General features: G+C 50.2%; 50 protein-coding genes, 1 tRNA gene and 1 riboswitch (1 of these 52 only partly in view). Of the genes, 28 read left to right on the top strand and 23 right to left on the bottom strand.

Annotation, left to right across the window (positions count from 1 at the left end; translation table 11 throughout):
- From AC4BAN_RS11455 to fabD, 3 genes are all read left to right on the top strand, one after another.
- Nucleotides 1–2,752, top strand: partial view of a T9SS type B sorting domain-containing protein gene (locus tag AC4BAN_RS11455; RefSeq protein WP_490564539.1) — the 3' portion only. It extends 35 nt beyond the left edge of the window; the window shows 2,752 of its 2,787 coding nt (coding positions 36–2,787); the start codon falls outside the window, past its left edge; its stop codon occupies nt 2,750–2,752.
- 15 nt (nt 2,753–2,767) lie between these two features.
- Nucleotides 2,768–3,196, top strand: a complete 429-nt coding sequence (locus AC4BAN_RS11450; RefSeq protein WP_490564538.1) for a thiol-disulfide oxidoreductase DCC family protein — start codon at nt 2,768–2,770, stop codon at nt 3,194–3,196.
- A gap of 117 nt (nt 3,197–3,313) precedes the next feature.
- On the top strand, nt 3,314–4,192 hold the full coding sequence (gene fabD / locus AC4BAN_RS11445) for an ACP S-malonyltransferase (RefSeq protein ID WP_490564537.1): 879 nt from the start codon (nt 3,314–3,316) through the stop codon (nt 4,190–4,192).
- 95 nt (nt 4,193–4,287) lie between these two features.
- Here the strand turns inward: fabD and AC4BAN_RS11440 are convergent, their stop codons facing one another.
- The 3 genes from AC4BAN_RS11440 to AC4BAN_RS11430 are packed head-to-tail and all read right to left on the bottom strand — an operon-like array spanning nt 4,288 to nt 6,174.
- A complete protein-coding gene (locus tag AC4BAN_RS11440) occupies nt 4,288–4,806 on the bottom strand; it encodes a GNAT family N-acetyltransferase (protein WP_490564536.1) in 519 nt (172 codons plus the stop codon).
- 44 nt (nt 4,807–4,850) lie between these two features.
- Nucleotides 4,851–5,336 (bottom strand): 2-amino-4-hydroxy-6-hydroxymethyldihydropteridine diphosphokinase, encoded by a 486-nt coding sequence (gene folK, locus AC4BAN_RS11435; RefSeq protein ID WP_490564535.1) that lies wholly within the window; start codon nt 5,334–5,336, stop codon nt 4,851–4,853.
- A complete protein-coding gene (locus AC4BAN_RS11430; RefSeq protein WP_490564534.1) occupies nt 5,329–6,174 on the bottom strand; it encodes an alpha/beta hydrolase family protein in 846 nt (281 codons plus the stop codon). The genes folK and AC4BAN_RS11430 overlap by 8 nt, the downstream gene beginning before the upstream one ends.
- 224 nt (nt 6,175–6,398) lie before the next feature.
- Between AC4BAN_RS11430 and AC4BAN_RS11425 the strand changes: the two genes are divergently transcribed.
- The 5 genes from AC4BAN_RS11425 (at nt 6,399) to AC4BAN_RS11405 (ending at nt 10,240) form a co-directional block, all read left to right on the top strand.
- Nucleotides 6,399–7,376 (top strand): polyprenyl synthetase family protein, encoded by a 978-nt coding sequence (locus AC4BAN_RS11425; protein ID WP_490564533.1) that lies wholly within the window; start codon nt 6,399–6,401, stop codon nt 7,374–7,376.
- A 326-nt stretch (nt 7,377–7,702) separates the two neighbouring features.
- Nucleotides 7,703–8,182: a hypothetical protein gene (locus tag AC4BAN_RS11420; RefSeq protein WP_490564532.1), complete on the top strand. Its 480-nt coding sequence runs from the start codon at nt 7,703–7,705 to the stop codon at nt 8,180–8,182.
- A gap of 545 nt (nt 8,183–8,727) precedes the next feature.
- Nucleotides 8,728–9,168 (top strand): hypothetical protein, encoded by a 441-nt coding sequence (locus AC4BAN_RS11415; protein ID WP_490564531.1) that lies wholly within the window; start codon nt 8,728–8,730, stop codon nt 9,166–9,168.
- Between the two features lie 92 nt (nt 9,169–9,260).
- The gene (locus AC4BAN_RS11410; RefSeq protein ID WP_490564530.1) at nt 9,261–9,782 is read left to right on the top strand and encodes a hypothetical protein; all 522 of its coding nucleotides are present in this window, start codon (nt 9,261–9,263) and stop codon (nt 9,780–9,782) included.
- Between the two features lie 251 nt (nt 9,783–10,033).
- The gene (locus tag AC4BAN_RS11405) at nt 10,034–10,240 is read left to right on the top strand and encodes a hypothetical protein (RefSeq protein WP_490564529.1); all 207 of its coding nucleotides are present in this window, start codon (nt 10,034–10,036) and stop codon (nt 10,238–10,240) included.
- Nucleotides 10,241–11,066: 826 nt separating this feature from the next.
- Here AC4BAN_RS11405 and AC4BAN_RS11400 read toward each other — a convergent pair.
- Entirely contained in the window at nt 11,067–12,296 is a 1,230-nt protein-coding gene (locus AC4BAN_RS11400; RefSeq protein ID WP_490564528.1) for a peroxiredoxin family protein, read from the bottom strand.
- A gap of 221 nt (nt 12,297–12,517) precedes the next feature.
- Between AC4BAN_RS11400 and AC4BAN_RS11395 the strand changes: the two genes are divergently transcribed.
- Nucleotides 12,518–14,797, top strand: a complete 2,280-nt coding sequence (locus AC4BAN_RS11395; RefSeq protein WP_490564527.1) for an aconitate hydratase — start codon at nt 12,518–12,520, stop codon at nt 14,795–14,797.
- A gap of 316 nt (nt 14,798–15,113) precedes the next feature.
- On the opposite strand, the gene AC4BAN_RS11390 is transcribed toward AC4BAN_RS11395, so the two are convergent.
- Complete coding sequence (locus tag AC4BAN_RS11390; RefSeq protein WP_490564526.1) at nt 15,114–18,437, bottom strand: S8 family serine peptidase; 3,324 nt, start codon at nt 18,435–18,437, stop codon at nt 15,114–15,116.
- A gap of 175 nt (nt 18,438–18,612) precedes the next feature.
- Between AC4BAN_RS11390 and paaN the strand changes: the two genes are divergently transcribed.
- A complete protein-coding gene (gene paaN / locus AC4BAN_RS11385; protein ID WP_490564525.1) occupies nt 18,613–20,286 on the top strand; it encodes a phenylacetic acid degradation protein PaaN in 1,674 nt (557 codons plus the stop codon).
- A 95-nt stretch (nt 20,287–20,381) separates the two neighbouring features.
- Here the strand turns inward: paaN and AC4BAN_RS11380 are convergent, their stop codons facing one another.
- Nucleotides 20,382–20,678: a sll1863 family stress response protein gene (locus AC4BAN_RS11380; RefSeq protein ID WP_490564524.1), complete on the bottom strand. Its 297-nt coding sequence runs from the start codon at nt 20,676–20,678 to the stop codon at nt 20,382–20,384.
- 350 nt (nt 20,679–21,028) lie between these two features.
- Here AC4BAN_RS11380 and AC4BAN_RS11375 point away from each other — a divergent pair, with 350 nt between their 5' ends.
- On the top strand, nt 21,029–21,454 hold the full coding sequence (locus AC4BAN_RS11375; protein ID WP_490564523.1) for a response regulator: 426 nt from the start codon (nt 21,029–21,031) through the stop codon (nt 21,452–21,454).
- Nucleotides 21,455–21,491: 37 nt separating this feature from the next.
- Here the strand turns inward: AC4BAN_RS11375 and AC4BAN_RS11370 are convergent, their stop codons facing one another.
- From AC4BAN_RS11370 to AC4BAN_RS11350, 5 genes are read right to left on the bottom strand one after another with little or no spacing between them, the layout of a single operon-like run.
- Nucleotides 21,492–22,850 (bottom strand): ATP-binding protein, encoded by a 1,359-nt coding sequence (locus AC4BAN_RS11370; RefSeq protein ID WP_490564522.1) that lies wholly within the window; start codon nt 22,848–22,850, stop codon nt 21,492–21,494.
- A gap of 2 nt (nt 22,851–22,852) precedes the next feature.
- Nucleotides 22,853–23,902 carry an ATP-binding protein gene (locus AC4BAN_RS11365; RefSeq protein WP_490564521.1) on the bottom strand — a complete coding sequence of 350 codons (1,050 nt, stop codon included), beginning with the start codon at nt 23,900–23,902 and terminating at the stop codon, nt 22,853–22,855.
- Nucleotides 23,892–24,296: an anti-sigma regulatory factor gene (locus tag AC4BAN_RS11360; protein ID WP_490564618.1), complete on the bottom strand. Its 405-nt coding sequence runs from the start codon at nt 24,294–24,296 to the stop codon at nt 23,892–23,894. The genes AC4BAN_RS11365 and AC4BAN_RS11360 overlap by 11 nt, the downstream gene beginning before the upstream one ends.
- The gene (locus AC4BAN_RS11355) at nt 24,289–24,705 is read right to left on the bottom strand and encodes an STAS domain-containing protein (protein WP_490564520.1); all 417 of its coding nucleotides are present in this window, start codon (nt 24,703–24,705) and stop codon (nt 24,289–24,291) included. The genes AC4BAN_RS11360 and AC4BAN_RS11355 overlap by 8 nt, the downstream gene beginning before the upstream one ends.
- A 6-nt stretch (nt 24,706–24,711) precedes the next feature.
- Nucleotides 24,712–25,584, bottom strand: coding sequence for an STAS domain-containing protein (locus AC4BAN_RS11350; protein ID WP_490564519.1), 873 nt, complete (start codon nt 25,582–25,584; stop codon nt 24,712–24,714).
- 206 nt (nt 25,585–25,790) lie between these two features.
- Here AC4BAN_RS11350 and AC4BAN_RS11345 point away from each other — a divergent pair, with 206 nt between their 5' ends.
- On the top strand, nt 25,791–26,420 hold the full coding sequence (locus AC4BAN_RS11345; RefSeq protein ID WP_490564518.1) for a PAS domain-containing protein: 630 nt from the start codon (nt 25,791–25,793) through the stop codon (nt 26,418–26,420).
- Between the two features lie 14 nt (nt 26,421–26,434).
- Nucleotides 26,435–26,878, top strand: a complete 444-nt coding sequence (locus AC4BAN_RS11340) for a sensor histidine kinase (protein ID WP_490564517.1) — start codon at nt 26,435–26,437, stop codon at nt 26,876–26,878.
- Between the two features lie 60 nt (nt 26,879–26,938).
- On the opposite strand, the gene AC4BAN_RS11335 is transcribed toward AC4BAN_RS11340, so the two are convergent.
- Entirely contained in the window at nt 26,939–27,349 is a 411-nt protein-coding gene (locus AC4BAN_RS11335) for a hypothetical protein (protein ID WP_490564516.1), read from the bottom strand.
- A gap of 374 nt (nt 27,350–27,723) precedes the next feature.
- On the opposite strand from AC4BAN_RS11335, the gene AC4BAN_RS11330 reads away from it, so the two are divergent.
- On the top strand, nt 27,724–28,125 hold the full coding sequence (locus tag AC4BAN_RS11330) for a hypothetical protein (protein ID WP_490564515.1): 402 nt from the start codon (nt 27,724–27,726) through the stop codon (nt 28,123–28,125).
- A 191-nt stretch (nt 28,126–28,316) separates the two neighbouring features.
- Here AC4BAN_RS11330 and AC4BAN_RS11325 read toward each other — a convergent pair whose 3' ends face one another.
- The 3 genes from AC4BAN_RS11325 to AC4BAN_RS11315 all read right to left on the bottom strand — a co-directional run bounded on the left by AC4BAN_RS11325 (nt 28,317) and on the right by AC4BAN_RS11315 (nt 29,572).
- Nucleotides 28,317–28,622, bottom strand: coding sequence for a hypothetical protein (locus tag AC4BAN_RS11325; RefSeq protein WP_490564514.1), 306 nt, complete (start codon nt 28,620–28,622; stop codon nt 28,317–28,319).
- A 144-nt stretch (nt 28,623–28,766) separates the two neighbouring features.
- Nucleotides 28,767–28,840 (bottom strand) — tRNA-Arg (locus AC4BAN_RS11320).
- Nucleotides 28,841–29,032: 192 nt separating this feature from the next.
- Entirely contained in the window at nt 29,033–29,572 is a 540-nt protein-coding gene (locus tag AC4BAN_RS11315; RefSeq protein WP_490564513.1) for a hypothetical protein, read from the bottom strand.
- Nucleotides 29,573–29,650: 78 nt separating this feature from the next.
- On the opposite strand from AC4BAN_RS11315, the gene AC4BAN_RS11310 reads away from it, so the two are divergent.
- Entirely contained in the window at nt 29,651–30,067 is a 417-nt protein-coding gene (locus AC4BAN_RS11310) for an organic hydroperoxide resistance protein (protein ID WP_490564512.1), read from the top strand.
- A gap of 135 nt (nt 30,068–30,202) precedes the next feature.
- Here AC4BAN_RS11310 and sucC read toward each other — a convergent pair whose 3' ends face one another.
- Nucleotides 30,203–31,399: an ADP-forming succinate--CoA ligase subunit beta gene (sucC, locus tag AC4BAN_RS11305; RefSeq protein ID WP_490564511.1), complete on the bottom strand. Its 1,197-nt coding sequence runs from the start codon at nt 31,397–31,399 to the stop codon at nt 30,203–30,205.
- Nucleotides 31,400–31,590: 191 nt separating this feature from the next.
- Between sucC and AC4BAN_RS11300 the strand changes: the two genes are divergently transcribed.
- The 5 genes from AC4BAN_RS11300 (at nt 31,591) to AC4BAN_RS11280 (ending at nt 37,857) form a co-directional block, all read left to right on the top strand.
- A complete protein-coding gene (locus AC4BAN_RS11300) occupies nt 31,591–32,673 on the top strand; it encodes an AI-2E family transporter (protein WP_490564510.1) in 1,083 nt (360 codons plus the stop codon).
- A 73-nt stretch (nt 32,674–32,746) separates the two neighbouring features.
- Nucleotides 32,747–33,895 (top strand): AI-2E family transporter, encoded by a 1,149-nt coding sequence (locus AC4BAN_RS11295; protein ID WP_490564509.1) that lies wholly within the window; start codon nt 32,747–32,749, stop codon nt 33,893–33,895.
- 99 nt (nt 33,896–33,994) lie between these two features.
- Complete coding sequence (locus tag AC4BAN_RS11290) at nt 33,995–34,654, top strand: ABC transporter ATP-binding protein (RefSeq protein ID WP_490564508.1); 660 nt, start codon at nt 33,995–33,997, stop codon at nt 34,652–34,654.
- A 414-nt stretch (nt 34,655–35,068) separates the two neighbouring features.
- Nucleotides 35,069–35,839, top strand: a complete 771-nt coding sequence (locus AC4BAN_RS11285) for a hypothetical protein (RefSeq protein ID WP_490564507.1) — start codon at nt 35,069–35,071, stop codon at nt 35,837–35,839.
- Between the two features lie 107 nt (nt 35,840–35,946).
- Nucleotides 35,947–37,857, top strand: coding sequence for a RecQ family ATP-dependent DNA helicase (locus AC4BAN_RS11280; protein WP_490564506.1), 1,911 nt, complete (start codon nt 35,947–35,949; stop codon nt 37,855–37,857).
- A gap of 214 nt (nt 37,858–38,071) precedes the next feature.
- On the opposite strand, the gene AC4BAN_RS11275 is transcribed toward AC4BAN_RS11280, so the two are convergent.
- The 4 genes from AC4BAN_RS11275 to AC4BAN_RS11260 form a co-directional block, all read right to left on the bottom strand.
- Nucleotides 38,072–39,106, bottom strand: a complete 1,035-nt coding sequence (locus tag AC4BAN_RS11275; protein ID WP_490564505.1) for an LLM class flavin-dependent oxidoreductase — start codon at nt 39,104–39,106, stop codon at nt 38,072–38,074.
- A gap of 2 nt (nt 39,107–39,108) precedes the next feature.
- Nucleotides 39,109–40,092: an ATP-grasp domain-containing protein gene (locus AC4BAN_RS11270; RefSeq protein WP_490564504.1), complete on the bottom strand. Its 984-nt coding sequence runs from the start codon at nt 40,090–40,092 to the stop codon at nt 39,109–39,111.
- A gap of 366 nt (nt 40,093–40,458) precedes the next feature.
- Nucleotides 40,459–40,560: riboswitch (SAM riboswitch) on the bottom strand.
- Between the two features lie 111 nt (nt 40,561–40,671).
- Complete coding sequence (locus AC4BAN_RS11265) at nt 40,672–42,099, bottom strand: amidohydrolase family protein (protein ID WP_490564503.1); 1,428 nt, start codon at nt 42,097–42,099, stop codon at nt 40,672–40,674.
- A 78-nt stretch (nt 42,100–42,177) separates the two neighbouring features.
- A complete protein-coding gene (locus tag AC4BAN_RS11260) occupies nt 42,178–42,414 on the bottom strand; it encodes a VF530 family protein (RefSeq protein WP_490564502.1) in 237 nt (78 codons plus the stop codon).
- A 640-nt stretch (nt 42,415–43,054) separates the two neighbouring features.
- On the opposite strand from AC4BAN_RS11260, the gene AC4BAN_RS11255 reads away from it, so the two are divergent.
- From AC4BAN_RS11255 to AC4BAN_RS11245, 3 genes are all read left to right on the top strand, one after another.
- A complete protein-coding gene (locus tag AC4BAN_RS11255) occupies nt 43,055–45,544 on the top strand; it encodes a zinc-dependent metalloprotease (protein WP_490564501.1) in 2,490 nt (829 codons plus the stop codon).
- Nucleotides 45,545–45,940: 396 nt separating this feature from the next.
- The gene (locus AC4BAN_RS11250; RefSeq protein ID WP_490564500.1) at nt 45,941–46,690 is read left to right on the top strand and encodes an outer membrane protein; all 750 of its coding nucleotides are present in this window, start codon (nt 45,941–45,943) and stop codon (nt 46,688–46,690) included.
- A 43-nt stretch (nt 46,691–46,733) separates the two neighbouring features.
- Complete coding sequence (locus tag AC4BAN_RS11245; RefSeq protein WP_490564499.1) at nt 46,734–47,360, top strand: YdcF family protein; 627 nt, start codon at nt 46,734–46,736, stop codon at nt 47,358–47,360.
- Between the two features lie 27 nt (nt 47,361–47,387).
- Here AC4BAN_RS11245 and AC4BAN_RS11240 read toward each other — a convergent pair whose 3' ends face one another.
- On the bottom strand, nt 47,388–47,768 hold the full coding sequence (locus AC4BAN_RS11240) for an SRPBCC domain-containing protein (protein ID WP_490564498.1): 381 nt from the start codon (nt 47,766–47,768) through the stop codon (nt 47,388–47,390).
- A gap of 43 nt (nt 47,769–47,811) precedes the next feature.
- Nucleotides 47,812–48,957, bottom strand: coding sequence for a helix-turn-helix domain-containing protein (locus tag AC4BAN_RS11235; RefSeq protein WP_490564497.1), 1,146 nt, complete (start codon nt 48,955–48,957; stop codon nt 47,812–47,814).
- A 270-nt stretch (nt 48,958–49,227) separates the two neighbouring features.
- Between AC4BAN_RS11235 and AC4BAN_RS11230 the strand changes: the two genes are divergently transcribed.
- Nucleotides 49,228–50,172 (top strand): NADP-dependent oxidoreductase, encoded by a 945-nt coding sequence (locus AC4BAN_RS11230; protein WP_490564496.1) that lies wholly within the window; start codon nt 49,228–49,230, stop codon nt 50,170–50,172.
- Nucleotides 50,173–50,248: 76 nt separating this feature from the next.
- On the opposite strand, the gene AC4BAN_RS11225 is transcribed toward AC4BAN_RS11230, so the two are convergent.
- Nucleotides 50,249–51,448 carry a phosphoglycerate kinase gene (locus tag AC4BAN_RS11225; RefSeq protein ID WP_490564495.1) on the bottom strand — a complete coding sequence of 400 codons (1,200 nt, stop codon included), beginning with the start codon at nt 51,446–51,448 and terminating at the stop codon, nt 50,249–50,251.
- Between the two features lie 407 nt (nt 51,449–51,855).
- Here AC4BAN_RS11225 and AC4BAN_RS11220 point away from each other — a divergent pair, with 407 nt between their 5' ends.
- The 4 genes from AC4BAN_RS11220 to AC4BAN_RS11205 all read left to right on the top strand — a co-directional run bounded on the left by AC4BAN_RS11220 (nt 51,856) and on the right by AC4BAN_RS11205 (nt 57,552).
- Nucleotides 51,856–54,558 (top strand): D-alanine--D-alanine ligase family protein, encoded by a 2,703-nt coding sequence (locus tag AC4BAN_RS11220; protein ID WP_490564494.1) that lies wholly within the window; start codon nt 51,856–51,858, stop codon nt 54,556–54,558.
- A gap of 89 nt (nt 54,559–54,647) precedes the next feature.
- On the top strand, nt 54,648–55,424 hold the full coding sequence (locus AC4BAN_RS11215; RefSeq protein WP_490564493.1) for a PASTA domain-containing protein: 777 nt from the start codon (nt 54,648–54,650) through the stop codon (nt 55,422–55,424).
- A gap of 14 nt (nt 55,425–55,438) precedes the next feature.
- Complete coding sequence (locus AC4BAN_RS11210) at nt 55,439–57,250, top strand: T9SS type A sorting domain-containing protein (protein ID WP_490564492.1); 1,812 nt, start codon at nt 55,439–55,441, stop codon at nt 57,248–57,250.
- Nucleotides 57,247–57,552 (top strand): rhodanese-like domain-containing protein, encoded by a 306-nt coding sequence (locus tag AC4BAN_RS11205; protein ID WP_490564491.1) that lies wholly within the window; start codon nt 57,247–57,249, stop codon nt 57,550–57,552. Before AC4BAN_RS11210 ends, AC4BAN_RS11205 begins: the two co-directional genes overlap by 4 nt.
- Nucleotides 57,553–57,671: the final 119 nt, after the last annotated feature.

Below are 57,671 nucleotides of genomic sequence, written 5' to 3'. Positions count from 1 at the left end.
TGGGGGTCTGCTCTGGGTGTTGATATTGTTGTTGGGAGTTTTCACAGAGGCACAGGCCACGCACATTAGAGCAGGAGATATTACGGCCAAACGGGACACCACCGCAAACCCTAACCCGTTTCGCTTCTTCTTTACCATGAAAATCTACACGGATCGCGCCTCGCAGGCCGACGATCCCACGGTGCAGATATCCACCGGTGATGGCAATACCCTGACAGTACCCAAGTTCTCGCATTCCGAAATAGGCGACCCCGCAGACCTGGTTGACCTGGAGGTTTACAAGTGGGAATACACCTATCCGGCAGCCGGCAGCTACACCACCTCCTGGACCGGCATTAACCGAAACCCGAATATCCTGAACGTTACCCCCCCCTCAGACCAGCTCACGTTCTACATTGCCACCACCATCAACATAAATCCGCTGCGAGGCTTTAACAGCACGCCGGTGCTGACTGTGGCTCCTGTGGATCTGGCAGCCGTGGGGCGCGTGTTTGTGCATAACCCCGGTGCCTACGATGCTGACGGCGACAGCCTTGCCTTTAAGCTGCGGGTGCCTTTGCAAAGAAGCGGTGCATCCGGCACAGTGGGCCCCGTGCCCGGGTATGTGTTGCCGAGCCTACGTTTTGCCGGTGCCAACTGCACCACAGCCTCCGGTACCGGGAGCGCCTTCCTGACGCTTGACATCACAAATGGGCAATTGGTTTGGGATGCGCCCTGTATGAAAGGGGAGTATAACATCGCCTTTGTGGTAGAAGAGTGGCGTGTGTCCCCCGCCGGGGCGGTAAAATTAGGAGAGGTGATCCGGGATATGCAGATCATTGTGAAGGAAACGCCTAACCGCCCACCAAAGCTCTCGCCGAAGGACACGTGTGTGGTGGCAGGCACAGTGCTGAACGGTGTGGTGCGCGCCACTGACCCCGATAATGACTTTATCAACCTTTCCGCTATTGGCGGCATACTGCCTCCTGCTACGTTTACCCAAACATCCCGAAACCCGGGCGTGTCCACAGGCCGCTTCAGCTGGTCTACCGCGTGCAGTGATGTACGGGAAAGGCCCTATCAGGTAATCTTTAAGGCAGAGGACGTGCGGCCACCGAACGAGACAGACCTGGCCGACCTGCAGCCCTGGAACATCACCGTGGTAGGTCCAGCTCCTACCAACCTGGCCGCTGCCGGCGCCGATCGGAACGTAACCCTGACCTGGGACAAGTACATTTGTCAGAACGCATCCACCATCCGGATATACCGCCGGGAGGGACCTTCCGGCTTTAAACCCGATAAGTGTGAGACAGGAGTGCCCGCCAGTACAGGCTATGTGTTGATAGGAGAGGTGAAGGCAAGCGAGGTTACGTTCTTTGACAACAACAGGGGCGCCGGACTGAAAGCGGGGGTAGAATACTGCTATATCATCTATGCCGAGTTTCCTTCCCCGGCCCGAGGCAAAAGCCTGGCCTCGAACGAAGCCTGTATCTCCATCGACCAGGACATTCCCTACTTAACCAATGTGACCGTTGACCGCACGGATGTAACCAACGGGCAAATCACCGTGAAATGGACGAAGCCCCGTAATGTGGCCAACCTAACCCCCCCCCTGGAATACAGGCTTTACCGCAAGGAAGGCTTACAGCCAGGCGCAGGATTTACAGAGGTCAAAAGAACCAGGGTAATGAATGACACCACGTTCACGGACACTGGGCTGAACACGCTGGAAAAAGCCTACCGGTACCGGCTGGAGTTTTACCAAACCCCTGTGCCCGGAGGGCAGCCCACTTCGCTTCGCGACAGCACCGAGGCATCAAGCGTGTTCCTGACAGTTGCTCCTATAGGAAATGGCGACAAAGCGATACAGCTAAACTGGACCTACAATGTGCCGTGGAACAATGCTTTCGGCAAGCACCGCATTTACCGCGCTGCGAACGGATCCAATACATTCACACTAATCGACAGTGTTTCAGCCACAGCCACCGGTGGAACCTACACCGACAGGGGGACGTTTGGCGGCACAGCACTTGTGCGGGGGCAGGAATACTGCTACTATGTGCAGACGACAGGCTCTTACCAGATAAAGGGACTGCCGGAACCTTTGCTAAATAACAGCCAGCGCTTGTGCATAACACTGCCTAAGGAAATATGCGCCCCTATTCTGAGCATAGAGCAACTGGACTGCAGCGTGTTCAACCAGAACCCAACGCAGCCACCCTATCAGAACGTGCTGTCCTGGGAGCCACAGGTAACAGGCGACTGTACCGCTGACATTGATTTTTACACAGTTTACTTTAAACCTACGGATGACGCGGAGTACACAGAAATAGGCAAGACCAAGGAGACCAGCTTTACCCATGCAGGTCTACAGTCGTTTGCCGGATGCTACCAGGTAACAGCCACCGATGTGAACGGCAGGCAAAGCCCAAGAAGCAACGAAGTGTGCAACGACAACTGCATCAACTTCTCGCTGCCAAACATCATTACCCCGAACGGCGACGGCAAGAACGACGTATTTAAGCCGGATAAGAAGACTGCCTTCCTGAAAAGCACTAATTTTAAAGTGTTTAACCGCTGGGGAGTGCTGGTGTATGATAAAAAGGCAGACGGCGGAGGCGATGATGTGTACATCAACTGGCCAGGCGTAGATAACGACGGCAACCGCTTAACCGATGGCACTTATTATTACGAGGTTACGGTAGAGTTCTTTACCAGAGACCCTGCCAAAGCCAGGGCAAAGTATAAAGGCTGGGTGGAGATTGTAAGGTAATGCTGGCGTAAAAAAATGACATTGACCACATCAGAAAAAGAAAAGATTGCACAGAGAGCCATCGTTTTTTACGATGGCTCTTGTGGCTTTTGCCAGGCCAGCATACAGGTGGTGCTAAAGTATAACGCCAGACAGGATTTATACTTTGCGCCCCTGCAATCGGGGCTGCTACAGGCCCTGGTGCCCCCCGAAGACTTGCCTGATCCCTTGCCCGACGCTGTTGTGTTTTATGAGCGCGGCAACGTGTACACCGAGTCGGAGGCAGGTCTGCGCATAGCCCGTTACCTTAAATTTCCTTTCTCCCTGTTTGCTCATTTCCGCTTTATTCCTTTATCTTTCCGCAATTTTGTGTACCGCTTCATTGCCAGAAACCGCTACCGGATTGCTGGGCGCACAGATGCCTGCCTTTTGCCAAGCCCGGCGCAAAGAAGCCGCTTTATTTAAGCTGGCCTAAGCTTTCCAGGCTTGTGGCAAATTAGGAAAGCTGTTTTTTGGCGACTCAAAAAGGCGGGACAAGAAATGAACAAGCATTAAGCAAATAAATCACTTCAACTTTAGAAAATGAAAAAGGCATACATTTTCCCCGGGCAGGGTTCGCAGTTTGTGGGGATGGGCAAAGACCTGTACGAGCAGCACGCAGAAGCAAAGCAGCTGTTCGACAGGGCAAACGAGATTCTGGGTTTCAACATCACAGAGATCATGTTTAACGGAACTGAGGAGGAACTGAAGCAGACCAAGGTAACGCAACCTGCTATTTTCCTGCACTCAGTGGCACAGGCAGCCGTGGCGGCAGATTTTAAGCCGGATATGGTGGCGGGCCACTCCCTGGGGGAGTTCTCGGCGCTGGTTGCCAGCAAAGTGCTGAGCTTTGAAGATGGCCTGCGCCTGGTATCGAAGCGTGCGCTGGCCATGCAGGCCGCCTGCGAGGCCAACCCATCCACGATGGCGGCCATACTTGGCCTGGAAGATGAGAAGGTAGAGCAGGTGTGCGCTTCTATTGATGAAGTGGTGGTAGCGGCCAACTATAACTGTCCTGGCCAGCTGGTGATCTCGGGTTCTAACAAAGGCATTGAAATAGCCTGCGAGAAAATGAAGGAGGCAGGAGCCAAGCGCGCATTACCGCTTCCGGTTGGGGGGGCTTTCCACTCGCCGCTCATGAAGCCCGCCGAGGAAGAACTGGCCAGGGCCATCAACGAAACCACATTTTCGCAAGGCATCTGCCCGATCTACCAAAACGTGGACGCCATGCCCCACACCGATCCGGCAGCAATAAAGCAGAACCTGATCCAGCAGCTCACCGCGCCGGTTCGCTGGACGCAGTCGGTGCAGCAGATGATTGCAGATGGCGCAACGCATTTTGTGGAGTGCGGCCCTGGAAAGGTATTGCAGGGGCTGGTGAAGAAGATTGACCGTACGGCAGAGGCCAGCTCCATTGCGTAAGCTTTTACAGTGAAAGTATGAACAAGACGTCATTGCCAGTCTAAACCGGAGCGGACGTCTTGTTTTTATACTGCTTAACCTGCCACCTCACTTGCCTAAAGACTCAGCTGGTAAAGTAAAAGTTCTTCCGGACCATCCGGAAGCTGGACGCGCTTGCTGTAACGGAGGCCTAACTTTTCCAGCAGCTTTTGGGAGGCGATGTTCTCCTGTGTCGTGATGGCGTTTAGCTGCGCGATACCGAAATGCCCGAAGGCGGCTTCTTTCACTTTGCTGGCCGCCTCAAAAGCGAATCCCTGTTTGGCGAACTGGGGCAGAAAAGCGAAACCGATATCAATGCCCTCAAGACCTGCTCTGTCATAAAGCCCGCAGGTGCCCACTTTTACCCCATCGGCTTTTCGGATAACGGTATAATTGGCATACCCCAGCCTTTCCAGTTGTGGCATCATTCTGTTTTGGATATACCTGGCTGCATCCTCCATCGATCTTACATTTCTGTCGCCAATATACTTAATCCATTGAGGGGTATTAAGCAGTTCAAGTACGAACGCGGCATCCTCGTACGTCGTTGGCCGGATCAGCAGCCTTTCTGTCTCAAAAGATTTGTGTGGGGCCATGGCTAGGGGTTGATTGGTAACTTTTGACCTTTGTATGCGAGGTGTCAGGCCGTATACTCCCGTACTTCCAGCTGATCGGGGCAGTGGTGCAACAGCTCAGCGATGCTTTGGTTTAACACCGGGTGCAGCAGGTCGGGGGCCAGCTCGGCCAGTGGTCGCAATGTGAACCTGCGCAGGTGCAGTTGCGGGTGCGGAATGGTGAGGCGCTGTGTCTGAAGCAGCAGTGTGTCGTAAAAAAGGATGTCGATATCGATCACACGTGCTCCCCAGTGCGCCTGGCGCACGCGGCCCAGCGCCTGTTCAATTGCATTTATACGTTGCAGCACCTGCTCCGGCGCCAACTGGGTTTGCACTTCCAATACCTGGTTTAAAAAGCTGGGCTGTTCTGTGTTGCCCCAGGCTGCGGTTTCGTAAAGTTTGGAGCTTTGCACAACACGGCCTACCTGGGCAGCTATGTGTTGCCTGGCCTGTTGCAGGTATTCGGTGCGGTTGCCCAGGTTACCGCCTAGCAGCAGGTATACCCTAGGCATGGCGCCGAAAGAAATCTATACTTAAGTCGGCTGCGGCACGGGCTGCTTCCGGAAGCTCTTCGCTGTCGTAAGGGTGCTTTCCGCCGAAGGAGTGGTCAGCGTGCGGCAGTAGGTGCAGTTCCGCGTCAGGCTTCCAGCTTTGCAGGTCGTAAGCCATCTGCGTAGGCAAGGTCTCGTCCTGTTCGCCGTGCAGCACGAGCAGGGGCTGTTTCATGCGCTGCACCACGGTTGGGATGTCGAGGCGGTATTTGTTTTTGAGGTAGTCTTCCACGATCTGGTAATACAGGGGCATTTGCTTACCCGTTCGCCCGTTCAACACATACTGCACCCCTTTCTCCTGCCAAAGCTCCATGTGCAGCTCATCCCAGTGGTTGTCGTACCTGTTCACCGCCGCCCAGGTGGCCACGGCCTTCACGCGGGGCTCCTCGGCTGCTTTTAGAATCACAGCGCCGCCGCCCCGGCTATGCCCGATCAGGTAAATGCGGCTCAGGTCTAGCTCCTGGGTTTGGATGGGAGGGTTGCCTGAGTGCATCAGTTCGACCAGGGCCTGGAGGTCATCCAGCTCCAGGCTGAAGTTGTTGTGCCCGAAGGCCTCCATGTCGTGCATGTCGGAGTAGTCATCGATGGTGGTGCCATTGTAGGCAAAGTTAAACTTGACGAACACGAAGCCCTGTTTTGCAAAGTAGGAGGCCAGCACGTTAAAGTGCCCCCAATCCTTGAAGCCTTTAAAACCATGGGCAAAGAGTACGATCGGCTTTGGTTTGCTGTCAGGCCAGTAGGTGGCATCGGCAGTAAAAGGGCGGCCATGCTCCGGGTATACTACAAAATCTACTTTCATGGGATGATGGATTTAGGGTTTTAACGGTTGCCTGAGCTTACGTTTGCCTGTGCCGTCTACGTTTACAGCCCGAGGTCATGTTGCCAGGCCGGGGCGAGAAAAAAACATTTTGCCCCTCCCGCAATTTATGAATTGTGCCCTCAGCAATTTAACAATAATACTCCGTTTTGCTAATATACGTTTGGAAACCACTTTTGCAGGCTGTAATATTGTAAACCTAACACATGAGCATCAGCCTAAAGGATATACAAGCCCCCATTGCGCCCGAAATGGAGCTGTTCGAAAAGAAGTTCAGGGCATCGATGAAGACGCGAGTTCTGCTTCTGGACCGAATCATGAGCTATATCGTGAAACGCAAGGGCAAGCAGATGCGCCCGATGTTCGTGTTTTTTACTGCTAAGCTCTTCCGCCAAAGTATAGATGAGCCCACATACCGCGGGGCGGCCCTGATCGAACTGCTGCACACGGCCACGCTGGTGCACGACGATGTGGTAGACGACGCCAATTACCGCCGTGGCTTTTTCTCGGTAAACGCCCTCTGGAAAAACAAGATTGCCGTATTGGTAGGCGACTACCTGCTGTCAAAAGGCCTGCTGCTTTCGCTGCAGAACGATGATTACGAGCTGCTAAAGATCGTGTCGAATGCTGTGAAGGAGATGAGCGAGGGGGAGCTGCTGCAGATCGAGAAGGCACGAAAGCTGGATATTACCGAGGATGTTTATTTTGATATCATCCGCCAGAAAACAGCCTCGTTAATTGCCTCCTGCTGTGCGGTGGGTGCCGCCTCTGCCGGGGCCTGTAAAGATGACATAGAGAAAGCGCGCTTATTCGGCGAAAAAGTAGGGATTGCCTTCCAGATAAAAGACGACCTGTTTGATTACGGCACCGCCGAGATTGGCAAGCCCGTGGGCATTGATATCAAGGAGAAGAAGATGACCCTGCCGCTGATCCATGCCCTGCGCGAGGCCGAGTGGCTGACAAAGCGACGCGTGATCTACAACGTGAAAAACAACAACGGCGACAGCAAGCGTGTGCAGCAGGTGATTGAGTTTGTGAAGCAATCCGGCGGCATTGAGTATACTGTGCAGCTGATGAACCATTACCACGCGGAGGCGCTTGCCATACTCCATACTTTCCCTGAATCCCCGTCACGCACTTCCCTGGAGCAGCTGATCGCCTACACTATCGAAAGGGAAAAATAATCCTCTTGATCCGAGAATTTAAATTTGATAAACTGCAATTAAAAAAAGTGGCCCTATATCAGGGGAGTATTATACTTTTTTAAATAAAGTTAAATGAGCCAGCAGCTTTGGAAGGTACGTTTGGATTAGTCAGACTGAGTAAAAGTTACTTTTAAGTCTAATCATTAGATAAATATTTCTGTCTAAACTTGTTTTATTTAGTTGTTTGTGAGTTTTGAAGATTATTATCTACCAATAGGAGGTGTTATGTTAATGTTGCTTTTTATAAAAGTATTCCTTTTTTTACTTTAGATTTTTCCCGAGAATTGAGGAAAATAACTAAAATAATGAAAAGAAATCTACTTACTCTGATCTACTTAGCTTTTATAGCTATTAGTATCACAGCTTGTGAAAAGGAGCCGGATGCTTTACCCTTAACAACACAAGTTGAAATTGAGGGAATCTCAGAATTAAAACAACAAGTTACAACTGTTGGGAATAGCTTAAAAGGAGAACGGTACAAAAGATTTTGCTTGTTGCTAAGCTCACTTGATTGGCTAAAGGCTAAAGAGGAGAGTAGTGAAGCTAGTGGCAGGGTGATATTTGTTCCATCAAAGATGGATGCCTCGTATCAACGAAAGGGACAAAAAAGCAGTAGGTTCTTAGTGTTGCATGTTGCTGGTAAATATATTAAAGAATCGTATATTCTTGATGTAATTTCTAAGCCGGAGTATTTTGATGAAAGTCAGAGAGAAGCAAAACCGATCATAGGCGAACAAGATCAAAGGAGTTTAAAATTTCAGGAGAGAAACTATATTATGATTTAGGACTATCCTTTAAAGTGCAGTTTTACTATCAGGATGGTGTCTTAATTCAAAAAGGGCAAGTTCTTTCTAGTAAAAATAACAAATCAGGGGGAACAGCCATTGAGGGTACTGCTAACAATGACACACAAGTAAGTGTATGTATAGATTGGTATTTAGAAACTACTTACTACTATAGTGACGGGAGTATAAGAACAACAAGCGAGTATCTATATACATCCTGTGGCCCTGATTTTGAAAGTTGCATGGCGGTGCCTAATCCTGGAAAGGGAGTAAAGCAATGCCTGGAGATTAGTGTTCAGTGAGGAGGAGGTGGAGGGGATACACCAGTAGTTAAGGTTTTAGTAGATGAATCCATCCGTAAAGATCCTAAAGCAAACTGTATTTATGAGAAACTTGAGAAAAATCTATATTTCAAAGGTTTAATAGATAAGTTTCAGAATAGCTCACTGTATCATGTAAATATTATACTTGGAGATGCTAAAGGACCTACTGGTACAACAACTTGGAGCGGTAATACTACAACGATAATAATTGATAAAGGCCATTTGGATTGGCAGCACGCAATATGGGGAGCCACTACCTTTTTTCATGAAGCTTTTCATGCCAATCTGCAGCAACATGCAATTGCTACTTTCGAAATTTCAAAATGGCCTAAATCAATTAATAATATGACTCTTAATGAGTTGGCAAGTTATGTGGATGCGACAGCTGCATCAGATCTACAGTGGCAAATGGCTAATCATGAATTAATGGCCAGAAATACCGAAGAAATGGCACAGGTGCTCCATCTGTTTGTGAAAGACAATTACCCTCAGACATACGCGCAAGTTGGGAGTGGCTTGGATGGTTATAGGGCACTAGCCTTAATGGGACTTAAAGACACCCAGTATTGGCAAACTGAAGTTGCGGCAAAGAATAAGGCGGCTGACTTTGAGGCAGCATGGCAGAAATTTATAACATCTGAGTTGCATGATTGCTTACAATAGTTTCATCTAACTTTATGAGATGTATAATGTTAATTGTAGCGTTATTTCTTTCTTTATTCTCTTGTTCTCCTTTGAGATCAAACATAAGTGAAATGGCGAAAAGAAATGCAGATGAGGTAGTATATCACAGAAATAGCTTTTATGATTATATCTGGAAAGTGTATGATGACACAGTAAAAGTAAAGAAACCCCGCATTATTGGCTTAAATGGTGTTTATTCCCTGGAGTACAAGTTAAACGCTAAAGAATTGCAAATAATAAAGCACAAACGTGGCTCTGAGTTTAGAGAGCCAGTTGAGCAGGGAGAATTACTTTTTCAGCAAGCACTTACCACAGAGCAACGGAAGAAGTTTGAGCGCGTGATGAGGCAGGTAAATATGGAGAAGATCAGAGATGCTTCATCTTTTACTCCAACCAGCGTTGTAGATGATGGGTTCAGGCTTCAGGTAGAACTAACGAAGGACGGGCGGCAGGAGAAGTTTGGATGGGATAATAGATATGTGGAGGATTTAGTAAAGCTGCTTAGCATTGTAAATACGCTTTCGCCAGATAAGTATAAATTCTATAGCGACGAAGAAAGTTTTATACAGTCTCTAAAGGATTCTGCAAATTGAATTTTCTGCAAAAGATAAATATACTATTACTGTGTTTAAGTATTCTCCTCTGCTATCACAATATGGCAGCAACCGGAGTCATCCAAACAGTTCCACAACCCTATATGCCAAATGGCGGATTGACTAAAAATACATTTATTAACTTTGCAAATAACTTCATGAGTAGCTTGATCCCTGTTTCATCCGTAAGAAGTGAATTTAGAAGTAATGCACCATATTCTTCGGCGACTTATTCAGAAAACTGTCAGTAAATGAAATTTGGTTTAAATACAATTGACAACTATTGCATCTTCTTTGAAGATGTGACGATAAACAAGCTCGAAGAGACTAAAACAGAGGCTTTTTATAAGCTTGTCAGCGAGAAGGAAAAGTACAGAGAAAACTGGAATCAGCTGGTGCTTGAGTTGAAGTCTTGTGGGAGCTTTGGAAAAGTTAGAGATGTAGAATTTGCAACATAGCCTCAATCATTTAGAGCAGTATTACCCTTTTATGAAGCGAATAACGAGGGTATAATGCTTTGTGTAAGTATGATGGAAAGGTTAATTGGGGTATATTTCTCTGATCTTTGGAAGGAATCAATAGTTCCTATAAACCGCTGCAATTCTCCCTATAGTGTTAGCTATTACCCTTTTTCAAAACAACAAGAAGATGCATCTTGGTTATTATTGGAAATAACGCAGAAGTCTTTTCCTAATTTTCAAAAGTTTGATAATACTTTTGCAAGTATACCAGTTAGAAATGTGAAGATAGGTGCAGATTCTTACGAAGAGATTGATCTGTTTCAGGCAATATTCTCTACGAATGTACATAATATGATTTGAAATACAGAAACTCAAAAGATGTGGAAATATGCAAAACTGTAATCTTAAGTAAGTATATCTACTATAGTGGGCATAATTATATTTTCTCAAGCTCTGCTATTCGCAATGCATATTATAAACTTTGTAAAAAGGGAGGCTAAGTATGATTTAGAAAATATTATAGAAACTATTCTAATGTATTACCCCAGCACCGAGGAATATACATTTGAAAAGTATCCATATAATTCTTTTTTACAAGAACTCTCAACTATATGCAACAAAGCTGAAACAGAGAACACTAGATGGCTTGATTCTTTAGGGGGCTATAAAGGAAAATTATGGCTCAAATGCAGTTATAGACAATACTTTTTTATACATAAAGGACCATCTTATCGGTGAACATGGGTTAAAGAGTATAAAAACAGAAGGCCGCTACTTCTACAGTAGCGACCTTTTTGCTAAAGTATAAATAGCAGCAATTAACTTACTTCTCGGCCAGCAGCTGCTCCATCGTTTTGTTAAAATCAGCAACCCAGTCTTCGTAATACTTGCCAGTACCGGGGCCTGAGAAGCCGGTGTGGATCTTGCGTACTTTGCCATCGCGGCCAATAAAAATAGTAGTCGGGAAGGAGAGTACATGGTTCAGAGCCGGAAGGGCTTTAGCGGCCGCGTCTTTATCGGATACGCCAGCCACCAGCAGATCATAATCAATGCCGAAGCGCTCCTGCATTTTCCTGATCCGGGGGGCGGCTTTGTTAAACTCCGGGCTACGCTCAAAACCAAGGCCGATAATTTCCAGGCCACGGTCTTTGTTCTTGTCGTAGTAGGGCGCCAGGAATTTCGTTTCGTCCATGCAGTTGGGGCACCAGGAACCCATGAGCTGCACAATAACCACTTTGTTCTTATACTTGGGGTCAGCTAAAGAAACTTGCTTGCCCGCCAGGTTGGGGAAGGTGAAGGAGAGCGTTTCGTAGCCGGGTTTTAGAAAGGTGAGCGAATCCGCGTTGGCCAGTTGGGCCTTTTCGTTGCGATGGGCCACCCAGCTTTCGTATCCGTCCATGCCGGAGTAAAAGTCGCCGGCCAGGGTGCTGTCGCCGTTCGGCTTGGCCGTGAAGAGGTAAGCATGATTGCCATCGAAGGCAGACAGCTTCAGGGTTTCGTTTTCCACCTGGCCCTCCAGGTATCGGTAGTCGCCGGTTTCGGTCAGAAAAGTGCCGGTTAAATAGCTGCCTTGTTGTTTAAATACGCCAACTGCCGGGTAGCTCCCGCCCTCCTGATCTGTGAAAATCACCTCCCATTTACCATCGAAGTTAAAAGCTGCCTGCTCTTTTTTAGCTGCCTCCGGTAATTTAGTGAACCGGCTTACATTTCCGCGTTCTGCCGTAAAGGGTACTTGGTACAGCGTCTGCTTGTCGTTTTTTACAAAGCGTCCGGCCATCCTGTCGCCTTCAACTTTGGCAATCAGGTCAGCGTCAAAAACATGAAGCCTTATCTTTAAGGAGTCACCTTCCTGCTTTATGTCATCTACCAGAATGCGCTCCTCGCCGTTTACCAGGTACAGCACGGTTTTCCCGTTCTTCTCCTCCGCCTCCATAACAAAAGGAATCTCTTTGCCCTGTGCATGCTGCAGCGCAACGCGCCAGGTGCCCGGCGCTAAGGTGCTGTTAGTGGCTGTTTTAGAGGTGCAGGCCGAAACCAGGAGGGTTAAAACCATAGCCAAAAACAAAATAGGTCTGGCAGGGGTATTAAATAGATAGCTGTTCATAAGGCAAATTTAACACATTGCACAGGCAAAAGCTACTTCTGGCGGCAGGATGTTGTCTGTATGCGGCCTGCTGTATATTCATGCGAATGAATGTTGCTCTAAACACCTTATATTTTGTACCTTTGTGAACTTTAAAAAGAAGAGTTTAAAACACTAACAATAGCAAAACTATGGCATTTGATTTAGAAATGATCAAGGCGGTTTATGCCGGCATGGAAGAGCGCGTTACTGCTGCCCGCAATAAAGTCGGCAGACCGCTTACTCTGACAGAAAAGATCCTGTATGCACACCTTTACGAGGGAGCAGCCACAGGAGCACACGAGCGCGGACAATCTTATGTTGATTTCGCGCCGGACAGAGTAGCCATGCAGGACGCGACAGCGCAAATGGCCTTGCTTCAGTTCATGCAGGCAGGCAAGCCACAAGCTGCTGTGCCATCTACTGTGCATTGCGATCACCTGATTCAGGCACGCGTTGGTGCTGACCAGGATTTGCAGGACGCTTACGATGAAAACAAGGAAGTATACGATTTCCTGGCTTCGGTATCGAACAAATATGGCATCGGTTTCTGGAAGCCGGGTGCAGGTATCATTCACCAGGTAGTGCTTGAGAACTATGCTTTCCCGGGAGGAATGATGATCGGTACAGACTCACATACACCGAATGCCGGTGGTTTGGGTATGGTAGCGATTGGTGTGGGTGGCGCTGATGCCGTCGACGTGATGGCCGGCATGCCCTGGGAGCTTAAATTCCCGAAAGTGATCGGTGTAAAGCTAACCGGACGACTGAGCGGCTGGACATCTGCAAAAGATGTGATCCTGAAAGTGGCCGGTATCCTGACAGTAAAAGGCGGAACGGGAGCCATTGTGGAATACTTCGGCGAGGGCGCCGAGTCCATGTCGTGTACCGGTAAAGGTACTATCTGTAACATGGGCGCTGAAATTGGTGCCACAACTTCTGTGTTCGCCTACGATAACAGCATGCGTGCGTACCTGAACGCTACAGACAGAGAAGAGATCGTGCAGCTGGCTGATGAGGTGGCGCACTTGCTGCGTGCCGATGATGAGGTGCTGGCCGACCCGGCTACTTATTACGATCAACTGATTGAGATCGACCTTTCTACCCTGGAGCCACACGTAAACGGCCCGTTCACCCCAGATGCCGCCTGGCCAATCTCACAGTTTGCCGCTGTTGTAAAAGAGCACAACTGGCCAGCTAAACTTGAAGTAGGTTTGATCGGCTCCTGCACCAACTCCTCTTACGAGGATATCACCCGCGCCGCTTCCATAGCCAGGCAGGCAGTGGACAAGAATTTGGTGGCCAAAGCCGAGTTCACCATCACCCCTGGTTCTGAAATGGTGCGTTTCACCACAGCCCGCGATGGCCTGCTGGATACTTTTGCCGAGATGGGCGGTGTAGTGCTGGCAAACGCCTGCGGACCGTGCATCGGCCAGTGGGCGCGCCATACCGACGACCCGACGCGCAGAAACTCCATCATTACCTCTTTTAACCGTAACTTTGCCAAGCGTAACGACGGAAACCCGAATACCCACGCGTTTGTAGCCTCACCAGAGATTGTAACGGCTTTTGCCATTGCCGGCGACCTGACGTTTAACCCACTCACAGATACGCTTACAACTACCGATGGCCAGCAGGTAAAACTGGATGAGCCACAAGGAATTGAGCTGCCTGTAAAAGGATTTGCCGTGGAAGATGCCGGTTATATAGCACCTGCCGAGGATGGAAGCAATGTTGATGTGGTAGTGGATCCTAAGTCTGATCGTTTGCAGCTGCTAGAGGGCTTTAAGCCTTGGGAAGGAACAGATCTGAAAGGACTGAAGCTTTTAATTAAGGCGCAGGGCAAGTGTACAACTGACCATATTTCCATGGCCGGACCGTGGCTGAAATACCGTGGCCACCTCGATAACATCTCGAACAACATGTTGATCGGTGCCATTAATGCCTTTAACGGAGAGCCAAACAAGGTATACAACGACATGACCCGCGGATATGACACCGTGCCGGCGACTGCCCGTAATTACAAAGGGGCCGGAATCGGTACAGTGGTTGTCGGCGACGAGAACTACGGAGAAGGGTCTTCGCGTGAGCATGCTGCCATGGAGCCGCGCCACTTGGGGGTTCGCGCCGTTATTGTGAAGTCGTTTGCGCGTATCCACGAGACCAACCTGAAGAAGCAGGGAATGTTAGGCCTTACCTTCGCCAACAAAGCGGATTACGACCTGATTGAGGAAACTGATACCTTTGATATTCTGGGCCTTGAGGATTTTACACCGGGCAAACCGTTAAAAGTGGTGGTACACCACAAAGATGGCAGCCAGGATAGCTTTATGGTGAACCATACTTACAACGAAGGTCAGATCGCCTGGTTTAAAGCCGGTTCTGCCCTCAACCTGATCCGTTTATTACAGAAGCAGGCGGCCAACGCTTAAGCTTTCCATTATAAACCAGTTCTAAAGGCCTCTCCTAACCGGGAGGCCTTTTTGCATTACAGGCGTATACCGATCTTAAATAAGTTGTAATAACTGGTGTATTATAACCGAGTCAGTACAGGAGATCAGGGCAACGGCCGTGTTCTAAAATAGACAGCCGCAATAGCTCAAAAAACTCCCTCTCCTTTTAAGGAGAGGGCTGGGGTGAGGATAAACACAGGAGCTAGGATACATCGCCAGACAAAGAAGCGATCAACTTAAAGTAGGTCAGAGTTAAACGGCAAACCCGAAGCATTTAATTGATCCCGGGAGCCTGCTACTCTTTCGAGATCACTATTCTTTTGACAACTTGAATGTTCTCGTACGTGACCCGGGCCAGGTACAACCCGGCAGGCAAGCCCGACAGGTCAGTGGAGGCGCCGTTCTGATCTGAAACCACCTGTGGCAAAATGGTTCTGCCCAGCATGTCCGAAAGCTCAATTTGAGGGAGGTTACTAAAGGGAGCCGCTACCTCACTGTTGTACCGGATATAAAGTTTGCCAGTGGTTGGGTTCGGGTATAGCTGCAGCAAACTGCTTTTTAATTCCAGCACCTGTGGTGGTAATGCGGCTTTTACCACAACTGTTTTTATAACAGAGGTTTCGGTGCAGTCAAACCGGTCTGAAACAGTAAGCTTTACCTGGTACGTGCCCGGTTGCGTAAACGTATAGGTATGGTTCTGATCGGTGAAAGGTGCCACATTCCCAAAATCCCATCGCCAGTTTTTAGCATTCGTACTTTTATTAATAAACAGAACCGGTGTGTTCACGAATATTTCTGCCGGCTCATGGCCAAAGTCAGCCTCGGGAGTTAAGGGAACGGTAAAGATGCCGGGCACCAGGTTACTTTCAAAGAGTGAATCCACGCTGGCCGCATAAACGGTTTGTTTTTCAGTGATGTTTTCCAGAACGTAGCGAGAGCTTTGCGCCACGAATACTTTCTTCTGGTCTTGCTCCAGGTAGAAATTAAAGTTTTTGCCCCCCGTTGGGGTCCAGGTAACAGTTGTTCCCGCGCATACCGTATCGCTCAGGGCGATTGGGGCCGGACTGGTTCTGAAGCTTTTATACTTTTCAAAAGCCATGGCCGCATTTACTTTGAGGTCAGGCAGGTTGTCAGCAACAAGTATGGCAAAGGCCACCACATGGGTGGCTCCCGGTGCCACCCCGGAAGTATGAGCGCCCACCACATGCGACACATTGTTGCCAGCTTTAATGCCTGCTGTTGTACGGGCAATACCGTTACCCAGGGTCTTAAATTTTTCTGCCGTGGTAAAGTCATCCTCAATTACCAGGTCATCATCTACAGCCCCCTGGTTATCGATGGCATAGTATACCGGGTCGTCCTGGGTGAGTAGCCGGATGCCCGCATAGGGCATCGGTCGGGACACATTGTACACATAGCCCAGCTTATTCGCATCATCCCAGTTGGCGGCGTTCAGATAGTATTCCCCTATGTCCCAATCGGCAAACAAACCGGTGTAAATATTTTCAAAGCTCTCGCTTGTGGTGTTGGTGATATGGTACTCCAGAATCACGAAATTCCGGCTCTGCTCATCCTCCCAGGCATAGGATACCTGCTTTACCTGCACACCCACGCTGGCTTCGCCGGGGGTTTGATGATTGTCGTGCATCACGGAGCGCACCTCCTGGGCAGCCAAGGGGGTGTTAAGCTGTTTTTTGGCGATGCTTACGGGCACGAAGTCTTCGTCATTCTCCCACATTTTAGACCGTAGGTTATCCGATACCTGTGTTTCAGATGTGGCGATCATGAGGCCTCCTTCAAAAAGCAGGGGGCTGCCGCTTTTATACTTCACGCCTTCTCCCTGGTCGAAATTGAAGCCGTTGTAACCGATGTTTCCCTTGCTATTAACGGTAAGCTCCAGGTTGTTGGCATCCAGGGCAATGTAATCCGGGTTAACCTTAATCATAAAGTACTGGAAGTCTTCGTAGGTTCCGTCTTTGTAACCCAACCGAAAAGCAACCGTCGTATTGGCCGGCGCGTTGTCGGCTACTTTAAAGCGAAAGACACTGCCGGTATTATCCACACTGGCCATAGAGGCCAGGCCTCCTGCCAGAAGTTTGTTTTGCAGAATGGTAACGTAGGGGGAAGTACTGGTGAGGGTGATCTCAAGATTATCAGTTGGGTTTAGGAAATTAGTGAAGGCGGCAAAAACTGTGGCATTGCTACCGGCGGGCGGCAGGTATTTTTCGGTAAGCCGGAAGATAGTGCAACGCACCGATTTGAGTTGCTCCTGTTTTAACGCTTTTTTGAGGTTCACACGCCCGCTGCCCAGCATCTCTGGGTATGCCTGGTTGCCGGCAAGGCTATAAATATTATCGGTGGTTACCCGCAGGCGCTCCATTACCTGCCGGGCGTTTAGCTGCGGAAACCTGGACTTGACCAGGGCGGCGCATCCGGCCACAATAGGCGAGGCAAAGGAAGAGCCGTTGGCCTGCCCATACCCCGTATTGCTGGAGTTAGAAGCTGTATACACCCCCCTGCCCGGTGCCATAAGGTCGATTTTATAACTGTGTGAGTAACTGGAAAACTTGATGTCCTGGGCATCGGTGCCACCAACCGAGAGCACATTCTGGTAAGAGGCCGGATATATATCTACATAACCAGGGGTATTGCCACCCGCCGCCACAATGACGACATCCTTTTCCAAAACGGCATAATTGATGATATCCTGCTCATACTCCGAGAACCCTTCGCCACCCCAGGAGATGTTAATGATGCTACAGCCGTTGTTAGCTGCGTACACAATGGCCTCATATCCGCCAAAACCTCCGGTAGGCGTGGAGGCAAATACCTTTAGGGGCATAAACTTGGTGTTATAGCCCACGCCGGCCATGCCTACCCCGTTGTTGGACGCAGCCGCCGCCACGCCCGCCACACTGGTGCCGTGCCCTTTGTAGTAAGAATCGTCGATCACGTTGTTGTCCTGCTCTGCAAAATCCCAACCTTCGAAGTCATCCACGTAGCCGTTGCCATCGTTGTCGATGCCATCCACGGGGTCCTTGTAATTGCGCTTCACCTTTTTGACCAGGTCCTGGTGCGAGAGCCGGAAGCCTGTGTCCAGAACGCCGATCACCACGTTGGTGTCGCCTTTCTCCATGTTCCAACCCTGGTAGGCATTAATGAGCTTGAGGTAATACTGTGTGTTTTTGGTAGAGTCGGAGGCGGGGTCGTTGGGCTGCAGCAACGGCACCCGCTCATACAGCGGCTCTACATACGCTACCTGCCCCGAAGCCAGCAGCACGTTGCGCACTTTCTCAAAGTTAAGATGGTGCGCGTAAGTCAATTCGTAGATCCGGCTCAGTTCAGGCGCTGCGGCGGTGCGCGCGTTGGCCGGGGTGTTCAGGTTCGGGAATTTTTTTTTCACCCCGGAAGCACCTACCCTTTGAAGTGCCAGTTGGAGCGGCGCATCGGAAGTGCGCATGGCAGTGCCGGAGGAAGCCTTGAGTTTGTAAACAACGGTGTAGGGTTTTGTTGCCGTGCCGATGCCATTCGCTTGCTGCGCCAGCAGGAGGGGGGCCTGTAAAAGGAGTGCTACAAAACAGTAAATGAACCGCCTCAGCATCGATTTTTTTGTAAGCATGTTAGCAAGGGCTCGAGGTGTTTTTTGTTAAACCAAAAACGGGGGCGCATTCCGGAAATCTATTCTCAAAGATAAAATGAAAATCGACAGTACCTCCCTAAAATTTAGAATTTTTACGTAACTTTCCAGAACAAAGTCGAAAAATATAGGAAAATAATTATATAAAACTGGAACTATGAAGTTAGACTTGCTAAATAAGCACCAAGACGCTCTCCATACCGCCATCAAGGCCTTGCACGAAAGAACTTTTTTTGCGCATTACCCGGAAAACCCATCCCCTGAAACATATGGTGAAAACGCTGACAAAGAAGGGCGTGAGAAATATAAGTCGCACCTGAACGGCAAGTTCGAAGACCTGCTTCAAACCGATCCGGAACAATGGGTGGGGCAGGAGGAATCGCCGTACGAGCAGCAGGCGCTTCACATTCAATATCCTTTTTTCTCGCCGGATACGCTGGTGAACAGGGCAGAGGAGGCCTTTCATGAGTGGCGCAAGGTAAAGCCATCAGACCGCGCCGCCATATTAGTAGAAACGCTGGAGCGGATGAAGCAGCGTTTCTTTGAGATCGCGTACGCCACCATGCACACCACCGGGCAAGCCTACATGATGTCGTTTCAGGCATCGGGGCCGCATGCCGCTGACAGGGCCCTGGAGGCCATTGCGGCAGGCCTGGAGGAACAGACCCGCTTTCCGGAAACCACGGAGTGGGAGAAGCCTATGGGCAAGTATAACCTGAAGCTGCACAAGACCTGGAAAGCCGTTCCCAAAGGCGTTGCCCTCGTGATCGGGTGCTCTACGTTCCCTACCTGGAACACGGTGCCGGGCATGTATGCCAGCATGGTTACAGGTAACCCGGTTATTATCAAGCCACACCCGAAAGCAGTGCTGCCTATTGCCATTGTAGTGGCAGAAGTGCAAAAAGTGCTGGCTGAAAACGGCCTGAACCCGAACATTTGCCAGCTGGCCGTAGATGCGGACGATCACCTGATCACGAAGGACCTGGCCGAGAACCCAAAAGTGAAGCTGATCGACTACACCGGAGGCACCGAGTTTGGCAACTATGTGGAGAACCTGAAAGGAAAGACCGTGTTCACGGAAAAGACCGGCGTTAACTCCATTATTCTTGACTCGGTAGACGACCTGGACAAAGTAGCGCAGAACCTGGCCTTTTCGGTTAGTTTATACTCTGGCCAGATGTGCACAGCCCCACAAAACTTTTTCGTGCCAGAGCAGGGCATTATGGCTGGTGGGGAGCAGGTGCCTTTCGATGCAGTGGTAAAGAAAATAACCGATGCTGTTACCGGCCTGGTGAACAACCCCAAAGCAGGCCCCCATATTCTGGGCGCCATTCAGAACCCGACCACGTCGGAGCGCGTGAAAAACGCCGGCTCAGTAAAAGGCAAAGAGGTGCTGGGCACCAGCAGCCTCGAAAACCCGATGTTTGCCAATGCCCGTACCTGCACACCTGTTATTTACGAGGTAGATGCCACAGAGAAGGAAAGCTTTAGCCGTGAGCTGTTCGGCCCGATCGTGCTCATCATCAAAACCAAGGATACTGACCAATCCATTGCCCTGGCTAAAGAGCTGGCGATGGCGTATGGGGCCATTTCCTGCGGTGCTTATACCACCGATCAGGAAGTGAAGGAAAAGATCATGGATGAGATGAGCCTGGCTGGCACACCCGTATCGTTTAACCTGACTGGCGGCATTTTTGTGAATCAGAATGCCAGCTTTTCCGACTTTCATGTAACAGGAGGAAACCCGGCTGGCAATGCCTCCTTCACTAACCCTGAGTTTGTGATCAAGCGGTTCACCTGGGTTGGTTTCAGGGAGCCGGTGGCAGGGTAAGTTTAGCTTTAATTTAAATGAAAAAATGCCTGGTTTGCTGCAGCAAACCAGGCATTTTTTATGGTGATCAATTAACCCTCAAGATAAGTGAAAGCCTACAGGATAATGTTGTCGGCATCGTTGTGCAGGGTATGGATATTGTGGTGCAGCTCCTGCCACTTCTGCTGGTCGTTGTCGGTATCGTTCAATTTGCCGGCAATAAGCTCGCGTTTTTTCTCGAGTGCGGCAATGTGCTCGTGGTAGGTGTGGTTCGCGTCGGCGGAGGTAGCGTTAATGCGCCCCCGTAAGGTCTTTATTTTATGGTCAAGTTCTTCCAGGCTTTTCTGAACCTCCGCTTTCGTCAGGTTTTTCGGCGCGCGCATGTGCTCAGGGTTTAAGTTATAGGTATCCATCCTTTGCTGCTTTTAGGTGAAAATAGAATAGTAGGCTTTATATACGCTTTCAACTTAAAAAGGCTATAAAATAAGGTAAACAGGCGTGACGGAAGACTGGAATTAACTGGAGGTAAATGCCCCTTTTTACAGAGCGGATTATGGTTTAAGTGATCAGTTTCAGAACCAAAAAACTATAGGGTAAAACGACGCGAAATATAGTAGTTTTTCTCACGGGTGCCTTCTGGATACACGTTAAAAATAATTTGAATATAACCCAGGAATAGCGATATTTACATCTTGAAAGCAGCGGTGTGTTTTTCCTTTCAGGCAGAATACATTCTATACAATTTAATTTCTCAGAATAACAGATGAGTGGTTTCAATAAGGTACTGGATTTAGTGATGTTGGTCGATGATGATACTACAACTAACTACTTAAACGAACGCTTGTTGAGAGAAATGCAGGTGGCCAAGCAGATCATTGTCATGAAGGATGGGAGAGAGGCGCTGAATTACCTGCTAGCGGCAAGAACTGGCGAAAATAATTTAAAAACGCCGGACTTGCTTTTTCTGGATATTAAAATGCCGGTGATGGATGGTTTTTCCTTTTTACAGGAGTACCAGCAAGAGGGATTGAATGTTGCGGATCAGGTGGTTATTCTCATGCTTACTTCCTCGGCCAGCTTCTATGATCTGGAGCGCCTCAAGGAATTCTCGAACGTGAGGAAACATTTTTCCAAAGCGCTGACAAGGCACGATGTTAATGAAATCATGCGTTCTTATTTCGCGCAGTAATACGGTTAAACTGTATTGAAGTTTTTCGCAGTAAATTTCATTCTCCCTCTTTATCCTCTACCAATTCATCAGCGGGCCACGTAAACAAAAATTTGCTGCCCTCCCCCTGCGACTCAACCCAAACCTTGCCCCCTTTTTCGTTTACAATCTTTTTTACAATAGAGAGGCCCAGGCCGGTACTGTCAATCCTGCCATTCAGCATACCACGCTCAAACATATCAAAAATATTGGGCTGATGCGCTGCCAAAATTCCTGGTCCGTTATCTTCCACAGAGAACAAGAGCCATTCAGGATGGTGGTTGTAGTTTATCTTGATCCATCCATTTTCCGGCGCATGGTGGTATTTAATGGCGTTGCTTATCAGGTTGCTTAACACCTGTTGCATAAAAATTTCCTGGGTGTATAGACGTGGTAAACCAGCCTGAACCGTTATTTTGAAGGAAGCAGGTACCTGCAGCGAAGCGATAACCTGTTCTACAAGCGTGGGCAAAGCCAAAACGTGTCGATGTATATCCTGATGACCTGCCAGTGAATACGCCAGCACGCTAGACACCAGTTTATCCATTTTGGAGGTTTGCTCATAAACCATACGCAGTAGCAGGTCCGCTTCCTCCAGGTTTTCTTCTTGCAGGCAGGATTCCAGTGCTGCGGTCAGGCCGTTGATATTTTGTAGGGGAGCACGCAGATCATGCGAAACGGTGTGGGCAAAAGCATCCAGGCTATCGTTCGTTTTCTGCAGTTGCTCGTTTTTCTTATTCCGCTCCACCAGCAGGTCCTGTACTTCGGCATTTGTGTGTTGAAGCTGCGTGTTCAGCCTTCTGATTTCCGCTAGCTGATGCTCTGTTTCCAGATTACTGACATGCAGGCGCTCTGTTAGTTCAAGGAGCCGGGTATTTTGTTTTTTTAGTTCATCGTAAGGCGAGATACTTCCTTCCTGCTCAAATTCCTGTGCCCACTGTTTTATCAGGGGAGCAGTAATCACATTTGTTCGTACCTGAATTTTGCGGCGAAGGGTTACCTTGGTGCCTTTCCCGGCCTCCGATTCTATTTGGAACTTATCCACTAGTTTCTGGGAGTTCAGAATGCCTGTTCCGCGCTGGCTCCCGGTCTGGTGTGTTTGCTGTATGATTTGCTCAAGGTTGCCTATGCCACGGCCCCGATCGCTGATCAGGGCTTCGAGGTAGTTTACGCCATCTTCTACCACAAAATTAAACTGAATGACTCCCGTGCCAACATACTCCACCACATTTCTGCAAATTTCTGATACGGCGGTGGCAAACTTCGTCTGGCTCGCCAGGGCTAAGCCCAGTTTCTCAGAAAGCTGTATAGCCCGGCGGTAAGCCAGTACAATGTCCAGTTCGTTGTTAATGCTGATCCTGAGTATGTTTTGAAGCACGATTAATTTAGTTTTTCCTTACAAACCACAACTAATACGTCGTCGGACTTTCGGGTGTGGTTCATATACAGTACGGCAGCAATGGTAGTGGGGTGCTGCCGTAGCAGGCCGGGGTATTTAGTTATGTCCCACCTGGATTTTAATCCGTCGGAATGAAGTATGATGGTGCTGTTTGGCCGCCACTCCAGTTGTTGGTTCATCAGTGTCGTTGGAATGTTGTGGCCAAGTGTTCCGTTATAACTGATTATATTTTTACTGGGTGTACCTGAGCTGATTGCATCAGCAGCATACAGTTTACCAGCAATGTTGCCGATGCCGCAATACTCAACTACGCCATTACGAAAGCTTGCTGTAACACCAACAGTGCCGCGGGTACGCTTAATAGAATCATGTATAGCACGTAACCTATTGGCTGGGTCTGCCCTATGTCCGTCCCTGAAGGCAGCTATTGCCTCATCCGATGCTGTGTTGGCATGCTCTCCGTGCCCCAGCCCATCTAATACGATGATATCAATTTTATTTTCTTCCTGCATGATATCAAAACCATCACCACACACGGTTTCATTGGCTAATGGCACCATAATATAGCCAACTTCAAATCGGGTGCGCGTAACATGTGTAATAGGTAGGGGAGCGGCATTAGTGCTTTTCGTTATCTGAACCACTATTGCCGTTCCTACATCTGGCAAGGTGTACATATCAAATAAACTGGAGAGCCTTTTAATGGCACCCAAGCCCTCGCCAGACGAGCCGAAAGTAGAGACTCCATCTTCCTGCATGCGCAAGGGCTCTCTCATGCCGGGGCCCTTATCGAGGCACACTATTTCAATAGCGTTTATGGGATTACCCATAGGCCTGACGAGTAATTCTCCTCCATCAGGCGAAAACTTAATTAAATTGGAAAGTAACTCTGAAACGACAATGTCAATTTTGGCCATCTCGTTTTCAGAAAAACGCCAGGTTGAGGCAAGCTTCGTAATGCTGCGTTTTGTCTTATTTACAAAGCTTCTCTCCGAAATCCTGAACCGATGATGATGACTTTTAGCGTCCATGTTTCCAGTGCGTAATCGTGATGGTCGTGCCGGAACCAAGGGTGCTTTGGATATCAAATTCGTTCACAAGCCGTTTTGCACCGGGTAGGCCTAAGCCCATGCTTCTGCCGGTAGAGAAACCATCCTGCATCGCTTGTTTAATGTCGGCAATGCCAGGGCCCTCGTCTATAAAAGTAAGCCTGACGCCTGTCTGCGCATTTTTACTGATAATCTCCAGCACAATCTTCCCTCCCCTGGCATATTTAAGCATGTTGCGCACCAGTTCGCTGGCAGCCGTTATAAGCTTGGTCTGGTTTACCAGGCTCATCCCTATTTTTACGGCATATTCTTTAACTCTATTTCTAAAAGGAACCACATCTTGCTCATGCACGATTTTCATCGTGTCTTTAGTCATTACGATCATCAGGCGTCTCCTCTTCCTCTTCGTCTTCAGTTGAGTTGCTGTGCAGCCCCACCAGGTCCTGCAGTAGCTCCATGCCCTTTTCCACATCCAGTGCAGTATGTACGCCTGTTAACGTAAGCCCAAGCTCTACCAAAGTTATGGCTACAGCGGGCTGCATGCCCACTACAACCGTTTCGGCATCCATAATGCGTGACATGGAGGCAATATTACCCAAAATCCGACCCATAAAAGAGTCTACAATATTTACAGCTGAAATATCAATAAGCACACCTCTAGCTTCGGTTTTGCTTACCATCTCTATCAGGTCATTTTCAAGGTTGAGCGCTAATCTGTCATACAAGTCAACTTGTATGGTTACCAGCAGATAAGGCCCCATTTTTAAAACAGGTATTCTATCCATTTATCGCTAACGTGTCAGGCCGAAACCTATGTTTTTATTGATCTTTCTTACCTCAATGTTGCGCAGCTTAAAGGCAAGTTGCAAAGCGCTGGCCATAGAAGACTTCGTTTTAACATTAGACAGGTCTATACCCAGGTGCACGATGGTTTGGGCAATTTCGGAGCGGATACCGCTGATGATACACTCAGCACCCATTAACCGCGTGGCGCTTACTGTTTTGATCAGGTGCTGCGCCACCAGCGAATCGACGGCCGGTACACCGGATATATCCAGAATGGCAATGGTACTGCCTGTGTTCACGATCTCCTGCAGCAGGTTCTCCATTACAGTTTGTGTACGGGCGCTATCGAGGGTGCCAATAATCGGGAGGGCAAGTATGCCCTCCCAAACGCGGATCACAGGGGTAGAGATCTCGTTGATCTCATCTGTCTGGCGAAGTATAACTTCCTCGCGGCCCTTGATGTAGGTCTCAAACGTGATGATGCTGAGCTGATCAAGCAGGTTGTTGACACTGGCAATTTCCTTGTACAGGACGTCCGGCTTGGCTGCGTAAGCTTCCTCCAGCACCGATACAATCGCCTTTTTTAAACTTAGCACAAAAGTGCCCGTCTCGCGCGGACTAAACCCTTGTCGGGCGCGCGTAATGGATACATCACTTAGTATTTCTGTAACCTGGTCATATTCAGCAGTATAAATGTTATTCACGTTGCCTGACTTTACAGCCTTTGCCAGCGCACTTAAAAGCTCATCCGACTGCTTCATCAACTCATCGTTGTTCATGAGGTCATCACGCAACGTGCTGTCCTGTAGCTGGTTTTGCAACCAAATTTCTAATATTTTCTTTTTTTGCTTTTGCAAAATCTCAGCAACAATATTCATAGACAGGAAGGTGAACTGGTTAAAATTTCAGAAGACGTGTTTCAGTCTGTGCCCTAATGGGCACATTATGTAAATATATAAAATATATTGGAGGAAACGGTTATAATTTACTGGAAATGCTGTGACTTATACGGATGTCTAAAGGAAAACACTTACAACTAGTATGGCCGGCTGTAGTATACCTATATACAGTAGAGGTAAAAATAATGAACCATGAAACGAATGCCGGGATATTTGAACGGTTGATGCAGCAAACGGGTAAAGTTGTTTTTGCCTTTGATACGAAGACTAACAAACTAAGTTTTTTAAATGATGGGTTCGAGCAAATGTTCAAAAGGGATCAGGATACAGTAACCGACTGCCCTGCTACCTTACTCAACGCCATCCACCCCGAAGACAGGATCCACGTATCGCAAGAGTTTAATAAACTGCTGCACGGCAGCAAGCAGAAGGATATTGAGTTCCGGATTGTGTGGCCCGATAAATCTACAAGATGCCTCCTTTTGCAGGTTCAGCGCATGCCGGATGAGGGATGTTGCAGTTGTTTGTGTGGCGTGATGGAGGATATTTCGTTAGAGAAGGAAAATATTAGCGTCCTGCAAAAATTCGCCTCAAAAAAGAATGCTATCCTGGAGGTGCTATCGCACGACCTTTCCGGCCCCCTGGCTACCATCGCCTCGCTGTCAGATTCATTAAAGGAACGTTTAAAGGAGTATTATGATCCGGATATTGACAACATGATGAACATCATTTACCAAAGCAGCGCACGCAGCATCCGTTTGATCAAAACTTTATCGACTATGAGTTCCTTGAATCGGCAAAACCGGGCTTGTTAAAAAGCAGGGTAAACATGGTAGAAAAGATCAGGCAGGTTGTGGATGAGTACAGCCAGTCTGAAGAAATCCTGAATCGGAAAATCCTCTTTACATTCAGCGAAGAGCACATTTTTGTAAACCTGGATGATGGTAAATTTATGCAGGCGGTGACTAACCTTATTTCTAATGCCTTAAAGTTTACCCACGACGGAGGGCGCATTGAACTGAACCTGACAGAACAGGAAAAAACCGTGCTGCTAAGCGTAAAAGACAATGGCATAGGCATACCAAAAATTTATCAGGCCAATCTGTTTGATCGTTTTACAAGTGCCGGTCGGGAGGGATTGAAGGGAGAGCCCAGTATTGGGCTCGGCATGTCTATTATCAAAACCATTGTGCTCTGGCATGGAGGCAAAATCTGGTTCGATAGCGAGGAAAATGTTGGAACAGCCTTTTACATTGAACTCCCGAAGGAGTAGCAGGTGTATAGTACGCTGAATGCAAAAGTATGCGGAGGCAGTGGTTTGGAAAACTTTGGTTTAAGCTTCGAGCCAGCTTAATGCTTCTTCTTTGCTACGGAATGATTGAACCTCATAAGGCAGCAGGCCGGCCTGTGCAATATTTTTGATGTTTTGCTGCGATTCTTTTTCACGCATCAGGTCATCCGACAATATGCGCGCCACCTTGGTAAGCCGGGTTTTTGCCAGATCGGAAGCTAGCTGCATCGAAACCCTTCTGCTTTCCTCTTCTGATACATCAATCACAGACGTACGCGAATCGAGAAGCAGTTTTTTTACGTCGTAGTTGCGTATCGTATCCACCATTAGGGTAAGGGTATCCATTATTTCACCAATTAAATAACGGCTGATGTCAGGGTAGTTCACCTGCAAGACATCGGTGGCAGGGTTATAGTCTAGTTTTATAATATTATCCTCGTGGAGAATCATCATTTGGGCTTTTGCAGTGATGAAGGTACGCTTTATCTCTTACACTCAATAAGTATTTTTACTGATAATAAGTTCAAAAACTCAGCCGTTTCATCAGTCGTTAAAACGGAGTGCCTTTATAACGTTGGCTTTCAAGAATATACGGTGAAAGACGAATGAGAATCTATCAGAATAAGATAACCTATTCTATACGGATCTTTTTTATTTAGGTTTGCTGCGAGTTTTTGAACCTTGTTAGCTAAATATATTTTACTTAATGAATTTTATTCCACTTGGGTTCAATTACGAAAGTGCTTATTTTGCATGGTATAAATCCTGCTAAGTATAAAAGCTTTTAGCAAGAACCCAGTCAAGCTCTTATTCCGAATTTTTTCTGTATGTTGTTTTACAAATCCGTTTGCATTGAGATTAATTATTATCCGGAGGAAAAATTAGTGATCAGCACCTGGCTTTGCTATGCTTCCAGTGAAGAGTATAGGGACGCACTTTGCGCTTACGTGGAGATACTAAAAACGCATGAGGTAGAACGGTGGCTCGGGGATTACAGAGAAGCACGCGTTGTTCGGCTTAAAGATCAGGAATGGGCAGCCAACGAGTGGGCTAAATTTTTTATGCCACTGGCCGTTAAAGTCAAACGTATGGCCAAGGTGCAAGCCTTAGATGTGTTTAACCAGCAGAGTGCCGAGAACATGAAAAAGCAAATGGATGTAAGCCGCTTGCCTTTCCCTTACCAGGAGTTTGACAGCTACGAAGAGGCGAAGGCCTGGGTGCTTGGTTAAAGAATACTTAAGGCTTCTGGTCTGTAGGTCGATTCCCTCGCACCATTTTAAGTTGACAGGTAAAGCAGAATGGAAGGTGATCCTGGGGGAACTAAGGTAGTTTATTTAGAGCCGATGAATTCTTATAAATGCTGCTGTGTGCTGATAGTTCCCAACTATTATTAGAACAGACTACTCTGCCAAACTTGCGCTTAACTATAAGAGAGGTGTTTGTTTTTTAATTTTGCTTCCAGGTATTCTTCAGTCCATTCCAGGAGCAAGGCATAAGGCGTATCTTCAGGCTGTACACCGTAAACCTCACCTTGGGCCATGGCTTCATCTTTCAAGATTTCTAAATCCTGCTTAATCCGGTCAATGTCTTGCTTTCGCAAATACTGAAGATAGGCTGCTCTAATCTCTGAACTATCACTTTGTTGTTTAGAAGCAACCCTGTACAGACTTTTCTCCCTGTTAGCTTCCCTTTTTTTACTGAAACCGAATAGTTTAAAGAATCCCATATTACTTTTTCTTGTATAGTGGCTATGAAAAATACAAACAGAGGTTAAGTAAATATAGAAAAATAAACCATTAAAAGATACATTAATTTGTGTTTAAATTAAACCATAAAAAAAGCCTTGTAAGCTAGCTTACAAGGCTTTGTGTGCACCCGAGAGGATTCGAACCCCTAACCCTCGGAGCCGAAATCCGATATTCTATCCAGTTGAACTACGGGTGCAGAACGATTGCAAAATTAGTCAGTTTGGGCACAAAAGGAAACATTGGCCCTAAAAAATGTTGATTATTATTTATTCCCTGCGCTTTTAAGCTTACATCCGATGCCTTTCCCGATGCGGAGCCCCTGATAATCAGTAAACAGACGAAAAGCCCGGCCAGCGACACAGTTTGTCGCTGTAGCAATCCATCAGCGCTACTTATCCAGTTCAGGGGCAATTAGCCATTGGGTTGCTTCGGTTCTGTCCTGGAAAGTTTTCAACTTAAACGTAAGCGGTTGCAAGCTTTCAATATGCTTTATGTTCTTTTGCGCAGTGCTTTCAATAGTACCGTTCTTCGATTGCAGGCGTGCTACTTTCTGCGCGCGCGTTTTCATGATGCCTGCCGCCATATAAAAAGTTATCTCCCTGCTATTTTCTTCGCTCACAGCAATCAGGGTTCTTGTCGAATCGAGTAAAATTCGCTTTATGTCGTAATTCCTAACCACATCCAGCATTAAATCAATGGTATGCTTTATCTCTGGCAGGAGATAATCATGCAGGTCAGGATATTGAATGTCAACGATATCAGTGGCCGGATTATAGTCTAACCTTACTATGCTATTCTCAAAAAGAATCATCCGTAGTAACTTTTGTAAAAGGCAAATATAGCTATATTTATGTTTATAACCGGAAATTTTTGGTTGCACACAGGCCTTTGTTGTCGATACAAAATGAAACATGGCTGCTACAAACATAAAATTCGCCGCCTCAAAACATTCTTTTTATCTGGACAGTTATAGTACCAGTATCCTATAAAGAGATAAAGAAGCGCAATGGAAAAAATTTATACGGCAGAAGCGACTGCCACAGGTGGACGCCGAGGACATGTAACCTCATCTGATGGCGTACTGGACATGCCTTTGTCCTTACCGGAAGGACTGGGTGGGGAAAATGGCAAAACTAACCCGGAACAGCTGTTTGCGGCCGGGTACGCCGCATGTTTTCAGAGTGCCCTGCTTTTGGTGGCAGGCAAGCACCACGAGCGGCTGGACCCCTCCTCAACGGTAAAGGCGCATGTGGATTTGCTGAAGTCTGAAGACGGAAAGTATGGACTCGGTGTAAAGTTAACAGTTGACATGCAAGGCATGGACAAAGAGAAAGCGCGCCAGCTCGTGGAAGAAGCGCACCAGGTTTGCCCGTATTCCATTGGGGTGCAGGGCAATGTGGATGTGCAGCTGGAGGTGGTTTAAAACTTGTACCAAGCCGCCTATGCCGCTAAACGTGCATCTGCAGCTTATTGACTTTGAGATCTACCACAAGTAGTATAAAAACAGGAAAGGCTGCCATACCTGGCAGCCTTTCCTGTTTTTATACTTTCCTAAAGGTTAAGCTTCAGCTAAAACCTGCTTTACTTTCTCAGCGGCTTCTTTCAGTACTACAGCAGAGTAAACTTTCAGGCCAGACTCATCAATTATCTTCGCGCCTTCCTCTGCGTTGGTACCCTGTAAGCGAACGATGATCGGAACACGAATGTCACCGATGTTCTTGTAGGCCTCCACGACACCGTTGGCAACTCTGTCGCAACGCACGATACCACCGAATATGTTGATCAGGATAGCCTTCACGTTCGGGTCTTTCAGGATAATGCGGAAACCCGCTTCAACCGTCTGGGCATTGGCCCCACCCCCTACATCCAGAAAGTTAGCGGGCTCGCCACCCGAAAGCTTGATAATATCCATGGTAGCCATGGCTAGTCCGGCACCGTTTACCATACAGCCTACGTTACCGTCCAGTTTTACGTAGTTCAGGTTGTGCTCGCCGGCTTCAACCTCCAAAGGATCTTCTTCTGCCACATCGCGCAGGGCAGCCAGCTCCTTGTGGCGGAAAAGGGCGTTATCATCCAGGTCTACCTTGGCGTCAACAGCCAGAATCTTGTTGTCTGAGGTTTTCAACACCGGGTTGATCTCAAACATGGAAGAGTCGGTGTCCACGTAAGCCTTGTAAAGGTTGGTTACAAACTTCACCATCTCTTTAAAAGCCTCGCCCTGTAAGCCGAAAGCGAAAGCGATCTTGCGCGCCTGGAAGCCTTGCAGGCCAACAGCCGGGTCGATCCACTCCTTAATGATCTTCTCAGGAGACTTCTCAGCAACCTCCTCAATGTCCATTCCACCTTCCGTAGAGGCCATGATCACGTTTCTGCCTTGCGCGCGGTCCAGCAGGATGCTCAGGTAAAATTCTTTCGGCTCCGAGTCGCCAGGGTAGTATACATCCTGTGCAACCAGTACTTTCTGTACCAGTTTTCCTTCAGGGCCTGTCTGGTGCGTTACCAATGTCATGCCCAGAATCTGGTCAGCGATTTCCTTTACCTGCTCCAGGTTTTTGGCCAGCTTCACGCCTCCGCCTTTACCACGGCCACCCGCATGAATCTGTGCTTTGATCACATGCCAGCCGGTTCCGGTTTCCTCGGTCAGCTTCTTTGCCGCTGCCACTGCCTGCTCCGGCGTTTCAGCTACAATACCCTCCTGGATACGCACACCGTAACTCTTTAAAATCTCTTTAGCCTGATATTCGTGTATGTTCATGCTTTCAGTTTTAATGGATGCACGAAAGTACGCCTTTATCGGTTTAATTTCAAGAAAAGCATTTTTAAAATATTGCGGTTCCACAGGGGCGCTGCCCCAGGATGGCGGCTGCCTTGTAACGGGTGTGTTGTAAATTCAGTAAGCAGGGGTATGATTCAGTTTGATTCTAATGGCTTTTTTATAATGATATAATGCTGGACGTTTACACCTATTCAAAAAGAGTGGTCATCACCGCAGCTATTGTGCTGCTGGTAATGGCTGCCTTTTACTTGCTGGGCACACACGCGTATTTCTTCCTGCTGGTTTATGCAGGCATCCTGATGGCCGTGATGTTCTGCGGCATCACCGATTGGTTACAGCGTAAGTTGCACCTGCCGCGCGGGCTTTGCCTGCTAATAGCCGTGGTGCTGTTCTTCGGCACAATTACCGCTCTCATCTGGCTGATAGCACCCACTATCGGGGCGCAGTTTCAGGAGATGAAAGGTACCATTCCGAAGGTTTTTACTGACATAGAGGCCCGGTTAAGCCAATATGGCTGGGGGCAGAAAATACTGGACAAGGTGCCCGATGATATTAGCAGCGTACTGCCAAAGCAACAAACGATCCTGACACGCTTCTCGGGCATTTTTTCAACCACCCTTAGTGTGGTAACCGACGTGTTGATCGTGATTGTAACGGGCCTCTTTTTTGCGACCAATCCCAAGCTCTATACCATCGGTGTCACAAAGTTATTCCCGGTGCGGCACCGCACCCATATCCTGGACGTGCTGGATAAATGCTACGATACCTTAAAAAAATGGCTGGTGGCCATGCTGATCGATATGTCTGTAACGGGCATTATGGCCGCCATTGGTTTTAGCCTGATCGGGTTGCCCTTAGCTTTTGCGGTGGCCATGGTCGCATTTTTCGGGGAATTTATCCAGAACATCGGTCCTGCGCTGGCCGGTGCCGTTGCTGTGCTAATCGGCCTGACGCAGGGAACGCAGATGGCGCTGTATGCCTTGCTCCTGTATCTGGCCATTCAAACCCTGCAAAGCTACCTCATCACCCCACTCGTTTACCAGCAAACAGTTAGTATTCCGCCAGCGCTTTTGCTTTTTTTCCAGGTGTTGCTGGGTATCCTGCAAGGGGTGATAGGGCTTATACTGGCGGCCCCGATACTTGCTGTGCTGATGGTACTGGTACAAGAGCTGTACGTGAAGGATGTGTTGGAGAAAAAGCCGCATCACATGTCCGAAGAGGGTGCAGCGGCAGAGATACTGAACAGCAGGTGATGCCTAACTAAAACTAGTCTTGAAGGCGGGTTGCGCACAATCCTTTACCTTTTTAAATGATAAAGTAAAAATAATGAACATATACAAATTTGCTAAAAGAGTGGCTGTGGCGGGTCTGGTTTTGCTGCTTCTTGTCACGGGTTTTTACATGCTCGGCTGGCATCTGAATTTCTTTCTTCTGATTTTTTCCGCAATTCTTTTTGCGGTGCTATTCAGTGCAATGGCAAATTGGTTTGTCCAAAAGCTGCATTTGAACTATGGCTTAAGCGTGGTACTGGCTGTTATGTTATTCTTTGGGATTATTATTGGCGCTTTCTGGTTTATCGCGCCTACTGTTTCGGAACAGTTTAACCAGATGCGGAGCACAATACCACAGGCGGCCAACCAGGTGCAGGACTGGCTGAACCAGTATGGCTGGGGAAACGCACTGCTAAATAAAGTACCCGATAACATGTCGGCGTCGGGGTTGATCTCTGGCGATGGCACGTCCTTCTTATCTGGCCAGGGGTCTATGTTCTCAAAAGTTACGGGTCTGGTATCCTCCACTTTCAGTGTGCTGGTTGATCTGCTGATAGTACTGGTCACCGCTCTGTTCTTGGCCGCCACACCAAAGCTCTATACCCATGGTATTGCCAGCCTGTTCCCTGTCCGGAACCAGCAACGCGTGTTGGAGGTGCTGGATACTTTGTACCAGGTGATGAAAAAATGGTTAGTGGCGGTGCTGATCTCCATGACCATCGTTGGCGTGACCACGGCCATTGCCTTCAAGATTATTGGGATACCCATGGCCTACGCGCTTGCCGTGCTGTCTTTCTTCTGTGAGTTCGTTCCCAACATCGGCCCCTGGCTTGCGGGCATTCCGGCTGTGCTGATCGGGCTCACCATAAGCCCCCAAACCGCTTTGATAGTGGGAGGGGTTTATTTCGCTATTCAGCTTCTGGAGAGCTTCTTGATCACACCCTTAATACTTAAAAAGGCGATTGAACTGCCACCGGCCTTGTTGCTTTTCTTCCAGGTGTTGATCGGTATGCTGGCAGGTGCGCTGGGGCTGCTGCTAGCCGCTCCGCTGCTGGCGGTACTGATGGTTTTAACACGGGAGCTTTGGATAAAAGATGTTATAAAAGCAAAGCCACTGGATGCAGGCGCGCCTAAACCCGATAAGGTTGTGCCAGCAGGCGGTGGGGAAATGATAAGCAGCAAGCGTAGCTTTAAAGATACTTAAGCTGGACGTTATTTGCGGTAAGCATACAAATATGCACTATGTTTTGTAGCTTTGGCTGGTTAAATCTATTTCAAATCCATTCTTTACAATTGCCCTACTGTGCTGCAAGTATCAAACATCTATAAAAAGTACGGCTCCCTGGAAGTACTTAAAGGCATTGATCTGTCTATCATGGCGGGTGAAGTGGTATCTATTGTGGGGGCCTCGGGTGCCGGCAAAAGTACCTTGCTGCACATATTGGGCACGTTAGATACCGCCGACTCCGGCGAGGTAATGTTCGAGGGCAAGAACATTGCCCGGCTCAACACCACCGATATGGCCCGCTTCCGCAACAGGCACATCGGCTTTATCTTTCAGTTCCATAACCTGCTGCCCGAATTCACGGCGTTGGAGAACGTCGCGTTGCCCGGTTTTCTGGCTGGCCGATCCGAAAAGGAAGTGCTCGGTAAGGCGGAGCAACTACTCGATATGCTCGGCCTCTCTGGTCGGCTGCATCACAAGCCTTCTGAGCTATCGGGAGGGGAGCAGCAGCGCACCGCCGTGGCACGCGCACTGATCAACTCCCCCCAGGTGATCTTTGCCGACGAGCCCAGCGGCAACCTCGACTCGAAGAATGCACAGGAACTCCATGATATCTTCTTTCGCTTGCGCAGTGAGTTCAACCAGACCTTCGTCATCGTTACCCACAACGAGCAACTGGCCGAAATGGCAGACCGAACGCTGGTGATGAAGGATGGCATGATCGTACAGGAAGTATAGTAAGTAAGCCCGGTAATAGTATAATACAAACAAAACATTGTACACCCAATCGATCGTGCTTGTGTGGCCCGATGAGCTTATTCACTTGGTGCGGCACGTCTTGTTTGATAAAACCTAGGGTGCAATCCCGGACAATGTACAGCTTTCCTGATGATACTTTTCCTCTCCAAACGCCAGCTATCCAAGGCTCCTTTCCTAAAACTAAACCCTGCAGAAGGGCGTAAATAACCTTTACCCTTTGCACATTTTCAGAGCCGTAAACGCTAGCTTATGCTAAGTACTAAAAAAATTAAAATAAATTTATAACACACTGAAAATCAATGTTTTAAATTTATGTATAAATGTGTTTTTTTGCACTATTTGCTAGTAGGCTGTGTTAATAGTATGTATCCAAATTATGAAAACTAAACTATTATGACTCAACCAAATAAAGAAACAAAGGTGCAAAAGAAACCGAAGGTAGAAAGCTATGATATAGCCAAGTCTGACGAAACGCTCCATTTGGCTATTGACCTGGCAAAGTTTATCAAGGAGAATAAATTGTACCAGAATATTCAGGGCAAGGAGTATGTGAACGTGGAGGGCTGGCAATACGCCGGTTCCAGGTTAGGTATTCTGCCCGTTGTAGAACAGGTCATCAATATCAGTACAGATGACGAGATAAAGTACCAGGCGAAAGTAAACCTGCTTGACCTGCGCAGCCAGCAGGTGGTAGGGGCGGGCTTTGCTATTTGCAGCAACCGGGAGCAGGGTAAGAAATATTACCAGGAGTTTGCCATTGCCTCTATGGCGCAGACCAGGGCAATAGGGAAGGCTTACCGTAATATCCTGGCCTGGGTAATTCGCGCGGCCGGTTACGAGCCAACCCCTTCCGAGGAAATGGACTACGGTGGCAACGAGCAGACAGCTAAGCCAGCGGTGCCTACTGAAAAAAAGGCTACTATGAAATCGTCGGCAGCCACGCCTGAGGCTGAGGAGCAGAACGGCAGCGTGCGCTATGCTTCGGCCAAGCAGAAGGAAGAGATTATCCGGCTGTTGAACAACCCGACCATTACACGCCAGGAAAAGACCAAGATGCTGCTCAACATCAACCGCTTCGATGAGGAGCGCGCGGCCCAGGCCATCGAGAAACTGCAGAAAGTGATCGAGGACCGCGAAGGCAGTCAGTCGTCAGCAGCGGCTTAAATGAATGGACGCACAGCAAGGGCCTGAGCCCCGCTTCTTTGGAAGCGGGGCTTTTTTTTGACTGATTTCTGCCCGCTATACTTTATCTTCGCATCAAAGCATCCCTTTTGCAAGACATCCACCACATTCTGAAAGCCTACTGGGGCTACGACCATTTCCGGCCGGTGCAGGAGGATATTATCCGTTCGGTACTGGCAGGGCAGGACACGCTTGCCCTGCTGCCCACGGGAGGGGGGAAATCGGTCTGTTTCCAGGTGCCGGCGCTGGCCATGGAGGGCCTTTGCCTGGTGGTAACGCCACTGATTGCCCTCATGAAAGACCAGGTGGAGCAGCTAAAGCGGCGCGGGGTAAACGCCGTGGCGATCTACTCGGGCATGAGCCGCCGCGAGATAGACGTGGCCCTGGATAACTGTGTGTATGGTCAGGTGAAGTTCCTCTACCTGTCCCCCGAGCGCCTGCTCACCGATATATTCCGGGAGCGTTTGAAAGGGATGAAGGTGAACCTGTTGGCTGTAGATGAGGCGCACTGCATCTCGCAGTGGGGGTATGATTTCCGGCCGCCCTACTTACAGCTGGCCCAGCTGCGCGACGCGCTGCCCGCTGTGCCCGTTATCGCCCTGACCGCCACCGCCACCGAGCAGGTGCAGCTGGATATACAGGATAAACTGAAGTTCACGAAACTGAATGTGTTTCAGAAAAGCTTCGCCCGGTCAAACCTGTCGTATTCCTGCCTGGCAACCGAGGATAAGACCGGGCGACTGCTCGGGATTTTGCAGCGCATGCCGGGGCAAAGCATCGTGTATGTGCGCAGCCGCAAGCAAACCCTGGAAATGGCCCGGTTCCTGCAAAGCCGGCGCATCGCTGCCGCCGCTTACCACGCCGGCCTGAAGTTTGAGGAGCGGAGCCAGGTGCAGCAAGCCTGGATAGCGGACAAAGTGCGGGTGATGGTGGCCACCAATGCCTTCGGGATGGGGATCGACAAAGCCGACGTGCGCCTGGTGGTGCACCTCGACCTGCCCGAGAGCCTGGAGGCCTACTACCAGGAGGCAGGGCGCGCAGGCCGGGATGAGCGCTATGCCTATGCCACCCTGCTGCTGGCCCCCAACGACACGGCCGAACTGCTCCGTAAAGTGGAGGAGGCCCACCCCCCCGCGGAGTTCATCCGGAGGGTATACCAGTGCCTGGCAAACTATTACCAGCTGGCCGTAGGCAGCGGCTTTATGAGCAACTTTGATTTCGACCTGGCCGCTTTCTCCAAAAACTATAAACTGCCGGCCCTGCAGGTGCACCATGCTATCAAAAGGCTGGAGTCGGAGGGGTACATTCAGCTAAACGAAAGTTACTACGCGCCCTCGCGGTTGCTTATACTTTTAGAGAATACCGCGCTATACGACTTTCAGCTGAAACACCCCGACCACGACAAGCTGATACAGCTGATCCTGCGGGTGTACGGGGGCGAGGCACTGACCACATTTGTGAAGGTATCGGAGAAGAAAATGGCCCTGCAGCTGCGTGTGCCGGAGCAGGAGTTGCGGCGCAAGCTGGAGTACCTGCAAAAGCTACAGGTGCTGGCCTACGAGCCCCAACGCGATTCGCCACAGCTAACCTTTACCAAACCCCGGGAAGGCGCCACCACCTTGCCCCTTGACACCACCAAACTGAACCGGCTGCGTAAGCGGGCACAGGAGCAGGCCAAAGAAATGACGCACTACGTTGCATCCACCACCAGGTGCCGCACCCAGTTGCTCCTGGAATATTTTGGCGAGGTATCGGATACCCGCTGCCGGGTGTGCGATTTTTGTCTGGAAGCGCGTAAAAAGGAGAAGGCAGCGCAGGAGGGAGCGCATCTCCGGGTGAAGCTTCTGTCACTGCTACAGGCAAAGCCCTGCCTGCCCAAAGAACTGGTGGCGGAGTTTGAGCCAAAGCACGCTGAAACAGTTTCCGACCTTATCCGGGAGTTAGTGGACGTGGGGCAGCTAAGGTATACTGAAAGCGGCAAGCTGGAAGTGAATGCGTAGCACCTACTAGCGTTTTGCCTTGTAATTATGCTACCGGCAGATGCCTGTAATGACCTGACTAATAAAATACTCCCTTCTCCTGATACGGGCGAATAACAAGTGTTTGGAGACTGTGAAACAGCGGCGGCAAGCAAAAAACCCCTGCTTCCAAAGGCTGCAGGGGTTCCAGGTAAGATTATTTAGTTGTTTGGTGTATGGCTGGTAGAAGTTCCGTTTAGCCTGCCGCAGAGAAAGAGTGCGCCTTGATCACTGCGTCCGAGAACCTTTCCATCTCCTCTAGCTGCGGGCTGCACTGTAACAGAAAGAAATCTACTCCCACGGCCTCAAATTCTGCGATCCTGTCCTGCACCTGGGCCGGTGTGCCCACCAGGCCGGAGCGTAAGCCGCGGTTAGACACAGAATACTCTTCCAATGAGAGTTGCCCTTCCAACTGGGTGTTTGCCACCCACTGCTGATAGTTGTCGAAGCCAGCGGCTGAGTTCTTCACATCCGTTATCCGCGCAAGTTCCTTTTTAACTTCCCTTTCGCTGTCGCGCACTATACTGTAAGCGGCCACACCATACTTCATCGGGGGCAAGCCTTTCGCCTCTCTTCTAGCTCGCATTGTAGCGATGCGTTTGCCGATAAGCTCCGGGGAGTCGCCATGCATCACGTAGCCATCGCATTGCGAAGAGATAAGCGACTTGGCGGCCTCTGACTCGCCACCGGCATAAATAAAGGGGCGTTTCACGGGCTTGGGCTGCAGAATGTTGTCCTCTACTTTATAGTAGTTGCCTTCGTAGGTCAGGTGGTCCTTCTCCCACACGCTGGTTACCACGTCCAGCCATTCCTTTGTGCGGGCGTACCGGTCGTCGTGCTGCTCGAAGTGGATGCCATACTTTGTTGCCTCATCGCGCCACCACGAGGAAACCACGTTGAGCGAGAGCCTGCCGCCGCTGATGTTGGCAATGTTTGCGGCTTGTTTGGCCAGTATGGCCGGGTTGTGAAAGGTAGGCCGCACCGCCACCATTATTTCAAGTTGCTCAGTAACGGCAGCCAGTGCCGCCGCCGTGGACCAGGCGTCCAGTGAGGGGGCTTCTTTCCCTTTGATGTCGTTCAGGTAAAGCTCAGCGATCAGGGAGAGGCTATAGCCCCAGTCTTCACTTTTCTGCGCCAGTTTTTTCACATACTCCCAGGTAGGGGCCATGCCCTCGTCAGGCACATTGCGGAGCCAGCCTCCAAAAACGGGTAACCAATATCCAAACTGCATAATTACACCTCCTCTAGTTTAAGTTGCGCTTTCTTTTCCAGATAGTCCACTAGGCGAGCGTGCGGATTAAAGCCGATCACGTGCACGGCATCCGCCACAAAATTGGAGAGGGCGTTTACGTCGTAGTAGTAAATCTGCCCGTCACGGTCATCCACGATGTACTCAATGCCACCCACGTCGATGCCAGCCGACTGCACTATGCGCTCGATGGCTTCAATCACTGCCTGATCCGGTGTGAAGGCTTCTACCCGCATGCCGTTTTTGGGTGCGTCCAGGGCGCAGGCGTTACGCACCAATTCCTTGCCAGCAGTGGTCTGGCATATATCGGCAGGGCACAGGTTAAAGCTGTCGCCATCGGTATACACTTTAATGGCATAGAGGTATTTGCCGCTAAGGGTCTCTACCCGACTAATGTGCCCGCCGCGTGCAGGAATAAACTCCTGCACCAGTGCGGTGTGGTCTATACCAAGCTGCACGCTGCCTTCGGCAACCGCAGAGGCCAGATCAGCCGCCGAGTCGTAACGCACAATACCGGCACCACTTCCGCCAATGTTGGCTTTTACCACCACGGGGTAGCGCAACCCGTCCGCTGCTTTCACCGCCTGCGCAGCATGGTTTATCACCCTGGTCTTTGGGTAGGGCAGGCCCAGCTGCTGCAGCAAAACAAGCTGCAGTGCCTTAGAGGCTTCATTTTGAAAGGCCTTGTAGCCGTTTATTACCGGTACCCCCCTGGCTTCTAAGTGTGCCAGCAGGTTTAGGGTGTAAAAGATGCCATTCTCGTTCTGGCGCAGATAAGCAGATGGGCTCATGCGGTTGAAGAACGCACTGTAGGGTGGCTCTTCTTCTGCCACATCAAACTGATGCACGGCCGCATTCAGGCGCACATAAGGGATGCCACGCGCATCCAACTCGTTGAAGAGCGGCTTAAACCACTCTGGGTGCTCATAAAAAATGGCGATAGGTTTTATAGATGATCCTGATGACATAATTCTGATTTTTAAAGGTACAGGTATGAAAGTATAGGTGCGGCATGGCACCTTTTAATGTATCTAACAGGGGTAAAGGGTAAATAGAAGGCAGTTGTCAGCCAACCCCATTATAGAAATGGGCATGGCAGAAAATTGCGATGCTTCTGCTGAAAGCAAAAAAATTAGTAACCCGGGGAAAACGAATAGGGGCTGCCACTGCTGATTTAGCGCAGGGCGAGCGTTACCTGTTTGCTACTGGACTAGCAACAACAGCAACAATAACAAGTAAAAGCAAGCGAATTAGAAACAACGCCAAAGAATGTTTGGTTGTAAGCGGCTACCGGTTTGGCAGGAAGTAGAGGTGATGAATTTTTCATTTTTGTGAATTTATATCCCCTAATAATTTTAGGCAGGAATTAGCACCTGGTTTGAAACTGGTTGCTAGAAGTTCATAGAGCCTGTTCTCTCCCTTCTTCTTTATAAATCAAATACGTGTGAGGGTAATTGATTTTACTGTCACAAATGTCGGGGTAGATTTTTACAAATCCAAATTTATCGAATAAAATAATGTAGGTACATAAACATGCGTAGGCTTTTTTACCTGCCCGGGTTTTGCAGGAGCTCTTGCGGCCTATAAACTTTTCCGCCAAAAATAACGGCGTGTATCTTTTGCGTATTCCGGATGTTCTCCAGCGGATTCCCGTCCAGCAGCACCAGGTCGGCTGCTTTGCCAACTTCTACGGTGCCATACTGCTGGCTGCGTTTCCAGAAGGTGGCCCCGTTTACGGTGGCAGTGCGCAGCGCCTGTGCCGGCGTTAGGCCGGCTTCTACCAGCAGCTCCAGTTCTTTGTGCAGCGATTGGCCGGGGTACACATAGGAGTTAAATGCACCGGCATCGGAGCCGGCCAGTATGGTAACTCCGGCTTGCTGCATGGCGGGCACCATGGAATGAAACCGGGCATTCAGCTCATGCCTGAACTGCACCGCTTCCGCTGTCTGGCTTTTGGCGCTCCTGATCCTGCGCTCGTAGGTTTTAACGATGCCCTTGCCGATGTAGGGCAGCAAGGAGTCGTTGCTGTGGTCTTCATACTTTAACTCGTCGAGCACGCGGCTGATGTATAAAGTCGGCACAACGGCGGTGTTTTTCCGGACCATCTGCTCAAACGTTTGTTGTGCCACGGCAGGGTCGTACGTGTCGTAGAGCAGGTGCAGCGCCTCGTAAAAGCCGATGGGTTTATTTGTGGTCTGGCTGGCCACGATGGCCTGTGTAATACTGTCTTCTTTGGCAGAACCTGCTTTAAAGGCATAGTACAGATGCTCGGTGGCATCCAGGCCCAGGTCAATGGCATCGCCGAGCTTAATGGTGAAAGGCATGTGCCCTGACACCTGCATGCCGCGTTTCTCTGTTTCGGCCACGATCGCCAGAAAAACATCACCGGAAATAGTGCTGTCGTAGATCTTCACAAAGTCCACGCCCAGCTTCTGGAGCGAGTCAACGGCTGCCGGCACCTCTGCCACGGTGGCAACCTCAATAGAGCCCTCCCAGGTCGGGTTCGGCCCGTCCAGTTTTGGGCCCGCTGAAATAATGTGAGGCCCCACCAGTTTGCCGGCTTCAATCTGGCTTTGCCACCGGCGAATGGCCGGGTACAGGTCGCCGCCGGCGTCGCGCACGGTGGTAATGCCGTTAGCAATATACAATGGAAGCAGCTGCTTGTTCTCCTCCTCCAAATCCGCGCCGCCGCGCAGGTGAATGTGATTGTCCCAGAGGCCGGGTATCAGGTATTTGCCCGTTGCGTTCAGCGTGGTAGCGGCTTTATACTTTACTCGTGAGTCGCTGCCGGTAATGTTCTGAATGACGCCATCCTGCACTACCAGTGTCTGGTTCGGGCGCACCTGGCCTGCCTCCACATCCACAACATGCGCGTGCGTGATCAGGAGGTCGGCGGTACTGGTATTGGCGGCGGAGCAGCCGGCCAAGAGGCTAAATATGGCCAGGAACAGGCACACAGAGGGAAACTTTTGCATGAGTCAGTTCTAAAGTTTAGGAGCGTTTTCGCAGTTTATACGGGCCCTTTGCAGTATTTGCTGTATTGGCAAGTTTTGCTACAGGCCCTTCTTTTGCCTGCGCAGCACAAAAAGGTACAGACTTTCCACTTTCTCGCGGGCCCAGGGGGTTTTGCGCAGGAAAGTGAGGCTTGATTTTATGCTTGGGTTGCTTTTAAAGCAGTTCAGGTTGATCTTGGTGCTCAACTCCTCCCAGCCGTAATAAGCCACCAGGTGTTCCAATATGGCTTGCAGTGTGATGCCGTGTAGCGGGTTGTTTTTCTGTTTTTCTTCCATAAGCGTAGGTGCAAATTTACGAAATTATCCCGTGTGGGGGATACAAAAGTGATTCGGCATTAGCTGGTGCTTTATACAGAACAGGTAATAAAGGTACCACGACGAATTTTAATCCCAACTGGCCATACTTCATACTTTTTTGCTAAGCTTCGGTAAGTTGCTTTCCCGGTGGTGCAGCGGGTTTTACCTCACCCCAGCCCTCTCCTTAAAAGGAGAGGGAGCGATTTTGATTTGATCTCTATACAACCTAGGTTGAGGTAGTAGATATGCATGGAAGATGTAAACCCACCCCTAACCCCTCCGAGGAGGGGAATTACATGCACGAGTAAAACTCCCCTCCTCGGAGGGGTGGGGTGGGTTGATCGCAACCTGAATTGAATGAGAAATGTGATGGTTGTGGCATCGGTGAGTGTTTGCGATGGTTAACCGCAACCTGGGTTTAATAAAAAATTAGATTGGTTTTTTTTAAAGTGCTTGGTTAAGGTATTCCACCTGCTTTAGCACACAGGCCGGGCTAAAAAGGCTGGCTTATGGCTTGGGTTTGTTAAATATGCCTTATATTGATAGTCAATTTGACTGCTGTGCTGTGGCTCAGTAAATAATCTTACTTCATTTAATTAAAGTATAAAACAGCGTATACATGTTAAAAACCTACAAGGCGGTAAGCTTAGGATTACTGCTGGCCCTTACCCAGGCTTCGTGCTCCAGCACCCAAACCGCCACTTCTTCCAAAGGGGAGATAGCCAAAAAGGAGGAGACGGAAAAGCCGAAACCAGCCTCTAAAAACGGCATGAAACCGTATACTGAAGTCATAACCAAAGGCGCTGCCTCCGATGCCGGTGTGTTTACGGTGCACAAGGTAGCCGACAAGTTTTATTACGAGATTCCGGACACCTTGCTGAACCGTGATTTTCTTTGGATCAGTCGGTTTGCCAACCTGCCTGCGGGCCTGGGCGGCGGGTATGTGAACGCCGGATCATCGGTAAACGAGCAAATGGTGGTGTGGCAGAAGTTCGACAACAAGATCGTGCTTAAAACAAAATCCTACAGCGCCGTGGCCGCCGACTCGCTGCCGATCAACCTGTCGGTGCAGGCCAACAATTACCAGCCTACCCTGTATGCCTTCGATATTGCCGCTTTGTCAAAAGACTCCAGTGGCTATGTGATCGACGTGACGAAGTTCTTTTTGAGCGATATCAAAGCGATCAGCGGCCTGGATGCCGACATGCGCAAGAACTACAAGGTGAGCAAGCTGGACGAGAACCGGAGCTTTATCAACAGTATGAAGAGCTTTCCGCTGAACATCGAAGTGAAGCAGGACTTTACCTACGATGCCGCCGAGCCGCCATCCAATTCCAATACAGGGGCCATCAGCCTGATGATGAACCAGTCGATGGTGTTGCTGCCCAAAGTGCCGATGCAGGCCCGCCTGAACGATGACCGCGTGGGCTACTTCAACATCAAGCAGATCGACTATGGCTCTGAAGCCTATAAAGCGGATGAGAAATCGTATATCCGTCGCTGGCGGTTAGAGCCAAAGGATGTGGCCGCCTACAAGCGCGGCGAACTGGTGGAGCCGATCAAGCCGATCGTGTATTACCTGGATCCGGCAACGCCCGAGAAACTAAGGCCCTACATTAAAGCCGGGGTGGAGCAATGGAACAAAGCCTTTGAGGCCGCAGGTTTCAAAAACGCCATACTGGCCAAAGACCCGCCAACAGTTCAGGAAGATCCTGATTTCAGCCCCGAGGATGTGCGCTACTCCGTTATCCGGTACGTGGCCAGCACAACGCGCAACGCCGTGGGGCCCAGCGTGTCCGACCCGCGCTCCGGCGAGATCATTGAAAGTGACATTATCTGGTACCACAACCACCTGCGCTCTTACCGCAACCGCTATTTACTGGAAACCGGGGCCGCCAACCCGACAGCCCGCTCGCTGAACACACCCATGGACGACCTGGGCGAGATGATGCTGGAAGTGATCACGCATGAAGTAGGCCACGCACTGGGGCTGCCGCACAACATGAAAGCCAGCTTTGCTTACGACACAGATTCTTTGCGCTCCGGCACCTTCACGCAAAAGTATGGCATCGCCGCCACCATCATGGATTATGCCCGTTACAATTACGTGGCGCAGCCCGGCGATCAGGATGTGCGCTTTGTGCGCCAGTTAGGGCCATACGACATGTATGCCATCAACTGGGGTTACCGCTACCTGCCGGACGCCAAGAGTCCGGAGGCGGAGATCCCAACCCTCACCAAATGGATCGAGGCGACCAAAAACGATCCGGTGTATCAGTACGGAAGCGGCAGCGGCGGCTACGACCCCGCCAGCCAGACAGAAGGCATCGGCGACGATCCGATAAAGGCAAGCACCTATGGCCTGAAAAACCTGAAACTGGTAGCTCCGAAACTCGTGCAATGGACAGCCGTGGAAACCAACGATTACAATGACCTGGAGGAATTGTACGGGGAGTTGCTGGGCGTGTGGAGCCGCTACATCGGCCATGTGGTAACCAACGTGGGCGGGGTGTATGAGAATCGCCTGAAGCCAAACCAGAAAGGATTTGTGTACACGCCGGTGCCGGCTAAAATGCAGGCCGCGTCTGTTACCTGGCTTTTGGCCAACGCCTTTACCTCCCCGGAATGGCTGCACCAGTCGGAGATAAGCCGCAACGTGCACCATGCCAACCATGTCGATGGCATCCGTAACCTGCAGGTGCGCCACCTGAACAGCCTGCTGTCGGCGGACCGGATGGCCCGCCTGATGGAGAACGAGATCGGCGATGTAAACTACAACGCACTGGATATGGTAAGCCAGCTGCAGGGCGGTATCTGGAGCGAGGTATACAGCGGCAAGAACATTGACATTTACCGCCGAAACCTTCAGAAAGCGTACCTGGACCGGATAGACTTTTTACTGAACGACACCCCTTCCAGAAGCAGCCGCTTCGGAACACCCGTTGACCTGAGCCAATCCGATATTCGCTCTATTGCCCGGGGAGAGTTGGTGAAACTGGAGCAGCAGCTAAAATCTGCCAGCACCCGAAACACAGACCTTCTCACAAAGTATCACATAGCGGATGCCCTGGTAAGGATCAGGAAAATTCTGGAAGCCGAAAGAGCGTAGCATAAGCGCATAAATAAAAAGAGCCCCTGCCGAAGGGGCTTTTTTATGGGCTTACCAGAAGGCTTCTTGCTTACAGGTGTCTTAAAATATACTGTTCACTTTCAATAATATTCTTTTATCCCTATGAGACAACAAATAGTGAAAGGCCATAAATCAACATTAGGCTAAACCTCAGAAGTATAAGTTAACCTCCGCTATCTATCTTTAAGGGAGTTAAGTTGAAATTGCATTATGTGCTGAACTTTTAAATCTTTCGCAGAGAAAGAATTTTATAAAGATATATTGAGTTGAAATTTGCTCATAAATAAATCGAGCGTTCTAAATTATCTTTCAATATGTTTGGTGCTGTGCTGGTTGGGGCCAGCTCAACAGACTTACGTTTCGTTGTTGTTAACCATGAAATTATCTTTCCGTCTTAAGGCAAGTCTTTTTATTATCCTTTCCGGCCTTAGCTTTCAGGGCTTTTCGCAGGCAAAATCCGGGAACCTGGAACTCGGGGCCCATGTGAGTGCTTTTGTGTACCAGGGCGACCTAACCCCCAATACGCTGGGTTCCATAGAAACCGTGGGGCCTGGCATAGGCATCTTCGGGAAGGTAAGAATAATTGGGCCGCTGGCGCTGAGGGCCAGCATAGAGCGGGGCAAATTGAGTGGGGACGACGCAAAGTATGCCAATCCGGCCTGGCGCAGGGAGCGGAATTTTAATTTCCATACCCCCGTAACCGAATTTTCGGGGCAGTTGGTTTGGGAGATTCTCAAGCTGAACAAGTACATACGCAACGTAAACGTAACACCCTATGTACTGGGCGGCTTTGGGGTGGCTTTCCTGAACGTGAAACGTGACTATTCCAATACGCAGCTTGATCGCTCATCCGGACTGGAGGAGGATATCGCACATCCGCTGCCACGCCATATACCGGTTGCCATGGCAGGAGGCGGCTTGCGTTATGGCCTGTCGCGCGGCCTGTCGTTGAACGCCGAATTATTGTACCGGTTTGCCTCCAATACAGATTATTTAGATGGGTTCAGCCAGTCTGGTAACCCCACCATGGACGACCACTACTATACTACTTCCGTTGGAATAATCTATACGGTTCCATACATTGGCAGGAGAGGGCGCCAGTCCCTTTGCCCGGCTTACAGATAAAAGTGGAGCGCCTAAAAAAGGCTATGAGCCGTATAGCAGCTGTATGATAGAAGAACTGATCATCCGATCACTTTGCGATACCATGCCCCGTTACCATACCGAGGCTGTATTCCTCTTTGGCCAGACAAAAGACAACCAGCTGTCGGTGTTTGATACGGCGCTTAAACTGCTAAGCCAGGGCCATGTGCGGAAAATTCAGTTTATACTTGCCGGGCCCATGAGCGGCTACCCGGGGTATGAACAGTATAAAAAGGAACTCTTGGCGCTGGGGGTACGGGAGAATGAGCTGGAGGCGGTGCCCATTGCCTCCGGCACGGAGCAGCTGAACACACGCATAGAGGCCGAGGCCATGGTGCTGCATGCTAAAACGAAGGGCTATCAGCGGGTGATTGTAACGGCCTCGCCTTTCCAGCAGCCCCGCGCATTTATGGCTGCCGTCACGGCCGCCCTGAAGCTGTTTCCGGCACTAAAGGTATACAGCCAGCCAGGTAAAGCACTGCCCTGGCAAGAGGAGGCCAAGCACTCGCAGGGCAAGCTGCAGGGCACCCGCTCCGAACTGATCGCCGATGAAATGGAGCGCATCAAAACCTACAACGCCAAAGGCGACCTGGCAACCGCGGCAGAAGTGCTGGACTATCTCAATAAAAGAGACCTGAAGGTGACAGGCTAAACTCTGTTAAAACGCAGTAGCCGCGTGTTAGTCCTCGTAGAACTCGATCAGCGAACCAAAATAAGCCTCGTCCCAGCCCTCCACAATATCCTCGTAGTCCTCGTCAGGAATGTTCAGGTGCCTTAACTCTGCCGAGGTGCCATACTTGTGCGGGTGCAGCTTGATGATAACCATGGACATTTCCTCCTGCTCCCCAAAGTACCACTGCTGCTCGATCCGTTTGCCTTCCTCAAAGGCCAGGTTCTTGCCCACAATGCTGCCCTCAAACAGTTCAAACTCAGAGCCAGCCTCCGTCGACATTACCGCAGGCTCCCCAGACCACAGGTGAATGGTGTCGGGGTTAGTTAAGGCGGCGTATACTTCTTCGGGTGCGGCAGGAATGATGTAGTATTTCTTGTAGTCTTTCATAAGCAGAATTATTTATGCAAAGTAAGGGGCATTCCTCGAAAGATCAGCTTTTTTTCGGTTCGGTTGTCGTTACCCGAGCCAGGTATTCTTTCGGGGTCATGTTTTCGGAGGCTTTAAATACCCGCTGAAACGTGGCCAGGGAGTTGAACCCGGATTCGTAGGCGATGCCGGCAATCGTGAGCATCTGGTATTTGGGCTTCGCCAGCTTATACTTTACTTCCTGTAAGCGATAGTCGTTCACAAACTCACTGAACCCCTTTTGCAGGTGTTGATTTAACACGGCAGACAGTACTTTGGGGCTCACGCGAATATGCTCGGCCAGCTTCCCCACGTTCAGTTCCGAGTCCAGGTATAGCTTGTCCTGCTCCATGGCTTTCAGCAAGGCTTGCTGGCAACTCTGTAATGTGTCGGGGGCGATGCCCTCGAAAAAAGCGTTCGACTTCTGCTGTGTTTCTACGTGCACGATTTTGATGCGGTAAAAGCCGGTGATGCCCAGCCAGTAAATGAAGAGTACCTGCAGCACCTCTATGGGGTAATAGTAGCTGCTGCTGTTGGCCTTTACTACCACCGGGAAAACGGTGGTGATGGTCCAGGCAATGCCGAGTACCAGCATACAGACGAACAGTACGCGCATCCATTTAAAGGCCTCCTGCTCTTCTGGCGACGTATTTTTCAGCCCTTGCCGGTAGAGCCACAGTTCGCGGGCAGAAAGCAGCAGGTAAAGGCAGAATGCCGCCACCGCCAGGTTATCAGAAAACGCCGTGTGCAGCGTGTCGAGGTCTGCGCTCCAGAGGCCCAGAAAAGTGCCCCTGGTGTTTAACACCGCAATGAACAGGACACTTAACCGGATAACAAGCTGCAGGCCCACGATGGCAAAATGCTTTATTATCAGCCCTGTGCTGATTGAGTCGGGCCGGGTAAACGACCTGAGGTAAAGGTAAAGGCAGGGGCCCAGGCCGAAAATGAACACATTAGACAACAGGTTGAAAAAATAATTGAAGCGGCTAAAGTCAGAGCTCCAGCTGAAGGTTTCGAGCCCGTTGTACACCAGGATGAGCAGCAGCAGCGCCAGGAAGTAATTCTTGCCAGACATGCGCCCCTCAGGTTTGGAGAAGAAAAGCACCACACTCAAGATCAGGCCCTGCAAAGCGCCGAAAAGTATGATGATATCGAATAAGCTTAAGTACATGTTCTCGGTTTGGGCGGCGCTCAGTCAGGTAAGGTAAACGCGGTTTACAGCCTATAATTTAGATCAAATTTTGCCGAATTTAAACCCAATCCGGTAATATCCCCTCATTTTTTATGAATCGCATTCGGTTTAAGGCTGCGATTTCAGGGCCAATGGCTGGCCATCGCTTCCGGTTTTAGCTCCTGTTTACAGTTTCAGGCAAAAGAAAACCTTTTGCAATGGCTTGAGTTCTAAAAGGATATACTTGTGACACCTAACGACACAGAAGCCATGAAAGCAATCGTACTAAAAGCCCCCGGGGGAACCGAACAATTTGAGCTGCAGGAAGTGGACAAGCCCACGCCAAAACCAGACGAGGTACTGGTAAAGGTGCATGCCGTAAGCGTGAACCCCGTCGATACCAAAACCCGGCAAGGCAAGGCCTTCTACGACAAACTGAAAGAGCAGCCCCCGGTGATTATCGGCTGGGATATTTCGGGGGTGGTGGAGGCCGTCGGCGAAAATGTAAACTACTTTAAAGTTGGCGATGAGGTGTTCGGGATGGTGAATTTTCCGGGTAACGGAAAAGCGTACGCCGAGTATGTGGCAGCCCCCGAGAAACACCTGGCACATAAGCCAGCTGAAATTCCGCACCACGAAGCCGCAGCGGCTACCCTGGCGGCGCTCACCGCCTGGCAGGTGCTGGTGCACGAGGCCGGTATCAAGGCGGGCCAGCGTGTGCTGATTCATGCGGCTGCAGGGGGCGTAGGGCACTTTGCGGTGCAGATAGCCAAATACTTTAAGGCCACTGTGATTGGCACGGCATCCAAAAAAAACCATGATTTTTTAAGAAGCCTGGGTGCCGACGAGCAAATTGACTACCACGCCTATAACCCCGCAGAAGTAGTGATGGATGCAGATATCGTGCTCGACTCCCTGGGTGAGGAAAACACGCGGCAGTCGTTGCGGGCACTGAAAGAGGGCGGCACGATCATCTCCATTCTGGGCGGCGCAACCGAAGCGGTACAGCAAGAAGCCCAAAAACGGAACATCGAGGCGAAGAACTACCTGGTGCACTCCAGCGGCGAGGACCAGTCTAAAATTGCAGACCTGATGCGGCACGGCCATTTACGCCCTATCGTATCGCATGTGTTTGAGTTTAAGGACATGGGCAAAGCGCACGAACAGGTAGAAACACACAAAACGAACGGCAAAGTAGTGGTGAATGTGATCTGACCGGCGGCTGCCCGAAACCAAAAGTCCCCTGTTACTTACAAAGTAACAGGGGACTTTAACTTATTCGCCAGTTGGCTTAGTAATCTTCGCGCTCCAGAGCAGCCACACCCGGCAGCGGTTTTCCTTCCATGTACTCCAGCAGCGCCCCGCCGCCAGTCGAAACGTAAGACACCCTGTCGGCATAACCCAGCTGGTTCACAGCCGCGGCAGAGTCGCCGCCGCCTATCAGGGAGTATGCGCCCCGGCGTGTCGCCTCTACCACCGCTTCGGCAACGGCCTCGGTGCCCACCGAGAAATTAGACATTTCAAACACACCCATCGGGCCGTTCCAAAGTATGGTTTTGGAGTTGGCGATCACCTCGGCGTATTGCTCTCGTGCGTCCGGGCCAATGTCCAGCCCCATCCACATGGGCTTGATGTGGTGGCTCAGGCAGGTGTCTACGTTGGCGTCGTTGCTAAATTCGTCGGCCACCACCGAGTCAATCGGGATCATGAGGCGCACCCCTTTCTCGCGTGCCATGGCAATGAGGCGTGCGGCCAGGTCCAGTTTGTCGTTTTCTACCAGCGAGGAGCCGATGTTGCCGCCATCCGCTTTCACGAAGGTATAGGACATGCCGCCCCCGATCAGCAGGTTGTCCACTTTATCCATCAGTTGCTCGATGATCATGATCTTGTCAGATATTTTGGCGCCGCCCATAATGGCGGTAAAAGGGCGTTCGGCCTTGTCCAGAATGCGGCTGGCGTTGTCGAGCTCTGCCAGCATCACATAGCCCATCACTTTATCGTTGGGGAAGTAGCGGGCAATCACGGCTGTGGAAGCGTGCTCGCGGTGGGCTGTGCCGAAAGCATCGTTCACGTACACGTCTCCGAGCTTCGCCAGTTCCTCTGCAAAGTCGGGGTTGCCGCTCTCTTCTTCCTTATGAAAGCGCAGGTTCTCGAGCAGCAGAATCTCACGCGGTTTCAGCTCAGCGGCCATTTGTTGCGTCTCCGCTCCTATGGCGTTGGGGGCAAACCGTACCACGGTGTCAAATTCCACGGCTATTCTGTCAACCAGGTGGCGCAGCGAGTACCGTTCTTCAGGTCCGCCTTTCGGGCGGCCCAAATGCGACATCAGGATAACGGCACCGCCATCGCTCATGATCTTGCGGATGGTGGGCACCGCTGCCCGGATGCGGGTGTCGTCTGTGATGCTGAGTTTCTCATCTAGGGGCACGTTAAAATCAACGCGCACTAAGGCTTTTTTGTCGGCAAAGTTGTACTGGTCAACAGTTTTCATGATTTTATTTTGAGTTGGAAATCAGATTGCATATTTCAATACCCTATTACACGTATATTTTTCACTTCTGTTGGGCGTATAAAAATAGTTGAAAAGCCTAATATTACCAATTCATGCCGCTGCTGTCACTTTAAAGGACTCCGGATAAGTACCCTGCCAGCTTTTTAGCCACAAGGCCAAGCCCGTGTTCTGCCACATAAACAAAGGTGCGTTTCACGGTAAGGTAGTCCTGCAAGCCTGCCACGTCTCCTGTCTAAGTGCTGGCGCCTACAGCCTCATGCCAAGAGGCCTCTGCCGTAATTTAGCCTAAAGGGGCTCTAAAAAAGCGCAACCAAACAATCGGGACTGTTGTACAAGCCTGCTTTAAAAAAGCTTAACTTTATACCTGATTTATTACCTTTGTAGGGATGAAAGTAGGAATAATCTTCGGTGGGCCGTCGCGGGAGCGCGAGATTTCGTTTGCGGGTGGCCGTACGGTGTACGATAATTTAGACAAAGCGCTTTTTGAGGCCGTTCCGGTGTTCGTGGACAGCCTGGGCAACTTCATACTCCTGAATTGGGAGTATATTTACAAAGGCACCATACGGGATTTTTACCCGCCGGTGGAGGTATTGCCTGAAACCACCCACAGCCTGCAGGTATACCTGGAGTCGTTGGGGGAGCTGAGCATGGCCGAGCAGGACAGGATTATTGCCAAAGTAGGTAAGCGGATACAACCCAGTGCATTTAAGGAGCACTTCGACTTTGCTTTTCTGGCTTTGCACGGCCCTTACGGCGAGGATGGCAGCATTCAGGGTTTGCTGGAGTGGTACCACATGCCTTACTCTGGCTCGGGTATACTTCCCTCTGCCATTGGCATAGACAAGGCCGCCCAGAAAGAGATGCTCCGGCAACATGGCTTCCCGAGTCCGGCTTACCACACCATTACCTACCAGCAATGGTCGGATAAAAGCAACCGCGAGCAGATTTTTAAGCAGTTGGTTACCGAACTGGGCTTGCCGCTGGTGCTAAAAGCACCGCACCAGGGTTCCTCCATTGGCATCTCTATCATCAAACAAAACGACTTTGCAGCCTTTGAGGCCGGCGTGGAGCGCAGCTTCTTCACCAAAACCATATACAAGAGCCAATGGCTGGCCCTCGGCGAGGAAAAGCAGCTGGTGAGCATCAAGCAACTCGTGGATATCCGTGAGGGCATCGGCATGCCGGTCCTGCTGCAGGACGGCACCATTTTGTATCATCCGGAGGAGTTGTTCCGTTATATTAGCCATACGTTTAACAGCAGCGCGACTGACAGCCTGACACTGACCAACGTAGAGCACGAGCAGCAGATACTGGTAGAGGCCTTTATCGAGGGCAAGGAATTTTCCTGTATTGTGATACAGAACGAGCAGGGGCAGCCCATCGCGCTGCCGCCAACCGAGATCGTGAAAGGCAGCGAGGTGTTCGACTACCGGTCTAAATACCTGCCGGGCCTGAGCCGCAAAATTACCCCGATCAACCTGCCTGCCGCGCAGATACAGCAGATAAGAGAGAACTGCAGCAAGCTCTTCAAAGATTTTGGCTTTAATGTGTACGCCCGCCTGGATGGCTTTATTACCGATAGTGGCGAGATATTCCTCAACGACCCTAACACCACGTCGGGCATGTTGCCCTCGTCGTTCTTCTTCCACCAGGCGGCTGAGATCGGCCTGAACCCATCGCAGTTCCTGACCTACCTGATCCGCACCTCGGTGGCAGAGCGCCTGAAAACCGGCAAGGACACCGTAAAACTGACGCGGCTGCTGGCCAAACTGGATCAGGCGATACAGGCAGAGCAGGAGCACCGGCACGACAAGATCCGGGTGGGTGTGATCATGGGCGGCTATTCCTCCGAAAGGCACATCTCGGTGGAGAGCGGGCGCAACATTTACGAAAAAATGGCCTCGTCCACGAAGTATGAGCCCATGCCCGTATTCCTGACCGGTAACAGTGAAGAGCACCGGCTTTATGCCATTCCGATCAACATCATGCTGAAAGACAATGCGGATGACATAAAGGAAAAGGTGCTGTACTTTGAGCAAGGCGGGAAACCACATCCCATACTTGCCCAGATCGTGCGAGAGGCGGAAAGCATCACCACCAAGTATACCGGCCGCAGGCTGCAGGAGCCACAGCGTATCTCATTTAGCCAGCTGCACAACCTGGTAGATGCGGTGTTCATAGCCCTGCATGGCCGTCCGGGGGAGGATGGTGCCCTGCAGGCAGAACTGGAGAAGCTGCACATCCCCTACAACGGGTCCGGCATCCGCTCCTCGCAGGTAACCATAAACAAGTACGAGACCAACGAGCTGCTTGCACAGCACGGGGTAAAGGTGGCAAAGCACGCGATGGCCCTGAAGGAAGACTGGCTCAACGACAGCGAGGCCTTCTTTAAAAGTATAGAAAGCGCGTTTGAATATCCGTTTATCGCCAAGCCCGCAGACGATGGCTGCAGTTCTGCCGTTAAAAAGATAAAGAACCGAAAAGAGCTGGCGGCTTTCACTGCGCTGATCTTCAGGGAAATGGAGGAGCTGGACCAGGAGTGTGCCCAAACGCTGGCACTTGGCTTTAAGGAGGAGTTCCCCAACAAAGCGGGCTTCCTGGTAGAAACGCTGATCTCCAGAAACAACGCCAGGCACTTTTTGGAGATAACCGGTGGCCTGCTTACCAAGTATAGCCCCGACGGCACCATAGATTATGAAGTGTTTGAGGCCTCGGAGGCCCTGGCTGAGGGGGAGGTGTTGTCATTAGAGGAAAAATTCCTGGCCGGCGAAGGACAAAATATCACGCCCGCACGTTATGCTACTGACCCTGCCCGCCGGCAGCGTATTTCTGACAAGGTAAAGGAGGACTTGAAACACGTAGCACAGATACTGAACATTGAGGGATATGCCCGCATCGATGCCTTCGTACGGATCATGGAGGATGACGAAGTGGAAACGATCATCATAGAGGTGAACTCATTGCCCGGCATGACACCGGCCACCTGCATCTTCCACCAGACAGCCCTGAACGGCTACAAGCCCTACGACTTTATTGACCGCATCCTGCAGTACGGCATGGAGCGCACCCGGAAAAAGTTAACGGAATAGCATTCAACGAAGTAAAGGTCTGAAAAAAACACACGGATCGAGAGGAAAACAGGGAAACCGGCTTCCTTTTGTCTCATAAATAAGAACCCATGTTTAAAACGAATTCCTTTGTAGATGTACTGAAGCATCTGGCCCTGATGGCGGTTATTGTGGCGGTACTGGTCATTGGCTTTTTCTATGTGTACCTGCCTGCCACCACCAACCACGGCGAAACCATTTCTGTGCCCCGGATAGAAGGCATGCAACTGGCCGATGCAGCGGAATTGCTGGAAGACCAGAACCTGCGGTATTTTATCAATGACTCTACCTACAAGCCCGACCAGAAGCCCTTTCAGATACTGACCCAGGACCCTGCACCCGGTGCCAAGGTGAAGGAAAACCGGAAGATCTATATCTCCGTGAACATGAAAAACCCGCCCATGATCAAGATGCCTAACCTGATCGATGGCTCGGTGAAGAACGCGGAGCAGATCCTGAAAAGCTACGATCTGAGGAAAGGGCAGATCACTTACGTGCCCGATCTGCAGGAAAACGCCGTGCTGAAGCAGTTTGTGAACGGCAAGGAGATTAAACCGGGTGGCACCATTCCCAAAGGCTCCCGGGTAGACCTGCATGTGGGCAACGGCCTGGGCAATACCGAGTTTGAGGTGCCCGAGGTAGTGGGCATGCCCGTTGATGAGGCCTCGGTGCTTTTAGTGGGCCAGGGCCTGCAACTGGGCAATATCATTTACGTGCAGGGCAGCAACAAACCGGGTGGCACCGTATTAAAGCAACGCCCTTTTGCCGAGGTTGGCGCTAAAGTTCGTGTGGGCGAACTGGTAGACCTGTGGGTTGCCGGCGAGGACCCCATCGAGGAAATAGAGTAAACGTATAGGGAAGTATGAAGAAAACGCTGGTACTTTTCGTGGCCTTGTTGCTGGCCCAGGCCGGGGTGATGGCGCAGGCCGTGCTCACGCCGCTACGGCAGGAAGATCGTCCTGCTGCCAGGGTTACAAAAACACAGCTGAAGCAAGCCGCCGCGCTTTCTTTGCCCTTTTTTGATGATTTTGCCGCTTCTAACGTAGTGCCCGATCCAACCCGTTGGATCAATGGGGGCGTTTTTATTAATTCGCGTTACGCCTTTGAGCCGATCACTAAAAACGTGGCCTCCTTCGATGGGCTGGACCCGAAGGGCATGCCCTACGCGCCCGGCTCCGTGGGGGCAGGGCCTTCCGACACCCTCACTTCGCAACCTGTTTTGCTGGGTGGCCTGAGTGCCGCCGACTCCGTTTACCTAAGCTTTTACTGGCAATCAGGGGGCCTCGGCGACATACCCGACCGGTCGGCGGGGGGGCAGGTAAACCTGGTGCTGGAGTTTAAGGATGCTTCGGGCAACTGGCAGCCAGTATGGCGACAGCCCGGCCTGGGGCAGGCCACGGCCTTTGCACAGGTTTTTGTAGGTATAAAAGAAGCCAGGTTCTTTCATAACGGATTTCAGTTCAGGTTCAGGAGCCTGGGGCAACGCAACGGCTTGGCGGATGTCTGGAACGTGGATTACGTGGTGCTGGACAGAAACAGGCGGAAAGGCCAGAACAATACCCGCGACATCGCGATTAGCGAGGGCGTGAGTAAGTTGCTGAAAAATTACACTGCCATGCCCGCCAACCAGTTTCTGCAAAACAAAGCAGGTGAACTGGCCGATGAAGTGCGGGTCACCGCCAACAATTTGGGCGACTTGCCGGGCGCCATCAGCTGGCGAGGGTACATTAAGAAACTGAATACGGCCCCTGCCGATACTTTTCTCCGCGACCAGGGGCTGATTCCGGCGCAGGCAAGGCAGTTCCCTATTGTGGGGATGCCGCGCATCGATAACCTGACCCTGCCTAAAACCAGGTTTGTGCTCGTGCACGGCATCCTGCTCAATACCAAAGAGCCTAACCTGCAACAAAGGGCAAACGACAGCACATCGCGCAAAACAGACTTTAACAATTATTACGCTTACGACGACGGCACAGCGGAGGCAGGCTTTAGTTTTATCGGTTCGTCGAGCACGCAGGTGGCGCAGCGCTACGACCTTAACCAGCCTGACCAGGTGGCTGCTTTCCGCATCTACTTTCCGAGGGTGAACGCCAACCTGGCGGGTACCGCGCTGACCTTTAAGGTATGGGACAACGACAACGGCCTGCCCGGTAAAACCCTGCACCAGCAAAGCTTCCAGATAAGCTACAGCGATTCGCTGAACAAGTTCTACGAGGTGCAGCTCTCGAAGCTCGTGCCAGTGGCGGGCAGCTTTTACGTTGGCTGGCAGCAACCCGGAAACCTGTTCGTAAACGTGGGTTTTGATAGGAATGAAACCGCCACCGGCCGCAGGTTCCTGTTTACGGCGCTCAACAACTGGATCGAAGACACCGAGCTGAAAGGAGCCCTGATGCTACGCCCGGTATTGGCCGGAGAGGCATTGGGCATTGAAGAGGACCTGGAGGCGGCGCGCATCAAGGTGTTTCCGAACCCAACATCTGGCAAAGTGTATATTGAGGGCGAATATGAGCACCTGCGCGTGTACGACATCACGGGCCGGGAGGTACACCAGCAGCAGTACGCGGGCAGCCATGTACCGGTGCTGTTGGATAAGCTGGCACCCGGAGTATATACCCTGCGCATCCAAACCAGGAAAGCGTTGATAACTAAAAAACTTATACGTATCAAACTATGATCACATCAGCAGACATTACAGCAGAAGAACTGAAAGAACGCCTGAGTAAAGGCGAAACCCCTATCATAATTGATGTGCGTGAAGACTGGGAATACCAGGAAGCCAACATTGCAGGGGCCAAAAACATCCCGCTAGGCGTGTTGCCATCCCAACTCGACGACCTGGAAGACCTGAAGGACAAGGAGGTAATTGTGCAGTGCCGTTCCGGTGCGCGCTCTGCCACGGCCAAGGCTTTCCTGCAGCAGCAGGGCTTTGGCAACGTGCGCAACCTGCTGGGCGGCATTCTGGCTTACCAGGGGTAAAAGTATGGTACAGGCGTTGGCCTGGTAAATGTTTTGTTTAACGAAGAGGCAGTGGGGCATGAAGTCCAGCTGCCTCTTTTTGCTTGAAAAAACCTCTAAAAAGCTTCTCTGTATTTGTT

The organism is Pontibacter sp. GD13 (genome assembly GCF_058216355.1).
Note: the sequence above shows the minus strand (reverse complement) of the source record. Positions and strands in the feature narration are given on the sequence as shown.

Bases quoted from the DNA above. Each gene is read 5' to 3' on its own strand.
- AC4BAN_RS11295 (WP_490564509.1), top strand. From the start codon at position 32,747: ATGAACATATACAAATTTGCTAAAAGAGTGGCTGTGGCGGGTCTGGTT.
- AC4BAN_RS11300 (WP_490564510.1), top strand. From the start codon at position 31,591: ATGCTGGACGTTTACACCTATTCAAAAAGAGTGGTCATCACCGCAGCT.
- AC4BAN_RS11265 (WP_490564503.1), bottom strand. From the start codon at position 42,099: ATGCAAAAGTTTCCCTCTGTGTGCCTGTTCCTGGCCATATTTAGCCTC.
- AC4BAN_RS11220 (WP_490564494.1), top strand. From the start codon at position 51,856: ATGAAAGTAGGAATAATCTTCGGTGGGCCGTCGCGGGAGCGCGAGATT.
- AC4BAN_RS11360 (WP_490564618.1), bottom strand. From the start codon at position 24,296: ATGACTAAAGACACGATGAAAATCGTGCATGAGCAAGATGTGGTTCCT.
- AC4BAN_RS11405 (WP_490564529.1), top strand. From the start codon at position 10,034: ATGAAATTTGGTTTAAATACAATTGACAACTATTGCATCTTCTTTGAA.
- AC4BAN_RS11330 (WP_490564515.1), top strand. From the start codon at position 27,724: ATGTTGTTTTACAAATCCGTTTGCATTGAGATTAATTATTATCCGGAG.
- AC4BAN_RS11380 (WP_490564524.1), bottom strand. From the start codon at position 20,678: ATGGATACCTATAACTTAAACCCTGAGCACATGCGCGCGCCGAAAAAC.
- folK (WP_490564535.1), bottom strand. From the start codon at position 5,336: ATGCCTAGGGTATACCTGCTGCTAGGCGGTAACCTGGGCAACCGCACC.
- AC4BAN_RS11390 (WP_490564526.1), bottom strand. From the start codon at position 18,437: ATGCTTACAAAAAAATCGATGCTGAGGCGGTTCATTTACTGTTTTGTA.
- AC4BAN_RS11345 (WP_490564518.1), top strand. From the start codon at position 25,791: ATGAACCATGAAACGAATGCCGGGATATTTGAACGGTTGATGCAGCAA.
- AC4BAN_RS11210 (WP_490564492.1), top strand. From the start codon at position 55,439: ATGAAGAAAACGCTGGTACTTTTCGTGGCCTTGTTGCTGGCCCAGGCC.
- AC4BAN_RS11235 (WP_490564497.1), bottom strand. From the start codon at position 48,957: ATGTACTTAAGCTTATTCGATATCATCATACTTTTCGGCGCTTTGCAG.
- AC4BAN_RS11325 (WP_490564514.1), bottom strand. From the start codon at position 28,622: ATGGGATTCTTTAAACTATTCGGTTTCAGTAAAAAAAGGGAAGCTAAC.
- sucC (WP_490564511.1), bottom strand. From the start codon at position 31,399: ATGAACATACACGAATATCAGGCTAAAGAGATTTTAAAGAGTTACGGT.
- AC4BAN_RS11260 (WP_490564502.1), bottom strand. From the start codon at position 42,414: ATGGAAGAAAAACAGAAAAACAACCCGCTACACGGCATCACACTGCAA.
- AC4BAN_RS11205 (WP_490564491.1), top strand. From the start codon at position 57,247: ATGATCACATCAGCAGACATTACAGCAGAAGAACTGAAAGAACGCCTG.
- AC4BAN_RS11430 (WP_490564534.1), bottom strand. From the start codon at position 6,174: ATGAAAGTAGATTTTGTAGTATACCCGGAGCATGGCCGCCCTTTTACT.
- AC4BAN_RS11340 (WP_490564517.1), top strand. From the start codon at position 26,435: ATGGTAGAAAAGATCAGGCAGGTTGTGGATGAGTACAGCCAGTCTGAA.
- AC4BAN_RS11225 (WP_490564495.1), bottom strand. From the start codon at position 51,448: ATGAAAACTGTTGACCAGTACAACTTTGCCGACAAAAAAGCCTTAGTG.
- AC4BAN_RS11420 (WP_490564532.1), top strand. From the start codon at position 7,703: ATGAAAAGAAATCTACTTACTCTGATCTACTTAGCTTTTATAGCTATT.
- fabD (WP_490564537.1), top strand. From the start codon at position 3,314: ATGAAAAAGGCATACATTTTCCCCGGGCAGGGTTCGCAGTTTGTGGGG.
- AC4BAN_RS11250 (WP_490564500.1), top strand. From the start codon at position 45,941: ATGAAATTATCTTTCCGTCTTAAGGCAAGTCTTTTTATTATCCTTTCC.
- AC4BAN_RS11335 (WP_490564516.1), bottom strand. From the start codon at position 27,349: ATGATGATTCTCCACGAGGATAATATTATAAAACTAGACTATAACCCT.
- AC4BAN_RS11310 (WP_490564512.1), top strand. From the start codon at position 29,651: ATGGAAAAAATTTATACGGCAGAAGCGACTGCCACAGGTGGACGCCGA.
- AC4BAN_RS11270 (WP_490564504.1), bottom strand. From the start codon at position 40,092: ATGTCATCAGGATCATCTATAAAACCTATCGCCATTTTTTATGAGCAC.
- AC4BAN_RS11230 (WP_490564496.1), top strand. From the start codon at position 49,228: ATGAAAGCAATCGTACTAAAAGCCCCCGGGGGAACCGAACAATTTGAG.
- AC4BAN_RS11400 (WP_490564528.1), bottom strand. From the start codon at position 12,296: ATGGTTTTAACCCTCCTGGTTTCGGCCTGCACCTCTAAAACAGCCACT.
- AC4BAN_RS11285 (WP_490564507.1), top strand. From the start codon at position 35,069: ATGACTCAACCAAATAAAGAAACAAAGGTGCAAAAGAAACCGAAGGTA.
- AC4BAN_RS11395 (WP_490564527.1), top strand. From the start codon at position 12,518: ATGGCATTTGATTTAGAAATGATCAAGGCGGTTTATGCCGGCATGGAA.
- AC4BAN_RS11365 (WP_490564521.1), bottom strand. From the start codon at position 23,902: ATGGACGCTAAAAGTCATCATCATCGGTTCAGGATTTCGGAGAGAAGC.
- AC4BAN_RS11425 (WP_490564533.1), top strand. From the start codon at position 6,399: ATGAGCATCAGCCTAAAGGATATACAAGCCCCCATTGCGCCCGAAATG.
- AC4BAN_RS11355 (WP_490564520.1), bottom strand. From the start codon at position 24,705: ATGGATAGAATACCTGTTTTAAAAATGGGGCCTTATCTGCTGGTAACC.
- AC4BAN_RS11450 (WP_490564538.1), top strand. From the start codon at position 2,768: ATGACATTGACCACATCAGAAAAAGAAAAGATTGCACAGAGAGCCATC.
- paaN (WP_490564525.1), top strand. From the start codon at position 18,613: ATGAAGTTAGACTTGCTAAATAAGCACCAAGACGCTCTCCATACCGCC.
- AC4BAN_RS11275 (WP_490564505.1), bottom strand. From the start codon at position 39,106: ATGCAGTTTGGATATTGGTTACCCGTTTTTGGAGGCTGGCTCCGCAAT.
- AC4BAN_RS11315 (WP_490564513.1), bottom strand. From the start codon at position 29,572: ATGTTTGTAGCAGCCATGTTTCATTTTGTATCGACAACAAAGGCCTGT.
- AC4BAN_RS11240 (WP_490564498.1), bottom strand. From the start codon at position 47,768: ATGAAAGACTACAAGAAATACTACATCATTCCTGCCGCACCCGAAGAA.
- AC4BAN_RS11440 (WP_490564536.1), bottom strand. From the start codon at position 4,806: ATGGCCCCACACAAATCTTTTGAGACAGAAAGGCTGCTGATCCGGCCA.
- AC4BAN_RS11215 (WP_490564493.1), top strand. From the start codon at position 54,648: ATGTTTAAAACGAATTCCTTTGTAGATGTACTGAAGCATCTGGCCCTG.
- AC4BAN_RS11245 (WP_490564499.1), top strand. From the start codon at position 46,734: ATGATAGAAGAACTGATCATCCGATCACTTTGCGATACCATGCCCCGT.
- AC4BAN_RS11255 (WP_490564501.1), top strand. From the start codon at position 43,055: ATGTTAAAAACCTACAAGGCGGTAAGCTTAGGATTACTGCTGGCCCTT.
- AC4BAN_RS11410 (WP_490564530.1), top strand. From the start codon at position 9,261: ATGGCGAAAAGAAATGCAGATGAGGTAGTATATCACAGAAATAGCTTT.
- AC4BAN_RS11375 (WP_490564523.1), top strand. From the start codon at position 21,029: ATGAGTGGTTTCAATAAGGTACTGGATTTAGTGATGTTGGTCGATGAT.
- AC4BAN_RS11350 (WP_490564519.1), bottom strand. From the start codon at position 25,584: ATGAATATTGTTGCTGAGATTTTGCAAAAGCAAAAAAAGAAAATATTA.